Raw genomic sequence first — 47068 nt, 5'->3', positions numbered from 1 at the left:
AGATTGGTTAGTAACCACAGAATAAAGAACATCTGGGTCTAAATCTGCGCCATTATCCCAGTGAATTGTTCCCCATTCACTATTAATTTTAACAGGTTTAAAATAGTTGAAATCTTTTAAATGTGCAAAAATTCCTGTAAATTCGATTAACTGGTTAACATCAACAATACCTTCTTTTCCGTCTTCAAACTTCAAATAGAGTTGATAGTTATCCTGAGGAATAACTTCTATAATATCTTTAAGCATAATTCACTATAATGGTTGAATTGTTTCTAAGGGATTATTTTGTCTTGCCAGTTGCCAGTTTTGTAGAAATTCTCGAAGTCAGCACCGCTTTGGGTGTTGAATTTGAAATGACAATTAGTTTATGATTCGTCGGCGAGTAATTCTTCTAGAGTTTCTTCAGTTAATCCTTTGGCTTGAGCATTTCTGCCGATTCTGTCAAAAACACTAAGTAAATCTTCATCTTTATTATTTGAAGAAGTTTTCTTTCTTTCTTGAATAAGTTTTTCTTGTTCTTGTGCGGGAAGTTGTCGGACAAGATTAAGAATTTGCTCGAAGGTTAGGGGGAGTTGATAGGTTTTTTGAGTCATGGTGAGTTCTGGAGTTAGGGAATAGAAACTTGTTAGCTTTTTTAATCAGGTTTGAGCCAGTTTTCTACTTTTAAATCACGATTCCTCTACACCTTGGCGAATCGCATTATCCATATCCTCAAGAGTTTTAGGTTTTCCTTGATATTTTAAGCAGCCCGCTACATCATCTAATTTAGTTTCTGGAAAAGATTTCTTAGGCTTTAATAAATCACCGACTTCTGGAATTGCTTCTGTTTTAACTCCAACTTTTTTCATATTCCTCTAGATTTCTATATGTGGGAATAGATTGGTTAGTAACCACAGAATAAAGAACATCTGGGTCTAAATCTGCGCCATTATCCCAGTGAATTGTTCCCCATTCACTATTAATTTTAACAGTTTTAAAATAGTTGAAATCTTTTAAAGGTGCAAAAACTCCTGTAAATTCGATTAACTGGTTAACATCAACAATACCTTCTTTTCCGTCTTCAAACTTCAAATAGAGTTGATAGTTATCGTGAGGAATAACTTCTATAATATCTTTAAGCATAATTCACTCTAATGGTTGAATTGTTTCTAAGGGATTATTTTGTCTTGCCAGTTGCCAGTTTTCTCTAAGTTCTGATTTATGCATAGCTGCCCATTCAATTACTAAACCAAGAACTCTAGGAGTGAGTTTACCTTCTAAAATTGATAAGGTTTCTATATCAATAATTGCCTTTTGCTGATTGTAGCGGACATGGAAATGAGGGGGCGGATGGTCGTTATAGTACATAGTAATGATAATCCCTAAAAAACGACAAATTTCGGGCATCAGATCATCTCCTCAATTATCCTGTCTATTCAGCCATACCTACCTGATTGTAACTATTTTTAGTAGCTTTTATTTTGCGCCTCTGTGAGACAAAAAAGGCGAACTTTTTGGGTTCGCCTTTATCATATGCTGTTGCTCAATTCAAACCCAAATCTAAATCTTCGCTTCTTCCCTCACCAACTTATCCCAACCCAAATCTTTCAAATTATTATTCCGACGCAACGGACGAGTCACCAACTCTAACAAGTCACGCGCATTCGTAAAACCGTGAATTTGAGCAAAAGTGAACTCCACAGACCACTTAGTATTAATACCGCGTGCTTCCAACGGGTTAGCGTGAGCCATACCAGTAATTACCAAATCTGGTTTCAACGCATAAATTCGCTGAAGTTGATTGTAATTATCCGGCTTCTCTACAATCCTTGGCAGAGGTGAATTCATTTCCTGGCAAGTTTTCTCCAGTAATGCCAACTCAGCAGCTTGATAGCGCTTATCCATGTAGGGAATGCCGATTTCGTGAACCGTCATCCCACACCGGATTAAAAATCTTGCTTGGGAAACTTCCAGCAAGTTATCACCCATGAAGAATACAGACTTACCGCGAATCAGTTTCACATAATCTTCCAAACCTGCCCAAATTTGTGCTTCCCGTTCATCCAAACCCTTCGGAGTAATACCGAACACCGAGCAGATTTTCTCAATCCAAGCGCGGGTGCCATCGGGGCCAATGGGGAAGGGTGCGCCAATGAGTTTACACTTGCGGCGACGCATTAAGGTGGTAGCTGTGCGGCTGAGGAAAGGGTTGACACCAGCGACATAATACCCTTCTTCCAATACTGGCAGTTCAGTGAAGCGCTTCGCGGGTAGCCAGCCGGAAACTTTGATGCCTTGTTTCTTCAGTTCCAAGGTTAACTGAGTAACTACGGGGTCGGGAAGGGAGCCAAAGAGAACCAGTGGTGTGTGATTTACGTACTCAGACTCATCTTGGGCGACATCTTCTTTCTTCTTACCAAAGTTGAGCAATTTTGCGATCGCATTACGTTCATTTTTCTCTGTTTCCGCCACAGGAGCCTTATCAGGGCAACGGTTAGCCATTGCAGCTAATACGGTGTCTTCTCCTTGGGTGAAGGCGTAATCTAGACCATTTGCACGCGCTACAACGATGGGAATCCCAATTTCAGATTCCAGCTTCGGTGCCAAGCCTTCCAAATCTGTTTTAATAATTTCGGTAGTGCAAGTGCCAATCCAGACAATTACACTCGGATTGCGATCGCGTTTAATCTGCAAGCACAACCGTTTTAACTCTTCATAATCATTCAATTGTGCCGAAATATCGCCCTCTTCCAACTCTGCCATTGCATAGCGAGGTTCAGCAAAAATCATCACTCCCATCGCGTTTTGCAGGAAGTAGCCACAAGTTTTTGTCCCAATCACCAAAAAGAAGCTATCTTCAATTTTTTGGTATAACCACGCCACGCAGCTAATTGGGCAAAAGGTATGGTAATTCCCAGTTTCACATTCAAAGTTTAAAGCTTCCGGTTGTTGAGCGACAGTCATTTTTGTTTTTTCTCCCCTTGATATTTAATAGCAGATCAAGCAATTTTAGATTTTAGATTGACAATTTTGGATTGAAGACTGGGACAACAAAAGTAACCTATGTCTGACGACAATTTCCCTAATTCCTAATCCAAAATCGTTCGACTGAGCGTAGCCGTTCGCGTAGCGTTCCGCAGGAAAGTCCCAAATCTAAAACTTAAAATTCCGAGGAACGGCAATAATTAAGCGTTGGGGAAGAGACGGGCAATTTCTGATTCATCAAAAACGCCTGCTGGCAGTTCTTCCCCTAAGAAATCGTTACTTTCTTCAGCCTTTTGCAAAGCTATTTGCTCACCCCAGACATCTGACAACACGTCTTTAAACGCATTCTCATCTAATGGACTCTCTTCAAGCGCCTCGTCGTCATCCAGCTTTATTTCCATTGCAGCTGTTGTATCGAAGGCAATTTCCCCAAACTCATCTGCTTCTAGACTAGAGATTTGGAGAGACTCATCTTTTGAGTCGTGTTCGTTGGATAAGGAAATATCGCCAAAGGCATTTTCGGTTTCCTCCAACTCGATCATCCTCAGGATTTGATCATCGGAATCCACGATTGCGAACTCTTCAACTACCGGCACCGACCCAAAGCCATTTGTATGAGAATGTGTCAATATTTCATCTTCCGGCTTTTCGTCAATGACAACTGCTGAATCATCTCCGTATTTTTCCGGTTCTGGGTTGATGGCAAAGCGATTACCGAGAGCGAAATCTGGGTCAAAATGCAAATCCAGCACCTCAATTAGGGTATCGGCATCAGGATTAAGTTTGGCAAAGGGCAACATTAACTGCGCTAGCTTTGGCTCTAGGGCGTTAACTACTCCCAGGATGAGGTAAGAAGGTGGTCGCTTCCCGCCATCAGGGGTGTACACTGATTCCACTTGCATGTGCAGGGTAATCCAGTCTCGATTGTTCTGGAAAAATTGCAACCACTTTTGCTTTAATGAATCCGTAAAGCTGTGAAAGAAAGCCATATTATTGCCCCCATCCTGAGAACTTGGTGATTTATACAATCATCAAGTCTAGTTCCTCTTCTGATTTAGGAACCTGGGGTTTACCCGGATTTAAATAAAAATCAGATAACAAAGAGAACAATTCCCGATCTGGTGTGTCGTTAGGTACAACACCTTCAGGACGCGCCAAAATTTGGTCGGCGATGCTGAGATAGTAGTCGCAAACGTACTCTAGGGAAGGATCTTGCTCTGCCATTTCAAACAAAGTTTTCCCTTTCACACGGGAAACACGGATATCTTCAATCAAAGGTAAAACTTCTAGAACTGGCATGGGCACAGCTTCTATATATTTTTCAATCAAGTCGCGTTTGGAGGTGCGGTTGCCAATTAACCCAGCTAAACGTAGTGGGTGAGTTCGGGCTTTTTCGCGGACTGAAGCCGCAATGCGGTTAGCAGCAAACAAAGCATCAAAGCCGTTGTCTGTAACGATCAGGCAGTAATCTGCATAGTTGAGTGGTGCAGCAAAACCACCGCAAACTACGTCACCCAGAACGTCAAAAAGAATTATATCGTATTCATCAAAGGCGTTGAGTTCCTTAAGTAATTTTACGGTCTCACCGACTACGTAGCCGCCGCACCCAGCACCCGCAGGTGGTCCACCAGCTTCTACGCAATCAACACCACCGTAGCCTTTGTAAATCACATCTTCCGGCCAGACATCTTCGTAGTGATAGTCCTTTTCTTGAAGGGTGTCGATAATTGTGGGAATCAAAAACCCAGTCAGGGTGAAGGTGCTGTCATGTTTGGGGTCGCAGCCAATTTGCAGCACTTTCTTGCCACGTTTAGCTAGGGCGACTGATATGTTACAGCTAGTTGTAGATTTGCCGATACCACCTTTTCCGTAGACTGCTAGTTTCACTGTTGTTTGCCTCTGATAGCTTTTTGTCAAACTTGTGGCTCAAACATTTGCCTTCACCTGTGCTGAAGATGGCGATGCGTGAGGTCTGTTGATGTCATTATTGGGCAAATTACATAGAAAAGAAAGTGGCTCTGAATCTGTAAAACGGTCTAATATCATGATTTACAGATTAATTATGTGTATTTGGGGTTTTATCAAGCTCAAAGACTTTAATAGCTCTAAAAATAGTGAATAAAAGCTTTTTATTAGTTATTTTTATAAAAATAGTTACAAAATAAAAAAAGCTCTAATTGGCTTTTTTGAATGGTTTTCATAGAATTAGCTGATGTGTTTTCAGGGCATTGGGGCGCAGAGTCAAGGGCAAAGAGAGGTATACGCAAGCCTAATGCTGGAAATACTATTGGAATTTGGGTTAGCGTAGCTCACCGTTCGCGTAGCGTCTCGTAGAGAAGGTATCGCAGATAAATTGGCAGTTTTCAGTCGCTAGCGAAGATCCTTTAATTGCTGCTTGAGAGTAAGTTACTCTGAATTTTGTAAAAAATTATTAAATTACTAAATAAGAGGCAGCAGCCCACTGATGGGCATTCCCAGTCAGAAACTGTGAACAAGGGGAATTACGCGATTTTGTTAAAATTTTTCGGCTGTGCGGATTAAAGTAATTAGGACACCTCAGTTTCAAGTTCGTGGATTTCCTGTAATGTTTGCCAGCCAGGTTGCCACTGGGAGTTATCTTGTAATAATTTGGCATTTATCCAGAAACGGACTTTCGGATCACAAGCAGCAACCATTTCGGCGTAAACCCACTTAGCCTGATTTTTACGGTTGACAACTTGGAAGTGCCGCCAGCCATCAACTTTTTGCTGTGCAGTCCACTTAGAACCAACTAGGTAAGGAAATTTTTGTTTTTTTGTCATTACTCAATTGTCTCTCCTCTGCTTCCCTAGTCCCCAGCTAAGATCGAACTAAATCACCATTACGGGTAAACTTGTGACAATGCAACTCACTATCTTGCTGGACACATAGCGAAAACCATCTGATATGGCTCCAGCAGGTGTTGATGTTATTGGTAATTTTGCGCTTTTTCTTGGAAAGTCGTTGCCTTACAACTTCATTAGGGCAAAGAATTTCTAACGTACCCGTACCATCTTCGTAATTGACGATGCGAAATAGACAGTCTTGCAACATAGCGCGGCTGCTGCTGTCGAAGAACCGCTTAAACCGATGTAGCTTTTCCCCTTCAGTCATTTGGCTGATGGGTTTTATTTTCAAGAAATCCTCATCCTCAAAGTCAAAGTTATCATCTTCAAAGTCGTAGGGGTCAATCATTTTCAGCATCCACTAATCAAACTCAATCTGGTAACACCCTTTAAGTAAAAACTAATTTATAAAGCAAGTATGAATTTCCTATAATCGCTTTTTACAATTTTCAATCGCTTGCTCAGGGGTTGTTCGCGTAGAGCTATAATTTGAGGCAAAGGATTCCAAACTGGAAGTATGACAACAGTAGCAATCTTGCCAATCTTTGATGCTGATGGTGAAAAAACTTATCGCGCCATTGCAGGGGATAAGCACTCTGTTGGCCAAACTGCGGGGCAAGCCCTAGATGCGTTAACTACTCAGTTGGGTGAAACGGAGTTCAGCGCACTGCTTGTCATCCAAAACTTTAGCCCTGACCCGTTTTTTAGCGCTAAACAACAAAAACGGTTATCGGAATTGATGAGTTTATGGCGGTTGGCACGAGATCAGGGGCAAGCATTACCACCAGAACAACAAGCAGAGTTAGATACTTTGGTTGAGGCTGAATTAAGAGCAGCAACAGCCCGAACAGCCGCATTGATAGAGCAAGAGAGTTTGTGAATCGGTATTACACTGCGATCGCACAACGAACCAACTATCATTGTGACTACTGCCAAGCCTCTGAACTAATCTTTAACGATAATTAATGAGTTCGGCGACGAAAATAGTTTGTTTGGAGTAAGTCGGGGATTTGGTGGGAACTTAGCCGTGAGTCGATATAGCGAAAGGGCATTTATCTCTTATTCTTGACGTGAATCTGACTGGGGGGGATGCCAACCCGCTTCTACCCAAAAACGACGAGCCACTTGAATCGATTTTGGAACATACACTTTATGATCTGCTAGCGGTGTATAGGGAAAATCTTCTGCTTATACTTGCCTGATTAAATCTTTTAGATTAGCTTCAAGATTAAAGGCAAATATTTGAAACCCCAACTCATCAATAATCATACGGCTAGTTACATTTACTGTTCTTTGCCAAGCCAGCAGAAAATTATCGTAAGTTAGAAATTTATCCCACATATTTTCAAAGGATGCCATTATTTCTATCTACTATTTAGTATTTAGCCAATAAAGTGTAAATCATCAAAGGTCTGTACTTATTTGAGTTATTCGCTAAGAGAAGTTCTTAACTCAGAATCCTAATCATAGAAAAGAAAATAAGTAGCTTTAAATCATAACATTAATTCAATCATTTGCCTAGTAAATATACATAAATTTTAATAGTTTTTTGTAGCCATTAGTTACTGCAATACCTCTCTGCCTCGCAATAGCTCTGCAAACCCTCGACTACCGCATGAACCTGCAAAAACTCAACTTACATTGGTTCCAATGTCAAACTCAACATTGCTAACTTTAAATCTCCTCTTGCATCAGGAGGCGCTATCAATGAAACCGATGTACCTTGCTTAAATGCTTCCTCCACCTGTTCTCGTCAGTCGGGTTCATCTAGCCAAACTGTAAGATTGCCCAGTTGCAAAACATCCAGCAAAATTTTTTTATCAGAGAATGTTTTAAAAGGGTCTTTTGCTCTCATAGTTGGCACAGCGAAGCATCTCAGTACATGGCTAAAAGCTTGAGAATCGCAAATAGGAAATTAGGATTAGGGGAAAATACCACTTCCACAAGATGTGAACACCGATCTAGGCGATCGCTCTCCTGTTCTTACAATATCTATTGAGAACAGAAATTTTCTTGACTTGGTGTTCTGGTGGTAGCCTGGCATCAGTCGTTGCGCCTCTACATTCCTGAAAAAGCCTATGCAACCTACTAATCCTAACCAATTTACAGAAAAAGCCTGGGAAGCGATCGCCCATACTCAGGATATTGTTAAACAATATCAACAACAGCAGATAGAAAGCGAACATCTGCTGAAAGCGCTGTTAGAACAAGATGGACTAGCCAACGTTATCTTTACTAAAACAGGTGTTAATCTTCAAAAACTGCGCGATCGCACTGAACAATTTTTCCAACGTCAACCGAAAGTATCCGGTACTAGCAGTTCAGTATACTTAGGACGCAGCTTGGATACACTTCTAGATCGAGCAGATGCGTATCGCAAAGAGTTTCAAGACGAATATATTTCAATTGAACACTTATTGCTGGCTTACGCTAAAGATGACCGCTTTGGTAAAGGTTTATTCCAAGAATTTGGTTTAGACGAAGGCAAACTAAAAAATATTATTAAACAAATTCGGGGGAGCCAAAAAGTGACCGACCAAAATCCAGAAGGCAAATACGAAGCACTGGAAAAATACGGGCGTGACCTCACAGAAGCCGCCCGTAAAGGTCAACTCGATCCAGTGATTGGGCGGGATGATGAGATTCGCCGCACTATCCAAATTTTATCACGCCGCACTAAGAATAACCCGGTGTTAATTGGTGAACCAGGTGTTGGTAAAACTGCGATCGCTGAAGGATTAGCACAGCGCATTATTGCAGGGGATGTACCTCAATCTCTCAAAGATCGCAAGCTAATCGCTTTAGATATGGGTGCTTTGATTGCCGGGGCAAAATTCCGGGGTGAATTTGAAGAACGCCTGAAAGCAGTATTAAAAGAAGTTACCGAATCTGGCGGCAAGATTGTTTTATTTATTGATGAAATTCACACCGTTGTCGGCGCTGGTGCAACCCAAGGCGCGATGGATGCGGGTAATTTGTTAAAACCGATGTTGGCGCGGGGAGAATTGCGTTGTATTGGGGCGACAACGTTAGATGAATACCGCAAATATATTGAAAAAGATGCCGCACTGGAAAGACGCTTCCAGCAAGTTTATGTGGATCAGCCCAGTGTAGAAGATAGTATTTCGATTTTGCGCGGGTTGAGAGAACGTTATGAAAACCACCACGGGGTAAAGATTTCTGATAGTGCTTTAGTTGCCGCAGCCGTATTGTCGAGTCGATATATTAGCGATCGCTTCTTACCAGATAAAGCCATTGATTTGGTAGACGAAGCCGCCGCGAGACTGAAAATGGAGATTACCTCTAAACCAGAAGAACTTGACGAAATCGATCGCAAAATTCTGCAATTGGAAATGGAGAAGCTATCGCTGCAAAAAGAAAGTGATGCAGCTTCTCGTGAACGTCTAGAAAGACTGGAAAAAGAAATTGCTGATCTCAAAGAAGAACAAAGAACACTGAATACTCAATGGCAATCAGAAAAAGATATCATTGACAAAATTCAGTCCGTTAAAAAAGAGATGGAACGGGTTAACTTAGAGATTCAGCAAGCAGAACGCGACTACGATCTGAACCGCGCTGCGGAGTTGAAATACGGTAACTTAACCAGTTTGCATCGTCAATTGGAAGCAGTAGAAGCTGAATTGGCAAATACTCAAAAAACGGGTAAATCACTATTACGGGAAGAAGTCACAGAAGCTGATATTGCCGAAATTATTTCTAAATGGACAGGGATTCCGATTAGCAAGTTGGTGGAATCTGAGAAAGAAAAACTGCTGCATTTAGAAGATGAACTGCACCGGCGCGTGATTGGACAAGAAGAAGCAGTCACAGCTGTAGCGGATGCAATTCAGCGATCGCGGGCTGGACTGGCTGATCCTAATCGTCCCATCGCTAGCTTTATTTTCCTTGGGCCTACGGGTGTGGGTAAAACGGAATTGGCGAAAGCGCTGGCGGGGTATATGTTCGATAGCGAAGATGCGCTGGTGCGAATCGATATGTCTGAGTATATGGAAAAACACGCCGTCTCTCGTTTAATCGGTGCGCCTCCAGGATACGTAGGTTACGAAGAAGGCGGACAACTTACAGAAGCAATTCGGCGTCGTCCTTACTCAGTGATTCTCTTCGACGAAATCGAGAAAGCACACCCCGATGTATTCAATATCTTCTTGCAAATTCTCGATGATGGTCGCGTCACTGATGCCCAAGGTCATAAGGTGGACTTCAAGAACGCTATTATCATCATGACCAGCAACATCGGTTCGCAGTACATTCTTGATGTCGCCGGGGATAACGCCCACTACGACGAAATGCAGCGTCGAGTCATGGAAGCGATGCGAAATAGCTTCCGTCCAGAGTTTCTGAACCGAGTTGACGAAATCATCATCTTTCACGGTTTGGATAAGAAGGAATTGCGGCAAATTGTGCTATTGCAAGTTGAGAGACTACGCCAAAGACTGGGCGATACCTCCAGTGGGCTTCGCCAACGCAAAATATCCTTGAGACTTTCGGATATTGCACTTGACTTTTTAGCAGAAGTAGGATATGACCCAGTATATGGAGCGCGTCCACTGAAACGAGCCATTCAGCGAGAGTTAGAAACTCAAATTGCTAAAGGTATCTTGCGCGGCGAATTCAACGACGGCGACACCATCTTTGTAGATGTGCAGAATGAAAGGTTGTCCTTTAGCCGTTTACCAGTCGAGGTATTTACTGGATAATTACACTTCATAAATCACACACAAAAACCCGTTTTCTAACAGAGAGCGGGTTTTTGAATTATTTAGAGGAAAGTGGGAATCATAAATTATGTTCATCAAAGGAATTGGGAATTAGAAAAACTCTTTCCCAGTCTCCAGCCCATTTTACGAGGTGATAACTAATGATTAGTGTAATTACACCAGTTTATAACGGTGAGAAATTTATAGAATCCTGCCTTCAGAATGTCATCAACCAAAATTTTGCAGAAGTCGAGCATATCATTGTCGATGGCGGCTCAACCGACAAAACAATAGATATTATCAAAGATTACGCCAATCAACATCCCCACATTCACTGGATTTCTGAAAAAGATCAGGGACAATCAGATGCGATGAATAAAGGAATTTCTATGGCACAAGGATCGATTATAGGCATTTTAAACGTTGATGATTTCTATGAACCAAAGGTTATTAGCCGCATATCGGAACTCTTTAAAACTCTACCAGAACCTAGCTTGATTGTTGGCAATTGTCATAAGTGGGATCATCGAGACAAGTTAATTCAGATTAATAAACCTAAACGACTACGGACAGTTGATTTATTAATGGAAAAGCAAATTAATGATGACGGAATGATTGATACTAGTTTTCCTTTAAATCCATCCGCTTACTTCTACCACAAATCTTTGCATCAAAAAATTGGAGTCTACAAAGTTGAAGAACATTATGCAATGGATGTAGATTTCCTACTGAAAGCAGTTAGAGTAGCTCATGTCAAATATTTTAATGAAACTTGGGGAAATTATCGATATTATCCAGGAACGAAAACTTTTGATGATTCTACAAATGGAACAAGTCAAACGCGAGTCCAACAGTTGTTTAAGGAGTATGCTAAAACACTCCCCTTAATTGAGCAATGGGAGATACGTTTGACTGGAATCATCAATTTTATTTCATTAAAAATTTTCTATTTTTCTAAGTATCCGCAACGATTACCCGAATCGATTCATAATCGATTCATGAAATCGATTTCGTATTTAAACACTAAATAAGAAGTTGTAGCAATACTGCGTAGGTTAAGCCTAAAAAATTACTCTGATGTAGGTTGGGTTGAGGAACGTAGCTCGCTTCCCGTAGGGTAACCCAACATTTTCAGGGTTTTGTTGGGTTTCACTGCGTTCAACCCAACCTACAAATCTAAGTATCCGCAACGATTACCTGAATCGATTTCCTATTTAAACACTAAATAAGAAGTTGTAAAGAATAAGAATTAAATAACATACAATTTATGTCCCTGGCTTACCTCACCCTCAATCCCTGTCCTTATAAAGGAGAGGGAAGCTAGATACAGGATGAAGTTTTCCATTTTATTGATTCTTACACATAACTTGTCGCATTTTACGCATATTCGTAGGTAACTCAAAGTTCATAGCTTGTTGAATAAAAATTGAAGGTATGGGGATATTAGGCGTAGCCTCTACACTGTAAGCTAGTAGAGTCCCATTACCACAATCTTCAAGCTCCAAGTTGGCTGTAAAGTCCAGAAAAGTCCCTTTCTCCATGCGAAATTGGATTTGTTGACCTAGTACTTCTACGACGTTGAGATAAATTTCAACTTGAGCTGTGAAAAACATAAAGGCTTTTTGTGCTACTTGATATAAATGTTTGCCGTCGCCTTTATGCAAAACTTCGCTTTTGGTGATGTCAGGAAAATATTGTACCCAACGAGGGTAATCAGTTAATTGCTGCCAGACTTGCGATCGCACCATCGGCAAATACATCCACGCTGTCACAGCGCCACCCCACGTCTTGTGCGATCGCGTTTCTACCAAAATTTCACCCTGTACCAGCAACCTTTGCTTGTCTTGACTCCAAGCCATATCTGAACCTGCAATAATTGAGTCTGATATATAAGATGCAGACATAAGATTTAAGTTACTCCTCAACTCATCCACCTAAATGGAGTTGAAACCACAAGCCATAAAACTTGATTTAGATCCAACCCACTAAATTCTAGTTCCAATCTAATACTTATCTTTTCTGGAAACGGTGATTTTTGGTAATTATTTCAGAGACTTTACTATAAATGCTGTCTTTGTGATCACAATTAACACAATCAATGCTTAAGTGAATTTGATCAGAGCAATATTTGGAGATGAAAAACTGAGTTGTTAACGGCTAGAATTGCACAAACACGACCTAATATCAAGCACCTTACCCCAAGGTTTGGATAGCATCTCTCGATTTTTACGTATTATTTCTGATGAAACGACAACTTCATCGTAACTTCATATTTTATGTGTAATCTCTGTTGAGTTGAGAGGAAAACTAGGTGAATCAATCTTTTTTAAATCGTAGATTAATCCAGATTTTTGGTATCCTTCTCGGCATTAGCGTCGCCATCTGGGTACTGAGAGGCTTTGGTATTCTGACTTTTATTCCAGGGGGAATTATTTGGCTATTGCTACTTGGGGCGATCGCGATCGCGATTATCAGTTATGTCCAAAGGAGATGGTGGCGTTTTTAATCTGATTTATGAAGAAGTCATTAGTCATTGGTCACTTGTACTGAGCGGCGTCGTTGGCGCAGCCTCTCGTAGAGAAGTATTAGTCATTAGTCTAAGATACAAGAGTTTTTGGTAGATACCTCGCCCTTGGCGATGCCCTGAGCTTGCCGAAGGGTGGGTGAAAAAACTAATGATTAGGACTAATTCAAACCACGTTAAAAAGTGGGCGTGGTAACTCAAGGACTAATGACTCTCGCGTTGCGGTTTGATTTGATGATTTTCATGCGTAGTCTCGTTTAAGAATTGTAGCGTGCCTATTTTGACTCACTGGCAAAAGTATTTAATAGTGAAGCAATGCCAATAATTTACTAGAGGAAACGAGCATGGAAAAGTACATATGTACTGTTTGCGGCTATGAATATGACCCAGAAGTAGGCGATCCAGATAGCGACATAGCACCGGGAACACCTTTTGAAGATTTACCAGAGAATTGGTCATGTCCCACTTGCGGTACCCAAAAATCAGACTTTGAACCCCATGAAGAGTGAAGATAACAGCTAGCCTAGAGAGTAGGTGCTGTAAAAGAGACATTTTTGAAATTGTTACCGTTACAAATCGTAGTTATTGGGGGTGGGGCAGCAGGATTTTTTGGCGCGATCGCTTGTGCTAAAGCTAATCCTGATGCCGAAGTTACTTTACTCGAAGCCAGTCGCCAACCCCTAGCGAAAGTGCTAATTTCTGGTGGCGGACGCTGCAACGTTACTCATGCCTGCTTTGACGCTGAGGAGTTAGTCCAAAATTACCCCAGAGGTGCAAAAGCTTTGCGGGGTGCTTTAACTCGTTTCCAGCCTCAAGATACAGTAGCTTGGTTTGCTGCTCATGGAGTCTATCTCAAAACTGAAGCTGATGGCCGGATGTTTCCTGTCACCAATACTTCAGAAACGATTGTGGAATGTCTGATTAAAGCGATGGCGACATCTGGGGTAAAACTCCGTATCGGGACACATGTAACTTCAGTGAAACGAACCGCAGTAGATGGGGGGTTTGAAATTTTTCTGAAGTCGGGAGAGACGATTAAATGCGATCGCTTACTTCTGGCGACCGGCAGCAGCCTTGTAGGTTATAAAATTGTCCGAGAGTTAGGTCATCAAATTGAACCGCCAGTACCCTCGTTATTTACCTTCAACATTCTCGATCAAAAGTTGAGGGAGTTAGCTGGAGTTAGCGTTAACCCCGCCCAATTGCGGTTATCTGCGGGCGGAAAATCCCAATTACAACAAACTGGGCCATTACTAATTACCCACTGGGGTTTGAGTGGCCCCGCCGTTTTAAAGCTTTCTGCTTGGGGTGCGAGAGTTCTGCACGAAAGCCGCTATCAAGCCAGATTATTGATTAATTGGCTGCCTGATTTGCACCAAGAACAAGTACGAGAAAAAGTTTTAGCAGTTAAGGATGAATGGGGAAAGAAAGCGATCGCATTACATCGAGGTGTTGATCTACCCCATCGTCTCTGGCAATATATCATTGCTCGTGCAGGCATTACCACAGAAGACCGTTGGGCAGAAATATCTAGTAAAACTTTAAATCAACTGGTGCAAGAACTTACTCAAGGAGAATACTTAATCAACGGCAAAGGAGCCTTCAAAGAAGAATTTGTTACCTGTGGCGGCGTCAAACTTAAAGAAGTCAACTTCAAGACAATGGAAAGTAGATTAATTCCTGGTCTTTATTTTGCTGGAGAAATCTTAGATATTGATGGTGTCACCGGTGGGTTTAACTTCCAAAGTGCTTGGACAACCGGCTATTTAGCAGGGATAGCAATGGCGACTAACTAGATAGCTTAAGAGAGTTTGTAGTAAGCACTTTAGTGCTTAGAGGATGTTTGAAAAGTCCTTTTGTTGGTAGCAAAACGTTTTAGATGCCCCGATAAATTGGTGGACTTTAATTCCGGTTCCCCCTTAAAAAGGGGGGAACAACAAGTGTTTAAAATCATAGTTAACTACTTTTCAAACAACCTCTTAGAAAATTAGGACTAAAGTCATTACTACGGTTCTGGGCACTGCTGATTGGGGGCTTTTTTAGCTGTTGCTTTTAACTACGACAAGATTGTTGGTTCTGATTTTGATGAACCAAGTAGCAGTATCAAGGCAACAATAGAAAAACCCCAGTTAGATTCACTCAGTCAATGTCTACCCCGATTTCCTTTCCAATTGCGAGTCCGGTTGAAGATGAAAAAGCATCTGATTACTAATTACGAATTACTATCAGGCTGATCTAAAATCTGACTATAAGGTTGAGGTTCTCTTAAACGCTGTTCAGTATATTGATGGCGAAACTTCACAGCTTCTAAGTAGATTTTTTTCCGAGCTAAATTAATAATACCTAAAGGCTCATGTTCTGGTAAGGTGTGCCAAGGAGAGAAAGATAACCCCTCATTTAATCGGTTGCGTTCTTCAAAGTCAAATTTCTGAGCCGGAATTTTGACAGTAGCCAGTTTAATAAATGGTGCATCCTCTTCTTTCCACTCTTTAGTGGGATCTTCAATAGGTGTCTTTTCGTCGTCTACAAAAAGCTGTACTAGAAAGTCAAAATTTGCTTCTTTTGCTTCTTGAGTGAGATATTTGACTACTGCTTCACGCAGATAATTTTCGGAATCAGGTTTTCTATCGGGAATTTCATCTGGTTGGTGTGGCTGAAGTGAAAATTTAATCACATGAGAGCCAAGTTTATAGGGAGTCGTACTCCAGTATGGGATGAGTAAGGGATTCGCTACCTGTTTGCTGCCAGCAGCTTGGATAATTTCAAATACTGGTGCAAGCGATCGCAATAATTCTGGATCAGCCTGACCACTACCAACTTTCCCCAAATCAGCAAACTGTTGCAGGGTTCGCGTTATAAAAACTGGGTGACTAAGAAAAATAAAATCTTGTGTGTACTTCTCATCATCAAGTACCTTTTCCCCTTCTACCTCCAGAAGTTTGATAGCTAAGCCGTGAATATCTGGTTGCAAGTCTGATTTGAATTTGCCACGTTTTTCAGGTGCAGAAGCATTAGATAACCGTACCCAAATTGGATAACTCCGTTTTTGGGCAAACACACCCACCCGCCAGGATTCGGGTATGTTGTCTTCGACAATTAATTCTCCCCAAACCAAACCATGACTTTTAGGATGTGTCTGGCGCAAGTCAGGCCCTTTCTGTGCTTGTTCCTCTAATACACTTGCCAATATGGCATCGGTTTCTGCTGACTGTGTGGCTAGGGATAAGCTCAAATCGCTCATGCTTTTTTCCTTGAGTACAAAATTTTAACAAATTAATACAATTTAAATACTGTGATGAGTATATAGGCTCAAAATATATTTATGATAATTTTAAGATTAACTTTATAAATAGCTCAACTCGGTTTCAACCGACTAATCACAGTACTTTTAGTCCGTTTCAACGGACTTTTGCTATTAGTCAGGGACTTGAGTCCCTGGCGGTTCAAGTATTTTCGCAATAGGTTTAATAATTATCTGACTAGTACAAAGCGGCAAAAATAAAGCTACCATCCTTTGTAAATCAATTGTGAACACACCCAACAATGAAATTCAGCGAAATCCTGTGCCAATTTGGTGACGCCGCCAGCAATCATAGCCTGACTAGCAACCCAGACCATGACCCAGAAATTACCGGGGTAGGAGCCATTGATGAAGCACCCAACGGTACTATCAGCTACGTAGAAGGTGCAAAATTTGGGTCTTTTATCGGCAAGACCAATGCTACTGCTTTAATTTTGCCCCAAGACGAAAAATTACAGGTACTTGCACAAGAACGCGGTATTGTCTGGATAGCAACCGCAGATCCGCGACTGTTGTTTGCCAAAGCGATCGCACTTTTTTACCAACCATATCGCCCCATCCCAAAAATTCATCCCACTGCTGTAATTGACTCCACCGCAAAAATTGGTAGTGATGTTTATATTGGTCCCCATGCTGTGATTCAACAAGGGGTAGAAATTGGTAATGGCGCAATCATTCATCCGAATGTGGTGATTTATCCAGATGCCAAAATAGGCGATCGCACCATCTTACACGCCAACTGTACCATCCACGAACGCAGCCGCATCGGTGCAGATTGCGTCATTTATAGTGGTGCTGTCATCGGTGCAGAAGGCTTTGGTTTTGTTCCTACCCGTACCGGTTGGTTAAAAATGGAACAATCCGGCTATACAGTCTTAGAAGATGGTGTGGTAGTTGGCTGCAACAGTGGCATTGACCGCCCAGCCGTCGGAGAAACGCGGATAGGTCACAATACAGTAATTGATAACTTAGTGCAAATAGGTCATGGTTGCCAAATCGGTGCCGCCTGTGCGATCGCAGGTCAGGTTGGGATCGCAGGAGGCGTTAAACTGGGAAATCGCGTTATTTTAGCTGGACAAACAGGAATAGTCAATCAAGTGAAGATGGGAGATGGGGCGATGACATCTGCTCAAACTGGAATTCACAGCGATGTTGCACCAGGAGAAATTGTCTGCGGAAGTCCAGCCCTTCCTTACAAACTATATCTCAAGGTATCTGCTGTTTATGGTCGCTTGCCAGATATGTATCAATCGTTAAAACAATTGCAACGTAAATTTAAAAATAGCAATGATTAATACATAAGAACTCGGAACTTCAAGCTCAGAACTCGGAACTTCAGCTTCAGAACTCGGAACTTCAGCTTCAGAACTCGGAACTTCAGCTTCAGAACTCGGAACTTCAAGCTCAGAACTCGGAACTTCAAGCTCAGAACTCGGAACTTCAAGCTCAGAACTCGGAACTTCAGCTTCAGAACTCGGAACTTCAAGCTCAGAACTCGGAACTTCAAGCTCAGAACTCGGAACTTCAAGCTCAGAAATCGGAACTTCAAACCTCTCTGGCTGGAAATGCTCCTCATTGCTGCTCTGCCGCAAGTCTTGAGGCGGCAGCCCTCCAATTAGGCATTCCCAGTCTCTGACTGGGAACGAGAGAACGAGACAATCTCTAAAAGCTGCTTATAGACTGGCTTTCACCTTAAATTCATCTCAATGAATATTCTTGTGCATCTACCTTCTACTCCATAAACTAAAATCCTAATTTTTCCAGCACTGGCTTTGTAGAAACAATGTGGCGTTCTAAACCCAGTTCTTTGGGACTAACCCCAAGCGCCAAAGCAATCAACTGGGGTAAATGCAACACTGGTAAACCTAGCTTCTGTTCAATCACCTTTTCTACCTCTGGCTGACGCGAATCTAAATTTAAGTGGCACAAAGGACAAGGCGTAACTATACAGTCAGCACCAGATGCCAAAGCGTCCTGAATATGCATCCCCGCCATCTTGAAAGATTCGGTAGTGGCATAACTAGAAAGAGGCCAACCGCAACATTGCGTCCGACCTCGGTAATAAATTGGTGTTGCACCCACCGCCCGAAACATATTTTCCATCGCTTCCGGTTGGAAAGGGTCATCATAAGGCATAGATTTTTGAGCGCGAAGGAGATAACAGCCATAAAAAGCCGCACATTTTAATCCAGTTAATTTCCGCGTCACACGTTTAGTAATTTCCTCTAAACCGTAATCTGTTACCAAGGCGTAGAGAAGATGTTTAACCTCAGCAGTGCCGCGATAAGGCGAACAGCCTTCTTTATGCAGCAAGCCATTAACCTGTTCAATGTAGGCAGGGTTAGTAGTCTGACATTCTTTTAGGTGTTCGTTGACGTGACCGATAACACCTTGACAAGTGCTGCAATGGGTAAGTAAGGGTAGATTTAATTCTTCTGCTAGGGCAATATTTCTGGCGTTGACTGTATCTTCTAGCAGTTGGGAATCTTCTTTAAATGTGCCAGAACCACAGCAAGCAGCTTTTTTAAGTTCAACCAATTCAATGCCCAATGCTTGGGTAAGCGCTTGAGTTGACTGGTAAAGTTCCCGACAGGCACCTTGGGCAACACAACCGGGGAAGTAAGCGTATTTCAGCGTGTGAGGTAGCATAGTAGTATGTTTGGGTTAGAGCGATCGCTCTAAACAATAACTGTTTTATCATCCCTTGTTAGCACCGAAGCTCTGATGTTGACGTTGGGCGACCCTTTAACCGTCTAGGTTCAAAGCCGCAGCATCTACATACTTCTTATTGCTAGCAAGGCTGTAAATACTGATCTAGACATTGTAAAAAATTTTAGCAATAATTGGAAACCCGAAGCATTTACACGGGATCGGCGAAGGCGTAGCACGCTCCACTGACCAAGTGTTAAGAGAAAACTTACCTGATTCATTTTAGGAATGGGAGTGGTTTTCTCACAGAAAAACCCTTAGCAGTATGCGGGCGATCGCGCTTGACGATAAGATGTATATGCTCAAAACAATGTCTCCTCTAAAGAGCAGATTCTCGCAACTGGTTAAGGACTTTTATTATTTATGAGCCAAACCGAACTTTTTGAAAAGGTCAAGAAAATCGTCACCGAACAATTGAGTGTTGACGATCCTGCCAAAATCACACCCCAGTCGAAGTTTATGGACGATCTAGGAGCAGATTCCTTGGATACCGTTGAACTGGTGATGGCTTTGGAAGAAGAATTTGATATCGAAATTCCTGACGAAGCTGCCGAGCAGATTTTAACGGTTCAAGATGCAGTAGATTACATCAACAACAAAGTTACCGCATCAGCTTAACTCTTGATTGGGGATTGGGAAGATTTTTCTCCAGCACTTAGTCACCCGAAGGGTGACGTTAGGAACGTCGCTAACGCTGACACTAACGCCAGTCGCTCTAAGTCGGAAATCCAATGGCAGTCGCTCATAAAGGAAATCTTTAAGACGCTTCGGGTGACGCTCCTACCGCGCTGGCTCACCAGTACCTAGTCGCTAGTCTCGAATTTTTTGCCTGCTGCTTTTTCGCCATTTTTAACTGAATCATGACAGATTATACACGTAAACGCGTTGTTGTAACTGGTGTTGGCGCGATTACACCTATAGGTAATACAGCAACAGAATATTGGGATGGATTATTGAGTGGACGCAATGGCATAGACTACATCACCCTTTTTGATCCGTCTCGCCATGATTGCCGCTTTGCTGGTGAAGTGAAAAATTTCGATCCACATGATTACTTGGAGCGCAAAGAGGCCAAGCGGATGGATCGATTTGCCCAATTTGGGGTTGCGGCAGCAAAACAGGCTCTATCTAACGCGGAGTTAGTGATCAATGACCTGAATGCAGAACAGGTAGGTGTGATGATCGGTTCTGGCGTTGGTGGCATCAAGGTATTAGAAGACCAGCAAACTATCTATCTGAACCGTGGCCCCGATCGCTGTAGTCCATTCATGATCCCGATGATGATCGCCAATATGGCCGCAGGATTAACGGCAATTCACACGGGGGCTAAAGGCCCAAACTCCTGCCCTGTAACTGCCTGTGCTGCTGGCTCCAACGCCATCGGAGATGCTTTTCGCCTAATTCAAGGGGGATACGCCCAGGCGATGATTTGCGGGGGAACGGAGTCGGCTGTCACACCATTGTCGATAGCTGGGTTCGCCGCTTGCAAGGCACTCTCTTTTAGCAATGATCACCCGACTACAGCTTGCCGTCCCTTCGACCGCGATCGCAACGGATTTGTCTTGGGTGAAGGTTCAGGAATTCTAATTCTAGAAGAACTCGAACACGCCATCAGTCGCGGCGCTCACATTTATGCGGAAATGATCGGCTATGGTATGACCTGTGACGCCTACCATATCACCTCCCCCGTACCTGGTGGATTCGGAGCCGCTAGAGCGATCGAACTAGCGCTCAAAGATGCCAGTATAACTCCCGAACAGATTAGCTATATTAATGCCCACGGCACCAGTACCCCAGCTAATGATTCAACTGAAACCTCAGCCATCAAAAAAGCCTTGGGAGAATATGCTTATAAAGTGGCAATTAGCTCCACCAAATCGATGACAGGTCATCTTTTGGGAGGTTCTGGAGGCATTGAAGCAGTAGCAACAGTAATGGCGATCGCTAATGACCAAATTCCCCCGACAATCAATCTGGAAAATCCCGATCCAGAGTGTGACTTAGATTACGTGCCTAACTTTAGCCGCGCTCAAAAAGTCGAGGTGGCAATATCCAATTCTTTTGGATTTGGCGGTCATAATGTCACACTGGTCTTTAAGAAATACGTCTAAAAAAAGTCAGGAGGCAGAGGGAGATGAGGGAGATGAGGGGGATGAGGGGGATGTAGCTTTAGCTTTCCTACGGAACGCTACGCGAACCCGCAGGGTGGGAGACAAGGGGAATAACCAATGCCCAATGCCCAATGCCCAATGCCCCATGCCCCATGCCCAATGCCCAATGCCCAATGCCCAAAGTATCAGAAATATCATTCCGATATAACTTAAGCGTTCAGCATGACCCAATTATCAGCTTGATTTATCACCAGAAACTCAGGAGATCCCGCTTGTCCATCCACAAGCGGGAATGGGATGATGAGGATATGTGGGGAATCTAAAATAACCCCAGCAAAAGAAGCTACGAAGAGTGCTAACCTGTCGTTAAAAACAAGAAATTATGACTGTTGCAACCCAATCCGCCAAAGAACTGTCCGTCGAAGAACTTTGTATTAACTCGATCCGCTTCTTGGCTGTTGATGCCGTTGAAAAGGCCAAATCGGGACACCCAGGACTACCGATGGGCGCGGCTCCGATGGCTTTTGTCCTCTGGGATCGCTTTTTGAAGTTTAACCCCAAGAATCCCAAATGGTTTAACCGCGATCGCTTCGTCTTGTCTGCCGGTCATGGCTCGATGTTGCAGTACGCCCTGCTTTTTCTGACAGGCTACGACAGTGTAAGCATTGAAGATATCAAGCAATTCCGTCAATGGGAGTCCAAAACCCCTGGACACCCCGAAAACTTCATGACCCCAGGCGTGGAAGTGACCACCGGGCCATTAGGTCAAGGAATTGCCAATGCAGTCGGTTTAGCGATCGCTGAAGCGCACCTGGGCGCAAAATTTAACAAACCTGATACCAAGATTGTTGACCATTACACCTACGTAATTGTGGGTGACGGTTGCAACATGGAAGGAATTTCTGGGGAAGCTGCTTCTTTCGCAGGACACTTGGGATTAGGCAAACTCATCGCTCTATACGACGACAACCACATTTCTATCGATGGTTCCACAGATGTGGCATTCACCGAAGATGTTTCCAAGCGCTTTGAAGCATACGGTTGGCACGTTTTGCATGTCGAGGATGGCAACACCGATTTAGAAGCGATTGAAAAAGCAATTGAAGCAGCCAAAGCTGTTACTGATAAGCCTTCTTTCATTAAGGTAACAACCATTATTGGTTACGGTTCGCCCAACAAAGCAAATACTGCTGGTGTTCATGGTGCTGCCCTTGGTGGAGACGAAATAGCATTAACTCGGAAAAATTTGGGTTGGGAATACGAGCCTTTCGTAATACCAGAAGAGGCTCTCAACCACACACGCAAAGCAGTTGAGCGCGGCGCAGGTTACGAAACCGAATGGAACAAGACTTTTGCGGACTACAAAGCTAAGTATGCCCAAGAAGCGGCTGAATTTGAACGCTACATCAGCGGCAAACTAGCCGATGGCTGGGATAAGGTACTACCCACCTACACCCCAGAAGATAAAGGAATACCCACCCGCAAACACTCAGAAAACTGCCTCAACAAACTAGCGACAGTTTTACCTGAATTGATTGGTGGTTCGGCTGACTTAACCCACTCCAACCTTACCGAAATCAAGGGACAGGGCGACTTCCAAAAAGGGCAATACCAAAACCCCAACATCCACTTTGGGGTACGGGAACATGGTATGGGCGCAATCTGTAATGGTATCGCACTGCACGCTTCGGGATTAATTCCCTACGGCGCTACCTTCTTGATCTTCACAGATTATATGCGGGCTGCCATCCGCTTATCCGCCCTTTCCCAAGCTGGCTCGATTTGGGTGATGACTCACGATTCCATTGGACAAGGTGAAGATGGCCCCACACACCAACCCATTGAAACTCTGGCTTCCTTACGAGCCATTCCTAATTTAACCGTGTTTCGTCCCGCAGACGGTAATGAAACCTCTGGCGCTTATAAAATAGCGATCGAAAAGTCGAAGCAAAACGCTCCATCTCTATTGGCGTTCACCCGTCAAAACGTTCCCAACTTGGCAGGTACATCGATTGAGGGCGTTGCGAAGGGTGGATATACCGTGGTGGATAGCGAAGGTACACCTGAAATCATCCTGATTGGCACTGGTTCAGAATTGAGCCTCGCCGTCGGCGCAGCCGAAAAACTCACGGCTGAAGGTAAGAAAGTCCGTGTTGTCTCCATGCCCTCAACTGATTTGTTTGATGCACAGGATGCAGCTTATAAAGAATCCGTGCTACCAAAAGCTGTCACCAAGCGTTTATCTGTAGAAGCTGCTAGCAGTTTCGGTTGGCATAAGTACGTGGGTACTGAAGGCGATTGCGTTAGTATCGATCGCTTTGGTGCTTCCGCTCCAGGCGGTGTTTGTTTAGAGAAGTTTGGCTTTAGCGTTGATAATGTATTAGCTAAGGCTAAAAAATTGTTGGGTTAATAGCAACAGAATATTCTCGAAATTTTGTGGGTTGGGCATGATGCCCAGCCTTTTTTACTCAGCACTGAGTGCGATGAAGAGTGCTGAGTGCTGAGTAAAAAGACCACGCCACTTGCGGGTGGGGTATCAACCAACTCCATAAAAGAAAAGATTCCACGCCACTTGCGGGTGGGGCAAAAACCCAAGTTCAAAAGTAGTGAGTACTTCTTAATTTACTCAGCACTCAGGACTCAGCACTCAGCACTAAGTTGGTAAACTTGATGGAGTAGAAGCTATACGGTACATTATGTGCCAAACTTTGAAACCCGCGAATGCGGGTTTTGCTTGTCTAGCCTCGTATTTTATAAAGCGATTAGTTAAAATTAAGATTTTTGAATCTCCTCTTGTAAAACTTGAATTTGCTCAATAGATAATTCAGTAACTTGAGCAATTTGCTCTAAACTCATTCCAATTTGCAATAAATTTAAAGCCAACTTTCTTGTTGTTTCTGCTTTACCTTCTGCTTTGCCTTCTGCTTTGCCTTTCGCTTCGCCTTCTTCTAGGATTTGTTGATAAATGACTGATTCGCGCATAATATCACTCCTTAAAATCTTGCTAATTACATTTTTACTTAACACCAAACCTGCTAGAATTCCACTGGCAGCAGCTATATTTCTTTGTAGCTGTTGATCGGTAATTGCTTCAACTGCTTTCGCTACTTGGGTTAATACCATTGTAGGCTCGTTTGTCTGACTTAGCACGGCAAAGGGTAATAAACCTGGAATACTCATAAACTTGTCTGTAGGTTGTTCCCAGAGGCGTATTACCTCAAACTCATGATAAGTATTGTTTAATCTAAAACTGTTTTCACTGACTAATATTGAACCTGTTTTTCGTAAATAGATTACTATTTGGCGCATTTCTTTACGAGGAAAACGACGATAAACCCTAACCCGATAATCTAACATCCGAAACGGAATATCTTCATCAGCGTCGGTTTGAAACTCGGTATGTAGAACTAAATCATCAGATTGCAATAAAATTAATGAATCGGCGCGAATTGGTTCGCTTGATAATTCAGTAGGGCTAAGTTCTGTTAATTTAATTGGTGAACCTAGTAACCAATTTGCCAAGTCATCTTTGAAGTTTTCGGCAATGAATTTACAGATATTGTCATACATGGCGCACTGGTTTTGTTTCAGTCAGACTTTGCTTTACTTATTCTGTTTTTTAATTCTATCAATAGACATCTGGTGAAATTAAATATGCGTTACCCAGAACCCTTGTAGAGACGTAGCACTGCTACGTCTCTACATTCTTTTTCACTCCTATATCTAATATATAGAAAAGTAAAATATTCACTGGAGTCTAGACTAGATGGGTAATTTTAAATTCTAGTAATGAAAAAACTCCAGAAATGTTTGTGGCAAATCTGGAGTCAGGAAAGATACGCATTTACCTACATCAAATTTTCACCGTGAGAGCATCCTACGTCATCAGGGTATACACTCAAATGTAGATAAAGGTGTCTAAGGATAAGCACTGATGCTCCAACTCTTCTCTACGAGAGGCTGCGCCAAGGAGACGCTACGCCAACGACGGGAACTGCTAACGCTGCGCTTTTCCAAAAAGAAACTCCAGATGCGCTTAAGGCATCTGGAGTAGTAACAGGTTTCTAACATCAATCAATTTTTACCTATGCGATCGCCAGATGTCGTTGGGGTATATACTCAAATTTATTTTATGTGTGATCATCCGCCCATTGAACAGCAGGTTACTTTCTTTTATACCGATGATCTCGATGTGTCCACAGAATTCTACCAACAAAAGCTGGGCTTAAAATTCAGGCTTGACCAAGGAACCTGTCGAATTTATACTGTTAGTGGCTCTGGATACTTGGAATTGTGCCAAGCAAGCGAAATATCAACTCCTCTACGTTATTCCGTAACTCGTGCGTAAGTACTAGGAAAGTAGGATACAGTCATTGCTGCCAGCATATCCTGTTATCTTCCCAACACTACTTGTTACAATATCCTCTTTGCCAATCCTGCTATTTCTATAGTTATTATTTTTAAAGTATCGATGTTTAATCTATAGCAATCCTAAATCATTCGTGAAAAGTTAGAACCCCGACTTCTCAAAGAAGTCGAAAATCTGGACACCGAGAATTTTCACAAATCAGATAGGATTGCTATATCAGTTGACTAAATATTCTCTTAGGATAACTGTATGACAGCCGAAAAAATCACATGGCTACGCACAAAATTACAACTTAAAGGTTCGGTGCTTAAAGCAATTTACAAACATATTTTATGGTGCGGAGCTTTCGGATTTTTGATTTCTCTACTTTACCATTTTAAGATGCCTATATCCCAACCTATTTTAGGAAGTGTTATTCCTAGTATTGTTTTAGGTTTGTTACTTGTATTTCGTACAAATACTGCTTATGAGCGATTTTGGGAAGGGAGGAAATGCTGGGGTTCTATAGTAAATAACGTCAGAAATTTGGCGCGGGAAATTTGGGTGTCAATTGATGAAATCTCACCAGAAGATAAAGATAATAAAATTACGGCGTTAAACTTATTGGCAGCTTTTGCTGTGACAACTAAATTACATTTGCGGGGAGAGGCAGTCAATAGCGAGTTAGAAGAATTAATGCCATCTAGTAAGTATAGAAAACTGAAAATTATGAATAATCCCCCGATAGAGGTTGCCTTTTGGATAGGAGATTATTTACAGCAGCAGTATCATCGCAATTGCCTTAATAGCTACCAGTTAACATCTATGCAAGAATTATTGAATAATCTTGTGGATAATTTAGGAGCTTGCGAACGGATTTTAAAAACACCTATGCCATTAGCTTATTCGATTCATTTGAAGCAATTATTGTTACTATATTGTTTCCTGTTCCCCTTTCAAATAGTGGAGAGTCTGGGTTGGTGGACAGGTTTAATTGCTGCTTTCGTTGGTTTTACAGTATTTGGCATTGAAGCCATCGGTTTGGAGATAGAAAACCCCTTTGGTTATGATCCTAATGACTTACCTCTAGATGCGATTTGCGAAACAATGAAACGCAATATTGACGATTTAATTACTCTAACCCCAAATGCGCGATCGCATCGAAGTAATTTGACCTATTGAGAAAAAAGCATCCGGCTGGAATTTTAAGGCTTGGTTATAGCGGTCAAGTTCCATCTTTTTTCGCAGTAATATATAAACGCGAAACTATCTCTTCACTGGTCGATATGCAATGATGCCTGTACGTCAAACTTTATCAAAGCCTGATATCCAACTTTCTTACTTAGAATGGAACCAAGGTCAAGAACCTTTACTGCTATTACACGGCTTAGGTGATCATGCTCTAGTGTGGTCTAGTTTAGGAGATTACTTAGCGGCAGACTACCACATAGTTGCACCAGATATGCGCGGACATGGCCAAAGTAGTAAGCCTGAGAGAGATTATAGCTTTGAAAGTGCGATCGCAGACCTCGAAGCACTCATGGATGATCTTGGATGGACTTTTGCCCATATTGTCAGTCACTCGTGGACAGGCAAATTAGCCGCCATCTGGGCAAGGCAAAACCCAAAGCGTTTGCGGAGTATAATTCTGGTCGATCCGATTTTCATTTGGAAAATGCCCAGCCTTTTCAGGGTAACTTTTCCGATGTTGTATCGCTTCTTGCCTTTTCTCAAAAGCATGGGACCCTTTGCCAGTTATGAACAAGCTGAACAACAAGCACGGCAGTTAAAGCAATATCAAGGATGGAGTTCCTTACAGCAACAAGTTTTCCAAGCAGGAATAGAACAAAAACTCAATGGTAGTTGGGGCAGCAAATTTACTATCGCCGCCCGCGACGGGATTTTTGAGGAAGTCATGCAAGTGCCTGGTTTTACAATTCCCCTTGACACCCCTGCCCTCTTTGTCCAACCAGAACAAGGTCTAAATCGCCAAGATTGGCAAATCCAACCCTACAAAACCTATCTTAAAAACCTACGCATCTGTCAAGTTCCTGGCAATCATTGGCCGTTTTTGACACAACCAGACGCATTTAACCAAACTGTAGCAGCTTTCTTAGCAGAACATAGATAGAAAATCTGATTATTATTAGACGGGATTATCATACAGCAACAGAAGAATTAATAGGAGCATTGGGCATTGGGCACTTGTACTGAGCGTTGCCGTTGGCGCAGCCTCTCGTAGAGAAGTATTGGGCATTGGTTATTTCCCCATCTCCCTCATCTCCCCATTCCCCATTACCCCTTATCCCCAGAGGGGGCCCCACCTTCCCCACTCCCCACTCCCCACTCATGAGCCTTTGTATAAATCCCGTTTGCCCTAAACCAAATCACCCGAATAATCATCAAAACCGCTTTTGTCAAAGTTGTGGTTCCCATTTGGAATTGCTAGGGCGTTATCGGGTGACGTGCCTGTTGAGTGACAAAACAGGGTTTAGTAAAGTTTATGAAGCATACGAACAAGATACACCTAAAATCCTCAAGATACTCAAAGATGATCTATCAGGCGACGCCAAAGCAGTAGAACTATTTCAGCAAGAAGTAACTGTATTGGCACAACTCAGGCATCCCGGCATTCCCAAAGAAGATAGTTACTTCCAGTATCAAACCCGAAATGGTTTAGTGTTGCATTGCATTGCAATGGAAAAAATCGATGGCTACAACTTAGAAGAGTGGCTCAAGCAGCAGCAGAATTACCCGATTTCTCAAGAACAAGCGATCGCCTGGTTAAAACAATTAGTAGAAATTTTGGATTTAGTGCATAGCAAACAGTACCTACATCGAGATATTAAGCCATCTAATATCATGATTCGATCCCCCATTGGGAAGAGTTGGGGGGATTTGGTACTGATTGATTTTGGCACCGCCACCGAAATGCATAGAACCTACCCAGAGCAACTCAGGAATGGCGACGGGATGACAGCACTTATGTCATCTGGCTACAGCGCTCCAGAACAAATGAATGCTCAACCAGTGCCGCAATCAGATTTCTTTGCCTTGGGACGCACATTTGTATTTTTACTTACGGGATACCATCCCTTAGATATGTATGATATGCAGCACAATTTGTTGCACTGGCAAAATCATGCCATCCATATCTCACCCTTACTATTGAATTTAATTGATTGGCTAACACTACCGGATATAGAAAAGCGTCCTGCCAACGCTCAGGAAATTTTACAGTGTCTAGAAGAAATTGAAACTCAACTAATAGAAACTATTTCTACAAATACTAATTTAGTAGGCAATCTTAATACTGAGCAGTTGTCGCCGCCAATTACTAAAACTTTGTCGCCTCCAGATAAACAGCCAGAAGAAGTACGATTACTGGTATTTTTTGCAGTCCTGCTAGTGATATTAGGATTACTTAGTATAGTCGCTTTAGCAACGCGGACATCAAAATTTTCTTTGATGCCAAATTCCGAACAATCTTCAGATCACAAAGGTAGAATTGATTATTTTCCTTATAAAAAAGGTAGAGATAGTCAGGGCAGGGTAGCCGAATTTAATATAGCTGTTTTATCAGTAGAATATAAATGGCTTTTAGGTAGCAATTTTCAAATTAAATATAATGATGAAATTATTAGTCTAGACCTTTTAAAGTTGAACTTAGAACAAGAAGGTATACAGAAGATAATGGAAGATCCTAGTGAGATTATCTCTGTAGGCACAGTTTCTTGTAAGGGTAATATAGCAGTTCAAGAACGTATGGCTTTAGAACGTTCCAAACAAATACAACTTTTAGTGAAAAAATTATTTATTAATATACCAAATGTCAAAGGTTATCGTTTATTAAATTTGGGACAATTTCAACGCAGTGATTGTCAGGCAAATCAGGATTTAACTAAATATCAGAGAAGTATTATAATTATTGGGGTTAAAAAACAATCAGCAGGTTTAATTCTGGATGAGGCATTACGGGATAGGTTGGAAAAGAAACCTTTTGCTGATTTTAAGTTAGAAGATTACTCTTTGGGGACGGCTGAAAAGTTTAAGACGATACCAAGTAATTTATAAAATCTCTAGCAAAGTAGATCAGTGGATAGGCGTAGACCATCGTAAATATCTCCACTTTAGCCATAAACTACAACTATGCTCATCTACATCCTTTATGGCTAAAGCAGCAGACATTAGCACCAAACGATTAATCAGCCTCGCACCCGAAAATTGGCTAAAATGGGTAACACAAATTCCCGATATTGTATCGGGAGAAATTATCAACTCCGAATTTCAGTGGATTAGCCGTGAAAGCGATGTATTAGTCCGCGCCACCAGCCCCTTATATGGCAAATTTATCGTACTCAACGAGTTACAATTACGCTACAAACCTGAAATGCCCAAACGGATGCGGGCATACGCAGCACTGGCAGAAGAAAAGTACAATTTGCCTACTTATCCGGTACTAGTTAACATCCTTAAAGAAAATGATGTTGAAATTCCCACCAGCTATGAATCGCAATTTGCCGGTTTACAGGCGCGTCAAGACTACCGCGTTATCAACCTTTGGGAAGTCGATGTGGAAATCGCTTTTACTCAACCTGTTCCCTTCTTGCTTCCCTTTGTCCCAATTCTCAAGGGAGGTGCAGAAGAATCCACTGTGCAACGGGCATTGCAAATTCTCCGCGCCGATGAGCAATTGAACCAGTTAGAAACCGTCATGGCTTTTTTTGCTACCTTCGTATTAGACAGCGCTTTAGTTCAGCAAATCATGAGGTGGGATATGGCAGTGTTAAACGAATCTCCGTGGTATCAGCAAATTTTGAGAGAAGGCGAAGAACGAGGACGGCGAGAAGGACGACAAGAAGGACGACAAGAAGGACGACAAGAAGAGATACTGTCAGGTATTGAACTCGCTTTGGAGATAAAATTCGGTACCGAGGGATTGCAACTGATGCCAGAAATGTCTCAAATTTCCGATTTAGATAGATTAAAAGCAATTCAGCAGGGAATTAAGAGCGCGAATAGTCTAGATGAATTACGGCAAATCATCTGAGTAATGGAACTTCTTTGAGTTTGGCAAATTGTGAGGTGGTATATGTCAAGTCGCTTCGCTCCAATTAAAAATTAAAAATTATTAATTAAAAATTGCAATCAGTGTTAGCTCTGTACCCACCACTGATTGTAGACCACTGAAATCTTTGATTTCAGTGGGGGCAACCCCTACGGGGAATTAGAAATTTAAAATGTAAAATTAAAAATTGAAGATTTACTCCTTAATTTTTAATTTTTAATTCCTAATTTTTAATTGTTTTGTACTCCAAATTAATTAATTAAAAATTATTATTATTCTCAATTTTTAATTTTTAACTTTTAATTAAAAAAAGGTCAGTGTTTGAGAAATCTTTCTTTGATCAAGAAAGTTTCAAACAAGGTTTCACCGTAAACGTCCCGATCGCAATGTACTAATAATTAACCACAAACCCAATAAACTAGCGGCTGCAAACAAGATGCTGCTTAAGAAAGATAGCTGAGTTGTCTGCGCTCTGGTGGAAATAATTGCTGCACCCATAATCAGCGAACCCACTAAAATACTAAAAGATAGTCGGTTAGCTGCATCGTCCATAGTGCGCCGCACGCCATCTAAACCCCGCAAAGAAAGATTCCACTGTAAGGTTTCTGAGGTAACTCGGTCTAATAACAGTTCAATTTGGCGAGGAGATTGCAGAGACAGACTTTTAATATCTAAAGCTGTCCGTAATAGCGATCGCACTGGATTATCGCCCAATAATTGTCGGCTAAACAAGTCTGTAATTAATGGCTTGATTTCCTCAATCAGATTAATCTCCGGGTTGAATGTCCGCGCCACACCCTCTAAGTTTGCTATGGTTTTAGCATACAAACCCATGTTGCTAGGTAAACGAATTTTATTATTACGAGCAATTTGCAAAACTTCGTAAATTATTTGACTGAAATTCATCTCAGTCAAGCTGACATTATAATACTTTCGTAGCATCCGGTCATAATCATTTTCCAGCCGCGACAAAATTACTGGTTGAGCAGAATCTGCTAGCTGTAAAGTTAACTGAGCGCACCTTTGAGCATCTAAATCAACGATCGCTAACAACATTTCTGTTAATATCTGCTGTGTGCGGGGATCAAGTCTTCCCACCATCCCACAGTCTAACAGGGCAACACGACCATCTTTGAGATAAAACAAGTTCCCCGGATGAGGATCAGCGTGAAAAAAGCCATCAAGATATAGTTGCTGAAAAAATACCCTAAATAACAAAGTAGTTATTTCTTTACGCTCTACAGCAGGGTCTTTACCATTGTTGTTGTTGTTCAAATCCGCAGAGAGGAACGGCACGCCATCCAGCCATTCCATCACCATTAATTTTTCTGTGGTCAATTCCCAGTTAATTTCCGCAACCACTATTTGTGTGGGATCAAACCAACGACTCTTAGATAAGTTCCGCCGCAATTGGTCTGTAAAACCCGCTTCTCGCGTAAAATCTAATTCAGCTTCTAGAGCTTTGGTAAATTCTTCAGCGATAGATTTGATTTCATAGGTTTGCCCAAACTCAGTACGCGCCACTAAATCGGCAATACCTTGAATTAAAGCAATATCTTGGGCAACAGTAATATCAATTCCCGGACGTTGCACTTTCAGAGCAACTTCCCGACCGTCTATTAATGTAGCTCGATGTGTCTGAGCAATTGATCCGGCTGCTACAGGAATAGGATTAATTTTGCTGAAGGTTTCTGCTAGTGAAAGTTTTAATTCTTTGCGGAGGACTATTTCTACCTCCGCCCAAGGAACTGCTGGGACTTCATCTTGCAGGGTTGACAGTTCATCAATGTAGGCGGCGGTGAGTAAATCTGGACGGGTGGAGAGTAGCTGACCAAGTTTAACATAAACTGGCCCCAAGTCTACCAGGATATTTTTTAAAACCGCAGGTGTAGGTAGCTGCGGTTCATCAGCTTTGCCACCAGTAAGTAGCCTTCGCATATAGTCCCAGCCATTGCGAAGGAATACTTCAAGAATTTCTCGTTGACGGGGAACAGTTTGGGTGAGGAACATTTTGGGGAGTGGGGAGTGGGGGGAGTGGGGGGAGTGGGGGAGTAGGGGAAGCAGGGGGAGTGGGGGCAGCAGGGGGAGAAGAACTATTGATTATTGACCCATGCCCAATGCCCCATGCCCCATGCCCAATACCCAATGCTCTGCTTTTCGACAGTCAAGTTATAATGGAAAAATAGACTTTTTAGCCTCTGCCAAGGGTTTTAACTTTTATAGCAGGTCGGTGAATCGGGAATCGCTTTGGAGAATTTTGAGGATCTGCTTAATTTCCTGGGTACGTTCTTTTTTAACAACGAGGGTGACATTGCGATCGCGCACAATCACCACGTCCTCTAAACCAATAGTAACAACTACATCTTCTGGATTTGAGGCATAAATAATCGCCCCCTGCGTATCCAACCCTATGTGGGTAGCGAGTTCTACATTGGGAGTCTCCTCTGTCTTCAGTAAGCGTTCGATCGCATTCCAATCTCCTAAATCATCCCAACCAAAATCAACTGGCAAAACGTATGCTAAATTTGTCTTTTCCATTAGCGCATAGTCTATACTCTTCTTAGGCAACTGGGGATAGATATCAGACCCATGTTCTTCTAAAGGTTCGATAATTTCTGGAGCATGGGTATGTAGTTCTTTGAGAACAACCCCTGCCCGAAAAACGAACATCCCACTATTCCAGCTAAAGCATCCCGTAGATAAAAAAGTCTCTGCCGTTTCCCGGTTGGGCTTTTCAGTAAAACGGTTGACGTGATAAGCTGGCAACTCATTAAAGCTACCTATTTTTTCACCTTGTTCAATGTAGCCATAACCTGTTGATGGAAAAGTAGGTTTGATCCCCAGTGTAACGATCGCTGCTGTGCTTGCTGCCAGTTGCGTAGCCGCGCTTAAAGCGTCTGCAAACGCCTTTTGGTCAGCAATCCAGTGGTCAGCAGGGAAAAAGCCAATCACAGCGTCTTCTCCATAGCGCTGTTTGATTTTTAAACTTGTCCAAGCAACGGCTGCGGCTGTGTCTCTTCCTTCCGACTCGATCAATAAGTTTTCAACTGGTAAATCAGGTAATTGTTGTCGTACCCCTTCAGCTATCTGACTAGAAGTGATAACCCACAAGGAATCCCAAGTGCCTCCGAGTGCTAACAAGCGATCGGCGGTTGCTTGTAATAAACTTCTAGAGCTACCATCAAGACTTAAAAATTGTTTTGGTCGGTCTTTGCGACTCAAAGGCCAAAAACGTTCACCTTTACCACCAGCAAGGATTACGGGGAACAATAAAGTATTCATGTTGTCATACACCCTTACCGAAGAACATTACAAGTTTACAGTGAGCTTTTCCACTGGCAATATTTGTAGCTTCGATTAACATAACTTTTAGGGAGTGGTTGAGTGGGGAAATAATTGTGATAAAACAAATCGAATGGTCGGACAATCCGGTTACATCTCAACAAGTAGCAGAATTTGAAACTGAAGTGCGATCGCCGCAACTTCAACGGACGGAAAATCAAGTAACACCTGCACCAGTAGCTGACTCAGAGGAGGAGGAGGTAGAACTAAACCAGCCAGCGAATCCAAACCGTAGCGTCGTCGAATCAGTGGGCGCAATTCCCAATCAGCTTTACGAGAGACTGGGCTTGACCATGCCTCGATGGCTGTTGTGGATCACGACTATTGTCATCGGCATCATCTTATCTGGGTTACTGGTATCAACATTAGCACTTTGGACTCCCTTGTGGAGCAATCTAGATCGAACAGATGAAGATTTAGGAACTACTACTAAAGACGCGGTAAAAATACCACTGCCAGGGGAGTTATGGAGCAAACTCTCCCAGTACCAGATTTCACGACCGATGAATATTTTAATTATGGGGATTGAACCAGTTAGCGATACTGTTGATGGTTCACCAGAAAGCTTTGCTGGGAAAAGCGACACCATGCTGTTGGTACGGCTTAACCCGACTGAAAAATCTGTACGGGTGCTTTCGATTCCCAGAGATACGATGATCGCCATCCCAGAAAAGGGAGAAAAGGGATTAACTAAGGTATCAGATGCCAATGCCAAAGGCGGCCCAGTCTTAGCTGCACGGGTAGTTAGCCGTACCTTAAACAATGCCCCAATCGATCGCTACATCCGCATTTCTACTAGCGGCTTACGGCAGATAGTCGATCAGTTAGGCGGAGTAGAGGTCTTTGTTCCCAAATCAATGGAATATAAAGATTCCAGCAGTCGGCTGTCGATTAATTTAGTCAGTGGCTGGCAAACCCTCAACGGCGAACAAGCAGAAGAGTTTGTCCGATTCCGCGAACCCGGTTTAGGAGATTTGCCGAGAGTGCAGCGTCAGCAAGCACTAACAGCAGCATTGCTGCAACGCTTAAATAGTCCTACCCTCTTACCCAGGTTGCCTCAATTAACTCGTTTGATGCGAAAATACTTTGATACCAACCTGAAGATGGAAGAAATGATGGCGTTGGTCAACTTCGGACTCAACTTGGATCGGGATAATTTCCAGATGACCATGTTGCCTGGTACGTTTAGCCGTTTTAGCAAAGACCGTGATAGCTATTGGCTGAACATGACTGGACAACAGAGCCTGTTGAATGATTATGTTGGGGTAAATGTACCTGGTTTGAAGCCAGATATGCGCCGGGTTCCTAACCTCAAAATTGCTATTCAAAATGCTTCCAATCAACCTCAGCTAACTGAAAAAGTTATTGCTTATCTCAAACAAAAAGGCTTTACTAATATTTACAAAGTGCCTGATTGGCCAGATACCCAACGTCAAACTCAGATTGTTGTCCAAAAAGGCAACCGACGAGTTGGAGTTGATTTGCAAAAAGTCTTAGGCTTGGGTCAAATCGAGGTGTCGGCGATTGGTGATTTAGAATCTGATCTTACAATCCGCATTGGTAAAGATTGGAAATAGATAAGAGTCATTAGTCATTAGTCATTAGTCATTGGTTAAATGACAAAAGACTAATGACAAAGGACGACTGACAAATAATAAAGTTATGAAAAATATTTTACTGCGCTTTTTTGGTTTGATTGCGATTTTGATACTAGCATTTTTGTGGATAATACTTAATCCCAAACCGGCTTTTGCTCAACTAAACACAATCAACTACAACAATATAAATTTAGAAAATCGTGACTTTTCTCATGCTGATTTGGCAGGTGTGACTTTTGTCGCAGCAGAAATGCGGGGGGCGAATTTCCAAGGAGCGAATTTAAGCAATGCAATTCTGACTAAAGGAATTTTATTAAAAGCAAATCTGGAAGGTGCGAACTTGAGCGGCGCTTTGGTCGATCGCGTGACTATGGATAGTGCTAACCTGAAAAATGCCATTTTTACAGAAGCCACTTTGACGAGCAGCCGTTTTTACGATGCTGATATCACTGGTGCTGATTTTACCGACGCTTTGGTTGACCGTTATCAAGTGTCGCTGCTGTGTGAAAGGGCTGATGGGGTAAATCCGGTTACGGGTGTTACTACGCGAGATAGTTTGGGGTGTAAGTAAGTAAAGAATCTCAGCGTTGAGCATAAAAACAGAGATATTTTACTCAAAAAATGGAAAATCAAGCTTCTTTATTGGGCTATATATTAGACTCTGGTGAAAGCGTATCTTATTGTCGCTTCTGGTAAACAGTTATTAGATGAAGACGAAATAGAAAAAGAACTCGCTAGTCGGAGAGGTGGGCTACAGAGTGCAGTTGTGATGTTTTCAGGGAACAGAGAAAAAGTCTGTTTATCTTCGCTCCCCTACTTAATACTGAGTGAGAATTATCAAAGATCAGTCGCCTTTAATTACCACTAGGAATTTCAATCAAAAACTCTGTTCCTTCTCCTAGTTTAGAGGAACATTTAATCTGACCATGATGTTTTTCAACTATTATTTGATAACTGATAGATAATCCTAACCCTGTACCTTTACCTATTGCTTTTGTGGTGAAGAAAGGGTCAAAAATGTGCGATCGCACCTCTTCTGGAATCCCCAGACCATTATCAGCTATTCTAATTACAATCTGATTATTAACAGCTTGCGTACTAATCCAGATAGTTAAGGGTATTTTCGGACACCTTTGTGACAACTTAAAATACTTTTCCTGTATAGTTTTAAACTTTTCCTCCAAGGCATCGATACTGTTACTCAAAAGATTCATAAACACTTGATTTAATTGCGCTGGATAACATTCGATCAAAGGTAAATTAGCATATTCTTTAACAATCTCAAGAACTGGGCGTTGATTATTATTTTTGAGCCGATGCCCTAAGATTAACAAAGTACTATCCAATCCTTCATGAATATCTACAGGCTTCAATTCAGCCTCATCTGTACGAGAAAAGTTACGCAGTGATAGGACAATTTCACAAATCCGCTCTGTTCCTACTTTCATTGATTCAAGAGTTTTGGGTAAATCTTCGATGAGAAACTCCAAATCAGTCTTGTCAATTTGTTGTTGGACAGTTGGCAATAGGGAGGAGTTTTGACGGTAAAGTTTCACTACATTTAGCAGTTCTTGAGCATATTCATTTAAATGGATGAGATTGCCAAAAATAAAACTGATAGGATTGTTGATTTCATGAGCGACTCCAGCAAGTAGTTGTCCTAAACCTGCCATTTTTTCACCCTGAATTAACCGAGTCTGAGTTTGTTTTAATTCTTGCAGAGCTTGAGTCAGTTCTGAGGTTTGACGTTTAGTTTGTTCGAGTAATTCCGCTTGCTGAATTGCAATTCCAAATTGCACCCCTACTTGAGCCAGTAAATTAATTTCTTCATTTTTCCAATAACGCGGTTGCGAATTTTGATAAGCAACTAATAATCCCCACAATTTTTCACCTTCCCGAATCGGAACAAAGGTTTCGTTGCGCGGAAGTTCGTTATCATCGTCTGTGTCCTCAAAAGTTTCTATAATCATTGGTTGGGCTTGTACAACAGGTTTCCAACCATCTTTAAAGGAATCTGCCACAAATTTACCGCTCCAATCTGAGTTGAAGCGGTAGATTGCAACTCGCTCGACTTCGAGCAACTCTCGCACAGCTTGAGTAGTGGTTCTAAAAATAGTTTTAATATCGAGTGACTGGCGGATTTTGTCAATGGTTGCAGCCAGCAGTTCTTGCCGTTCCATCGATTTCTCCCGTTCGGTGGCTTGTGCTAACTGGACAACCTGCATTTGAACTTGCTTTAAATAAGAATCCTGTTTTAATGCGACTCCCAATTGCTGGGCTATTTGACTGACAAATTCAATTTCAGAGGGTTGCCAGTCACGAGGAGCGTTACATTGGTGAATACACAGCAATCCCCAAAGTTCACCTTTTTTCAATAGAGGTGCGATCATATTTGCACGCACTTGAAATTTTTCTAGGATTTGGATATAGCAACCTGGAAAGTTTTCTTGATAAATGTCAGCGATCGCATTTACTCGACCTTGGGCGTAAAGGTGTGCAAAGTTTTCACCGAAGCAATAATCATAAACTTTTTCTGCGATTACCGAATTACACTCAGGTACAACATCCTCCGAAATAAATTCTCCTTCCCAATCTTTTTGAGGGTAAAAACGAAAGACTGTCACTCGGTCTGCTTGCAGCATTTGCCGGGCCTCGGTGACAGTAGTCTGGAAGATTGTATCTAAATCTAGAGACTCCCGAATTCGAGTAATCACGCTAGTTAATGTCTTTTGTTGCTCTGCTTGGTACTGAGCGTGTGCCAACAACTTATGGTGTCGCAGTGCCACACCAATTTGTGTACCAATTTTGGTCAGTGATTCGACTTCATAAGATTGCCACTGTCTGGGTGAGGCATTTTGGTAGGCAGCGATCACTCCCCAAAGTTGATCTCCTTGGAGAATGGGGGCAGTTGCAAAGGCTTTTGCCTGGAATTGCTCCAACAGGGTTACATGGCACTTTGTTAATCCGGCTTGATAAATGTCATTGACTATAAATGTCTGGTTTTTAACGTAACGTCCGCCTTGCGTCTGTTGCAAATAAGTATCAGCGATCGCTGGCTGAACGCCAACTAAGGGAGTCCAGCCTTCCGCAATTGATTCAGCAACAAAGTTACCACTCCAATCTGGATTGAAGCTAAAGATGGCAACTCGATCAGCTTGCAGCAGCTGGCGTATTTCTTGAGTTGTGGTTTTAAAAATGGTTTCAATATCAAGGGGTGAGCGAATTTCATCAACAATCTGAGCAATTACTTGGTCGCGTTGAGCCGCTTGAGCCAATTTTGCAGCTTGCAATTGGACTTCATGGAGATGCCTTGCTTGTTGAATCGCTACGGTAAGATGGTCAGCAATTTGACGAATAAACTCAATTTCCGATTCTTTCCAGTCACGAGGCTCACTACACTGATGAATGCAAAGCAATCCCCACAGTTCCTTATCCCGCGATAGAGGGACAATGAGATTAGCCTGTACCTGAAATTTACTCAAAATTGCCACATGACAATCACTCAGCCCCGCTTGGTAAATATCTGCTACTGCTTGCACTCTACCTTGTTGATAACTGGCAGCAAATTGTTTTCCAAAGCAGTGATCGTAAACTTTTAGTGCCAATGCCGAGTCCCAGCCAAGTGCAACATCCTCAGAAACAAATTTTCCTTCCCAATCTTTTTCCAGGTCAAACTGGAAGACTGCTACACGGTCAGCATTAAGCAACTGACGCACTTGGGTAACGGTGGTTTGAAAAATTGTCTCTAAGTCAAGAGACTCCCGAATTCGCACAATTACACTCGCCAGAGCCTTTTGTTGCTCTAGTTGCTCTTGAAGTTGAACGCTTGACAAAAGAAGTTGATTTTCTGTGAAATTTGAATTGGGTTCCATTGCTCTGGATTATGTCGTTTTTATATGATTAATGACTCCTCATCCCAAACTTCATGGAGTCAAAGGGGGTCAAAAATATGACAAACTGCAAATTTTTGCAGTTTTCAACTATTTCCCAGAAGATGGTTATTGTTATAGTTCCCCAATCTTTATCTATTTTCGTAATGGGTTAAAAAATAATTTTGGCTTGTATACAGCAGAAGACATGAATAATAAAAGGTTTGTAGTAAGCGCCTCTAGCCCTTACTACGAGCCAATTTAATTAATTTTACGTAGCGATCGCAGCAGTTTCGTTTTGAGCGTAGGCGTAGCTCGTCGCAGCCATCGCACTATAAACTAATGACTAATTTGTCAAAATTTACCTGACAGATTGCGGAATTTCAGGTTAAATGTTTTAAAGTATGCACTCTGCAAGAGTTGTCGGGTATTATTCGTGACACAACAAGACCAAAAACCCTCTCGTTCTTTCGCTGGAATTGCTGGCATTGTTGCCGCAGCCACATTAATTAGTAAAATCTTCGGTTTAGTGCGGCAGCAAGCGATCGCTGCCGCTTTTGGTGTTGGTGCTGCTGCCACTGCCTATAGTTATGCCTATATTATCCCTGGCTTTCTATTAATATTACTTGGTGGTGTAAATGGGCCATTACACAGTGCGATCGTCAGCGTTTTAGCCAAGCGGCGGCGAGAAGAAGCGGCTCCCCTAGTAGAAACCGTGACAACGCTGGTGGCTGGAGTGCTGTTGGTGGTGACAGTTGCTCAGATTTTATTTGCGGATGCGATCGTTGATTTCGTTGGTCAGGGTTTGGAGGCGACAACCAGAGCGATCGCCATTCAACAACTCCGCATTATGGCGCCGATGGCTTTATTTTCAGGTTTAATTGGCATTGGCTTTGGAACTCTCAATACAGCCAATCAATATTGGTTGCTCTCCATTAGTCCCTTATTATCTAGTATTACGGTTGTTGCTGGACTTGCTATCTTGGCTATGCAACTGGGCAAGGATATGATTAAGCCGGAGTACGCTTTAATCGGGGGAATGGTGTTAGCTTGGGGAACTTTGGCAGGAGCAATTCTCCAGTGGTTAGTGCAACTAATTGTCCAGTGGCGGTTAGGATTAGGCACATTACGCCTGCGGTTTGAGTTTAAATCCCCAGGCGTTCAAGAAGTAATTAAAATCATGACTCCGGCAACAGTTTCGTCTGGAATGATGCCAATTAATGTTGCCACTGACCTTTATTTTGCCAGTCCTATCCCTGGTGCTGCGGCAGGATTTAACTATGCGAATCTGTTAGTACAAACTCCCTTGGGGATTATTTCTAATATCATTTTACTGCCCCTATTACCAATATTTGCCAAACTTGCCGGCCCCGAAAATTGGCCAGAGCTAAAATCACGCATTCGCCAAGGACTGCTACTCACTGCCTTCACCATGCTACCGCTAGGGGCGCTGATGGTGGCGTTATCAGTACCCATTGTGCAGGTAGTATATGAGCGTGGTGCTTTCAAACCAGAAGCTACACAGCTAGTTTCATCCTTGTTAGTCGCTTATGGAATTGGGATGTTTGTCTATTTGGGACGTGATGTTTTGGTGCGGGTATTCTATGCTTTAGGCGATGGACAGACACCTTTTCGCATCAGTATTTATAACATCTTGCTCAACGCCTTACTAGATTGGTTTTTCGTTAAACCTTTTGGCGCTCCCGGTTTGGTGTTGGCAACAGTGGGTGTAAATTGCAGCTCAATGTTAATGCTGTTATGGTTGCTCGATCGCAAACTTAATGGTTTACCTTGGCGGGAGTGGAGTGTGCCGATTTTGGGTTTGGCTGCTGGTAGCGTTGTCGCTGGCGTAGCAAGCTATGGAACATTGGTTGCTTGTCAACAATTTTTAGGTAAAGAAGGTTTACTGATTCTGGTGTTGGAGTTGGGTATATCTGGCTTCGTGGGGATTGCGGTGTTTGCTGCGATCGCTTCATCGATGAAAATATCAGAGGTGAATACTTTTATATCTCGCCTACGTCAACGCTTAAAGAAATAACTGTTATAGGACTTATACCAAGTTGCCAAAGTTAGTCTTGTTTGGAATCAAGGCCGCTACTGGACTAACTTTTGAGCAAATAATACTATCTATCGTAACTTGGTATTACTTGGCAACGCAGGCGATACCTGCGGCAGGCTAGGCCAACGCTAATGGCAAAATGAGAAGAAATGTTTATCGAACTTACTAAGTTTCAAACAAAAGTTAACAGTCAGATAAAAGATATAAAACTCTATGGTCAATATCATCGAAAATCGAAAACAGCCATATTGCTTAATTCGGATTGGGGAAGAGGTTACTGAACAAGATACTCAGAATTATCTCGCTCGCTTTACACATTTGATCAATTATCAAGAGCGCATAGGTTTTGCTTTTCAAGACCTTAGTGGTAAACCTCGAAAATCAAAAGCTGGCGAAAAAATGGAAAGTGATTGGCTGCGTTTACACAAAAAAGAATTTGAGCAATATTGCTTGGGTATAGCTATGATTACTTCTCCTAGTTTGGAGTCTTTACTAAAACGAATAATTCTGAAAGGAGCCGGAAAGCGTTTATTTGGATGTGATTGCGAACTATTTTATAGTTTGGAGAAAGCAGAAAAATGGTTTATGACTCGTAGCCAAAGTATATGATGGCGTATGTTATTTGAATATTTCACTTGGTACACCCAACTGGGTGAATAATAATTCAGCCAGTTGGGTGAACCAGATGTGTGAGGTTACATTTTGTAAAAAAAGAGATTCTAGTACTAGAGAACATTGATTTTACTTAACTCTGGTGAGAAGAATTCTATGAAACTTACAAAATTAGCTACCTCTTTCCTTGCTGTTGCTTCAATCGTCTTTTCAGGCGGTATTGCATCTGCTCAAACAGCCGGTACAAACGGTAATTACATCGGTGCTGGAATTGCGGTTGGTGCAACCAGTGGCGGACAAGGAAACGATGAAGCACAAGTTGGTGGCAATATCCAAGGACGTTACGCCGTTCCCAAAACACCTCTTTCACTACGGGGTTCTGTGCTGTATGGTGGTGATGCTGCCGCAATTATGCCCATAGTGACTTACGATGCGCCTATCGCCAAAAATACTAATGTTTACTTCGGTGGTGGTTATTCTTTTGTAACTGACGAAGGTCAAAAAACCCCATTGGGCAATCAGAATGCACCTGTAGTCACCCTTGGGATTGAATCAGAAGTTAGCAACAATGTTATTGCCTATGGCGATACTAAATGGGGTATTGGCGCTTACAGAAATAGTGATGCTGATGCTCTGAGCTTCCAAGCCGGATTAGGCTATCGCTTCTAGTAATTACGAGCTAGAAAACAGCTTATTCATCAGCTAAAGCAATGATATTTGCCAGCCCTAGTATCGCGGTTCTCAATTGCATAGAATACAAACCATTCGTAGGGGCACAGCAATGCTTATAAGTGTCAACTTAAGAAAAAATCTGCTTTGAGAAGACGTTTTGCCCTCATCCCCTAACCCCGAATCCCAACTTAGGATTCGGGGAACTAGATAATTTGCTCCCCTCGACCAAAATTGGTCGAGGGGCTGGGGGTGAGGGTCAAACCTCGAAAGCTTGCCAAGCCTAACTTCTACGTTAAGTTGACACCAATGAGATTTTTCTGTGCCCCTACCATGTATTGCATCCAAACGAGAGCCGTAATAATAAATAATTCGTTTTGTCATATCTGAGTATCCATACTCAGATATGAGCCATTTTTTTAATCATTTTCATTTATGATTTTGATAAACAATTGTATTGGTTATTATCAGTAGTTTCTCTTAAAGTTAAATAACCAATTTTAAATATGCATAAAAGATATTACTCATGGAAAACATTAATCCCATTCCAGAAATAGTTGGTGAAACAACTGACGTGGAATCTTGGCTGATTCGAGCGGGGCTAAGATTTTCAGACTTAGGTAACGATACCGCCAGTATTGCAATCCGCAAGCAATGGCGAGAGTACCAAGCCGCAGTGCAAAGATGGTGTGCAACCCTACACCAACCACCGTCAAGTGTTCAACTAAGCGGCGACTATGCCAAGCTGAGAATACCTAGTGGTGCATCAACTTATTCCCAAGTTAGGGCGGTGAAGTTTCCCAGGCGTGAGAGTGATTACTTATGATCACTAATAACTAGTTTGACTAATTATCCTGTTGCACGCCGTTTACTACTGGCTTAACTTCCGAAAATGGATCAGTGCCGCCACCCCAGTTAAAATCACTAATTCGGATGCTAAAGCCGCCTAACTCCAGCACCGGATTGTAACGCAAGGTGATGCCATAGGTGCGACGGCTATATTCCAAAATGTAGTCGGTACTAGTTTGTATACCAGTATCCAAGTTAACAGATGTTTGGAAGCCTAAGCGAAAAGGGCCGTAGATTTGCTGTGATATCCCACCGCTCAACACTTGGTTATCAACGGAGCGATCAAACAAAAAGGGCGATAATCCGTTATTTAAGCCTTGGGAATAACTAATATTAAAGGCGGTATAGTCGAAAAAAGGTCGAGAAAAATGACCAATTTGACCTTGTAAGCCAATTGTAGCAGTTAAGATGCTTTGGTTATCACCATTGCTGTAATAACTGTTAGTACCTGTGATGGCAGCGATCGCTTGCAAGTAAGGAACTACAGGTTGAGCCGTGTATCGTAATCCCTCAGTGGGAGTGGGTGGTAATGGTTTTCCTTGCCACAGTAACAGCCCTTTACTAAGGGTAGCGCTGGCTTGTAAACGACCTAGTGAGATGCGATCGTTTTCGCGCTGCGGTTTTAGTAAGTCTTGGCGATCGGTGTTGGCATCGATATACTGAGCGCTTGCCTGATAGTTAAGGTTGATGCCACTTTTTCCTAGAGGAATCACAGGAGAGCTAATAATGCCGCCAAAACTGCTTTGGACAGTTTGAAAGCCAAGGCTACCATTGTAGAGGCGATCGCGGTAGTTATATTGCAGATTCAAGATATGAGGAAGGGAACTGCCTAATGTCTGGCGCAATCCCAAATTCACCCGCAAATTATCTTCCACTTTGTTCAAGTCAAAACTGGTTAATTCCCCAGTCCCCTCAACTACCGTCCGTGGACTCAAAACGGAATTTATCTTTGTCTTCACAGCAAATAGTGCGCCTAAGTCACCCGTACCTTCTTGCACAGCTTTCTGTACTAATAACTGCGGCGTGATCGTCCAGCGAGTCTGGTCTGTATTGATCACTGGAAAGCCACGCTCAACATACAAACCACCCCGCTTATCTCCATCATAGCCAGGGGAGACTATAGCAGGTGTAACCTCCCGCGGCCGGCGGTCAATAGTCTGCTCATCTACTGGAATTGGTAAGGAGAGTGTTTGATCAAATACCAAACGCTGTCGCTCTGTCTTGATGCGATCTACTAAGGGTGTCTCTCGCGTCAGAGTTACTTTATCTGCGCGTAATTCTAGTTCTGGCGGCGAAAAAGGATCATTAGTGATGCGGACATCGCTTGCTTGCCAGCCTTGCGGATAGAAGTTAATGTGTTCAGCTTCAAACCTGAGCCGATTCACTACACCCCCACTTTTCGGTGGTGGGATGTTGGTAGCATTTGCCTGACCACCAATTGTCAGATCAATTCCTCCAGGGCTGCTCACACCGGAAAGGGGCTGATTGGCTAGAATGCGATCGCTTGGTGGGCGTTTTGAGACTCCACCAGTAGTTACATTCGTGGGCGAGAAAGCAAAATCTGTTTGGGCTGAGGGTACGTAAATTTCTCCTCTACCATTTTCCAGTTCGCCACTATCTTGAACAAAGTTATAGGTAAAACGTTGTCCGTGTAGTATCTGATCGCCCCGCGTTAAAGTTATGTTGCCTTCCCCCGCAGCAATCAAGTTATCCAAATTCACTTGCAGGCGATCGGCATCCACCACCGCCCCATCAAATCGCACAACTACATTACCTACAGCTGTAACAATTCGCCGTTGCTCGTCATACTCTTGGCGATCGGAAGTGACTTCTACAGTTCTCGGTCTGGCTGGCGCGGTTGTTGCAGATGGTTGACTTTGTGGCTGATTAGTGCTATTTCGCTGTGGTACTTGACTTTGTTGCTGGGTTGGGGACTTGAATTCTACAATGATCGGCGTTGAGGGTTGGTTTGTCGCGCTGCGAGACTTGAATTTTATAAAATTTTGTACTGATTGAGAACTCGGTGCAAGATCAGCAGCAGATACAGAGATATTGTCTGCTTTTGGAGACTGTTGTGCAGTAATATCACTTTGCTGTTTTTGTTGGGTTAACTTCTCAGCTAAAATTTCCGCCTTCGACTCAACTAACTTGTCGCTGTTTGTGACACTTGGAGCAACGTCAAGCAAAGGCAGGTGAGCAGGGAGCAGGGAGAATGTAGGAAGTTTCTCCCCTATTGTTCCAATTTGGACTCCGTAGGGGTTTTGAGTCTCCCTGCTCTGATGGCGATTAGAGCCTAGAACTTCCTGCATGGGATAACCAACTACCACCGACTGCCCCAAAAGTGCAGCATTCCTAGAAGCGGTGATCGGGGAAAATTCTAGTGGTAAACTTTCTGGTGAATGAGGTATAGAGTGAGTTTTGACAACTACCAAGTCATCGGGAATTGATTTGATCGGAGTTGGCAATGGCGGATTACTCTTGGTGTCACCCGCAATTGCCAACTGAGCCAAATCCTTGGGCTGCTGGGATTTGTCTGTCTTTTCGTGTATTCCAGTTTCTACACCTGAAAGAAACTTTGTATGACTAAAAGATGAGGCAGGATTTACAGGTTGTAAAGATTCGAGGATAGGAGGCGGATTGGGCGGCAGAACTGGATGAAGCATATTTGAGCAAAATCGGGCTAACAAACAGCCAAATGACCGACGAAAGGATAAATAATACATTTTGCCTTCCGACTGTCGCCTTCTGCTACCTGGAGCAAGCCACTTGGAAGAGGAAACTTACCACTTTGAAAGTTTAGTAAGTTTCCGTGGCGTTTAGTATCTTCCGCCTTCCAAAGTCGCGGATGATTTATCGTCCTTTTACTCTGAGTCCCGACGGCCGGGGTTACGAGCAGGATCGTTCGACAAAAATCCGAAGACGAACAGAGCGGCGAAGAAGGCAACAACAATATAAACAGCGATTTTTAAAGTCAGCATAGAAATATCTCCAACGGGTAAGACAAAGAGAGCTTTTCTTTCAGGATCTGCCATGCAGAAAAGATAGCTCCTTTATATTACCCAAATCTCGTCCATTTTTTAGAGAACTCTGGGGATTGGGGATTGGCAGTGCCTATCTTACGGTTATTGATAATGGTGCAAGATGTCAGTTGTCTGACTTTTAGATGCCCTTAAAAAATAACTCAGAGACTATTTACTCTTCTGACGCTGACTAATGGCAAAGGTTTCTTAAAAAAAGGGAACAGCTTACAGAAGGATAGTTAAACCACGTCTATCTTGAAACCTGTAGTTCTTCGGTGATGAAAAGGATTTGCCCTCATCCCCCAACCCCGAACCCCAGATTTGGGGTTCGGGGAGCCAGAATTTCAAAGTCCCTCTCCCATATCTGGGAGAGGGATTTAGGGTGAGGGCAAAAACTACGGTTCTCAACTTAGATGAAGTTTAACTTTCCTTCTGTAAGCTGT

The 47068-nt window shown here is 42.5% G+C and carries 43 protein-coding genes and 1 pseudogene; 23 read left to right on the top strand and 21 right to left on the bottom strand.

Features of this window, described 5'->3' with window-relative positions; translation table 11 throughout:
• From V7K15_RS04260 to V7K15_RS04215, 10 genes and pseudogenes are all read right to left on the bottom strand, one after another.
• Window positions 1-246 (bottom strand): DUF2442 domain-containing protein (locus V7K15_RS04260; protein ID WP_334903304.1); only part of this gene is annotated, 246 nt, incomplete at its 3' end.
• A 119-nt stretch (window positions 247-365) separates the two neighbouring features.
• On the bottom strand, window positions 366-593 hold the full coding sequence (locus tag V7K15_RS04255; protein ID WP_334903302.1) for a hypothetical protein: 228 nt from the start codon (window positions 591-593) through the stop codon (window positions 366-368).
• A gap of 75 nt (window positions 594-668) precedes the next feature.
• Window positions 669-806, bottom strand: a pseudogene (locus V7K15_RS04250) (AbrB/MazE/SpoVT family DNA-binding domain-containing protein); the annotation flags it as partial.
• Window positions 807-828: 22 nt separating this feature from the next.
• Entirely contained in the window at window positions 829-1122 is a 294-nt protein-coding gene (locus V7K15_RS04245; protein ID WP_334903300.1) for a DUF2442 domain-containing protein, read from the bottom strand.
• Between the two features lie 3 nt (window positions 1123-1125).
• Window positions 1126-1386: a DUF4160 domain-containing protein gene (locus tag V7K15_RS04240; protein ID WP_334903298.1), complete on the bottom strand. Its 261-nt coding sequence runs from the start codon at window positions 1384-1386 to the stop codon at window positions 1126-1128.
• 153 nt (window positions 1387-1539) lie between these two features.
• A complete protein-coding gene (locus tag V7K15_RS04235) occupies window positions 1540-2943 on the bottom strand; it encodes a ferredoxin:protochlorophyllide reductase (ATP-dependent) subunit N (protein ID WP_334903296.1) in 1404 nt (467 codons plus the stop codon).
• Window positions 2944-3164: 221 nt separating this feature from the next.
• Window positions 3165-3953, bottom strand: coding sequence for a DUF5331 domain-containing protein (locus V7K15_RS04230; RefSeq protein ID WP_334903294.1), 789 nt, complete (start codon window positions 3951-3953; stop codon window positions 3165-3167).
• 31 nt (window positions 3954-3984) lie between these two features.
• Window positions 3985-4851, bottom strand: coding sequence for a ferredoxin:protochlorophyllide reductase (ATP-dependent) iron-sulfur ATP-binding protein (gene bchL, locus V7K15_RS04225; RefSeq protein WP_334903292.1), 867 nt, complete (start codon window positions 4849-4851; stop codon window positions 3985-3987).
• 659 nt (window positions 4852-5510) lie between these two features.
• Window positions 5511-5765, bottom strand: coding sequence for a TIGR02450 family Trp-rich protein (locus V7K15_RS04220; RefSeq protein WP_334903290.1), 255 nt, complete (start codon window positions 5763-5765; stop codon window positions 5511-5513).
• A 37-nt stretch (window positions 5766-5802) separates the two neighbouring features.
• A complete protein-coding gene (locus V7K15_RS04215) occupies window positions 5803-6177 on the bottom strand; it encodes a hypothetical protein (protein WP_334903288.1) in 375 nt (124 codons plus the stop codon).
• A 168-nt stretch (window positions 6178-6345) separates the two neighbouring features.
• On the opposite strand from V7K15_RS04215, the gene V7K15_RS04210 reads away from it, so the two are divergent.
• On the top strand, window positions 6346-6708 hold the full coding sequence (locus V7K15_RS04210) for a hypothetical protein (RefSeq protein ID WP_334903286.1): 363 nt from the start codon (window positions 6346-6348) through the stop codon (window positions 6706-6708).
• Window positions 6709-7016: 308 nt separating this feature from the next.
• Here V7K15_RS04210 and V7K15_RS04205 read toward each other — a convergent pair whose 3' ends face one another.
• Complete coding sequence (locus tag V7K15_RS04205; protein ID WP_334903284.1) at window positions 7017-7187, bottom strand: hypothetical protein; 171 nt, start codon at window positions 7185-7187, stop codon at window positions 7017-7019.
• 719 nt (window positions 7188-7906) lie between these two features.
• Between V7K15_RS04205 and clpB the strand changes: the two genes are divergently transcribed.
• On the top strand, window positions 7907-10546 hold the full coding sequence (clpB, locus tag V7K15_RS04200; protein WP_334903282.1) for an ATP-dependent chaperone ClpB: 2640 nt from the start codon (window positions 7907-7909) through the stop codon (window positions 10544-10546).
• 161 nt (window positions 10547-10707) lie between these two features.
• Entirely contained in the window at window positions 10708-11577 is an 870-nt protein-coding gene (locus V7K15_RS04195) for a glycosyltransferase family 2 protein (RefSeq protein WP_334903280.1), read from the top strand.
• 315 nt (window positions 11578-11892) lie between these two features.
• Here V7K15_RS04195 and V7K15_RS04190 read toward each other — a convergent pair whose 3' ends face one another.
• Window positions 11893-12450 carry an SRPBCC family protein gene (locus V7K15_RS04190; RefSeq protein WP_334903278.1) on the bottom strand — a complete coding sequence of 186 codons (558 nt, stop codon included), beginning with the start codon at window positions 12448-12450 and terminating at the stop codon, window positions 11893-11895.
• A gap of 407 nt (window positions 12451-12857) precedes the next feature.
• Here V7K15_RS04190 and V7K15_RS04185 point away from each other — a divergent pair, with 407 nt between their 5' ends.
• From V7K15_RS04185 to V7K15_RS04170, 4 genes are all read left to right on the top strand, one after another.
• The gene (locus V7K15_RS04185) at window positions 12858-13052 is read left to right on the top strand and encodes a hypothetical protein (RefSeq protein WP_334903276.1); all 195 of its coding nucleotides are present in this window, start codon (window positions 12858-12860) and stop codon (window positions 13050-13052) included.
• A 362-nt stretch (window positions 13053-13414) separates the two neighbouring features.
• Window positions 13415-13579, top strand: coding sequence for a rubredoxin (rd, locus tag V7K15_RS04180; RefSeq protein ID WP_334903274.1), 165 nt, complete (start codon window positions 13415-13417; stop codon window positions 13577-13579).
• Between the two features lie 51 nt (window positions 13580-13630).
• Entirely contained in the window at window positions 13631-14866 is a 1236-nt protein-coding gene (locus tag V7K15_RS04175; protein WP_334903310.1) for an NAD(P)/FAD-dependent oxidoreductase, read from the top strand.
• A gap of 231 nt (window positions 14867-15097) precedes the next feature.
• A complete protein-coding gene (locus tag V7K15_RS04170; protein ID WP_334903272.1) occupies window positions 15098-15304 on the top strand; it encodes a hypothetical protein in 207 nt (68 codons plus the stop codon).
• On the opposite strand, the gene V7K15_RS04165 is transcribed toward V7K15_RS04170, so the two are convergent.
• The gene (locus V7K15_RS04165; protein ID WP_334903270.1) at window positions 15283-16311 is read right to left on the bottom strand and encodes a catalase family protein; all 1029 of its coding nucleotides are present in this window, start codon (window positions 16309-16311) and stop codon (window positions 15283-15285) included. The genes V7K15_RS04170 and V7K15_RS04165 overlap by 22 nt on opposite strands.
• A 302-nt stretch (window positions 16312-16613) precedes the next feature.
• Here V7K15_RS04165 and lpxD point away from each other — a divergent pair, with 302 nt between their 5' ends.
• Window positions 16614-17666 carry a UDP-3-O-(3-hydroxymyristoyl)glucosamine N-acyltransferase gene (gene lpxD, locus V7K15_RS04160; RefSeq protein ID WP_334903268.1) on the top strand — a complete coding sequence of 351 codons (1053 nt, stop codon included), beginning with the start codon at window positions 16614-16616 and terminating at the stop codon, window positions 17664-17666.
• Here lpxD and V7K15_RS04155 read toward each other — a convergent pair.
• Together V7K15_RS04155 and V7K15_RS04150 are read right to left on the bottom strand one after the other, a co-directional pair.
• Window positions 17625-17963 carry a hypothetical protein gene (locus V7K15_RS04155; RefSeq protein WP_334903266.1) on the bottom strand — a complete coding sequence of 113 codons (339 nt, stop codon included), beginning with the start codon at window positions 17961-17963 and terminating at the stop codon, window positions 17625-17627. The two genes, lpxD and V7K15_RS04155, sit on opposite strands and share 42 nt — an antisense overlap.
• A gap of 151 nt (window positions 17964-18114) precedes the next feature.
• The gene (locus tag V7K15_RS04150) at window positions 18115-19020 is read right to left on the bottom strand and encodes a CoB--CoM heterodisulfide reductase iron-sulfur subunit B family protein (protein ID WP_334903264.1); all 906 of its coding nucleotides are present in this window, start codon (window positions 19018-19020) and stop codon (window positions 18115-18117) included.
• 423 nt (window positions 19021-19443) lie between these two features.
• Here V7K15_RS04150 and acpP point away from each other — a divergent pair, with 423 nt between their 5' ends.
• From acpP to tkt, 4 genes are all read left to right on the top strand, one after another.
• Complete coding sequence (acpP, locus tag V7K15_RS04145; RefSeq protein WP_334903262.1) at window positions 19444-19698, top strand: acyl carrier protein; 255 nt, start codon at window positions 19444-19446, stop codon at window positions 19696-19698.
• A 242-nt stretch (window positions 19699-19940) separates the two neighbouring features.
• The gene (gene fabF, locus V7K15_RS04140; RefSeq protein ID WP_334903260.1) at window positions 19941-21191 is read left to right on the top strand and encodes a beta-ketoacyl-ACP synthase II; all 1251 of its coding nucleotides are present in this window, start codon (window positions 19941-19943) and stop codon (window positions 21189-21191) included.
• A complete protein-coding gene (locus tag V7K15_RS04135; RefSeq protein ID WP_334903258.1) occupies window positions 21160-21399 on the top strand; it encodes a hypothetical protein in 240 nt (79 codons plus the stop codon). Before fabF ends, V7K15_RS04135 begins: the two co-directional genes overlap by 32 nt.
• Window positions 21400-21573: 174 nt before the next feature.
• A complete protein-coding gene (gene tkt, locus V7K15_RS04130; RefSeq protein ID WP_334903256.1) occupies window positions 21574-23601 on the top strand; it encodes a transketolase in 2028 nt (675 codons plus the stop codon).
• Window positions 23602-23963: 362 nt separating this feature from the next.
• Here tkt and V7K15_RS04125 read toward each other — a convergent pair whose 3' ends face one another.
• Window positions 23964-24761, bottom strand: a complete 798-nt coding sequence (locus tag V7K15_RS04125; RefSeq protein ID WP_334903254.1) for an Rpn family recombination-promoting nuclease/putative transposase — start codon at window positions 24759-24761, stop codon at window positions 23964-23966.
• Window positions 24762-25278: 517 nt separating this feature from the next.
• Here V7K15_RS04125 and V7K15_RS04120 point away from each other — a divergent pair.
• The 5 genes from V7K15_RS04120 to V7K15_RS04100 all read left to right on the top strand — a co-directional run bounded on the left by V7K15_RS04120 (window position 25279) and on the right by V7K15_RS04100 (window position 30589).
• Window positions 25279-25539, top strand: a complete 261-nt coding sequence (locus V7K15_RS04120; RefSeq protein ID WP_334903252.1) for a VOC family protein — start codon at window positions 25279-25281, stop codon at window positions 25537-25539.
• Window positions 25540-25809: 270 nt separating this feature from the next.
• Window positions 25810-26721, top strand: a complete 912-nt coding sequence (locus V7K15_RS04115; protein ID WP_334903250.1) for a bestrophin family protein — start codon at window positions 25810-25812, stop codon at window positions 26719-26721.
• A gap of 112 nt (window positions 26722-26833) precedes the next feature.
• Window positions 26834-27670 (top strand): alpha/beta fold hydrolase, encoded by an 837-nt coding sequence (locus V7K15_RS04110; RefSeq protein WP_334903308.1) that lies wholly within the window; start codon window positions 26834-26836, stop codon window positions 27668-27670.
• A gap of 218 nt (window positions 27671-27888) precedes the next feature.
• Window positions 27889-29613, top strand: a complete 1725-nt coding sequence (locus V7K15_RS04105) for a serine/threonine-protein kinase (protein ID WP_334903248.1) — start codon at window positions 27889-27891, stop codon at window positions 29611-29613.
• A gap of 94 nt (window positions 29614-29707) precedes the next feature.
• A complete protein-coding gene (locus V7K15_RS04100; protein WP_334903246.1) occupies window positions 29708-30589 on the top strand; it encodes an Rpn family recombination-promoting nuclease/putative transposase in 882 nt (293 codons plus the stop codon).
• 381 nt (window positions 30590-30970) lie between these two features.
• Here the strand turns inward: V7K15_RS04100 and V7K15_RS04095 are convergent, their stop codons facing one another.
• Window positions 30971-32617 (bottom strand): ABC1 kinase family protein, encoded by a 1647-nt coding sequence (locus tag V7K15_RS04095; protein ID WP_334903244.1) that lies wholly within the window; start codon window positions 32615-32617, stop codon window positions 30971-30973.
• Between the two features lie 207 nt (window positions 32618-32824).
• A complete protein-coding gene (locus V7K15_RS04090; protein ID WP_334903242.1) occupies window positions 32825-33889 on the bottom strand; it encodes a mannose-1-phosphate guanylyltransferase in 1065 nt (354 codons plus the stop codon).
• A 116-nt stretch (window positions 33890-34005) separates the two neighbouring features.
• On the opposite strand from V7K15_RS04090, the gene V7K15_RS04085 reads away from it, so the two are divergent.
• Together V7K15_RS04085 and V7K15_RS04080 are read left to right on the top strand one after the other, a co-directional pair.
• On the top strand, window positions 34006-35526 hold the full coding sequence (locus tag V7K15_RS04085; protein WP_334903240.1) for an LCP family protein: 1521 nt from the start codon (window positions 34006-34008) through the stop codon (window positions 35524-35526).
• Window positions 35527-35611: 85 nt separating this feature from the next.
• The gene (locus V7K15_RS04080; RefSeq protein WP_334903239.1) at window positions 35612-36118 is read left to right on the top strand and encodes a pentapeptide repeat-containing protein; all 507 of its coding nucleotides are present in this window, start codon (window positions 35612-35614) and stop codon (window positions 36116-36118) included.
• A 283-nt stretch (window positions 36119-36401) separates the two neighbouring features.
• On the opposite strand, the gene V7K15_RS04075 is transcribed toward V7K15_RS04080, so the two are convergent.
• Window positions 36402-39419 (bottom strand): GAF domain-containing sensor histidine kinase, encoded by a 3018-nt coding sequence (locus V7K15_RS04075; RefSeq protein ID WP_334903237.1) that lies wholly within the window; start codon window positions 39417-39419, stop codon window positions 36402-36404.
• Between the two features lie 433 nt (window positions 39420-39852).
• Here V7K15_RS04075 and murJ point away from each other — a divergent pair, with 433 nt between their 5' ends.
• From murJ to V7K15_RS04055, 4 genes are all read left to right on the top strand, one after another.
• The gene (murJ, locus tag V7K15_RS04070; protein WP_334903235.1) at window positions 39853-41454 is read left to right on the top strand and encodes a murein biosynthesis integral membrane protein MurJ; all 1602 of its coding nucleotides are present in this window, start codon (window positions 39853-39855) and stop codon (window positions 41452-41454) included.
• A gap of 234 nt (window positions 41455-41688) precedes the next feature.
• Window positions 41689-42084: a hypothetical protein gene (locus V7K15_RS04065; RefSeq protein WP_334903233.1), complete on the top strand. Its 396-nt coding sequence runs from the start codon at window positions 41689-41691 to the stop codon at window positions 42082-42084.
• Window positions 42085-42243: 159 nt separating this feature from the next.
• Window positions 42244-42756 (top strand): hypothetical protein, encoded by a 513-nt coding sequence (locus V7K15_RS04060; protein WP_334903231.1) that lies wholly within the window; start codon window positions 42244-42246, stop codon window positions 42754-42756.
• 526 nt (window positions 42757-43282) lie between these two features.
• Window positions 43283-43582 carry a hypothetical protein gene (locus tag V7K15_RS04055; RefSeq protein WP_334903229.1) on the top strand — a complete coding sequence of 100 codons (300 nt, stop codon included), beginning with the start codon at window positions 43283-43285 and terminating at the stop codon, window positions 43580-43582.
• A gap of 19 nt (window positions 43583-43601) precedes the next feature.
• Here the strand turns inward: V7K15_RS04055 and V7K15_RS04050 are convergent, their stop codons facing one another.
• Together V7K15_RS04050 and V7K15_RS04045 are read right to left on the bottom strand one after the other, a co-directional pair.
• Window positions 43602-46328: a DUF3769 domain-containing protein gene (locus V7K15_RS04050; RefSeq protein WP_442949643.1), complete on the bottom strand. Its 2727-nt coding sequence runs from the start codon at window positions 46326-46328 to the stop codon at window positions 43602-43604.
• A 138-nt stretch (window positions 46329-46466) separates the two neighbouring features.
• On the bottom strand, window positions 46467-46583 hold the full coding sequence (locus V7K15_RS04045; RefSeq protein ID WP_292796444.1) for a photosystem II reaction center protein I: 117 nt from the start codon (window positions 46581-46583) through the stop codon (window positions 46467-46469).
• Window positions 46584-47068: the final 485 nt, after the last annotated feature.

This window comes from Nostoc sp., from assembly GCF_036919815.1.
Lineage (GTDB): Bacteria > Cyanobacteriota > Cyanobacteriia > Cyanobacteriales > Nostocaceae > Nostoc.
This window is presented reverse-complemented; position numbering and strand designations above follow the sequence as displayed.

Coding starts and splice junctions, on each gene's coding strand:
- lpxD (WP_334903268.1), top strand. CDS start 16,614: ATGAAATTCAGCGAAATCCTGTGCCAATTTGGTGACGCCGCCAGCAAT.
- V7K15_RS04125 (WP_334903254.1), bottom strand. CDS start 24,761: ATGTATGACAATATCTGTAAATTCATTGCCGAAAACTTCAAAGATGAC.
- V7K15_RS04050 (WP_442949643.1), bottom strand. CDS start 46,328: ATGTATTATTTATCCTTTCGTCGGTCATTTGGCTGTTTGTTAGCCCGA.
- V7K15_RS04090 (WP_334903242.1), bottom strand. CDS start 33,889: ATGAATACTTTATTGTTCCCCGTAATCCTTGCTGGTGGTAAAGGTGAA.
- V7K15_RS04235 (WP_334903296.1), bottom strand. CDS start 2,943: ATGACTGTCGCTCAACAACCGGAAGCTTTAAACTTTGAATGTGAAACT.
- V7K15_RS04205 (WP_334903284.1), bottom strand. CDS start 7,187: ATGGCATCCTTTGAAAATATGTGGGATAAATTTCTAACTTACGATAAT.
- acpP (WP_334903262.1), top strand. CDS start 19,444: ATGAGCCAAACCGAACTTTTTGAAAAGGTCAAGAAAATCGTCACCGAA.
- V7K15_RS04105 (WP_334903248.1), top strand. CDS start 27,889: ATGAGCCTTTGTATAAATCCCGTTTGCCCTAAACCAAATCACCCGAAT.
- V7K15_RS04230 (WP_334903294.1), bottom strand. CDS start 3,953: ATGGCTTTCTTTCACAGCTTTACGGATTCATTAAAGCAAAAGTGGTTG.
- V7K15_RS04045 (WP_292796444.1), bottom strand. CDS start 46,583: ATGCTGACTTTAAAAATCGCTGTTTATATTGTTGTTGCCTTCTTCGCC.
- V7K15_RS04240 (WP_334903298.1), bottom strand. CDS start 1,386: ATGCCCGAAATTTGTCGTTTTTTAGGGATTATCATTACTATGTACTAT.
- V7K15_RS04220 (WP_334903290.1), bottom strand. CDS start 5,765: ATGACAAAAAAACAAAAATTTCCTTACCTAGTTGGTTCTAAGTGGACT.
- V7K15_RS04210 (WP_334903286.1), top strand. CDS start 6,346: ATGACAACAGTAGCAATCTTGCCAATCTTTGATGCTGATGGTGAAAAA.
- fabF (WP_334903260.1), top strand. CDS start 19,941: ATGACAGATTATACACGTAAACGCGTTGTTGTAACTGGTGTTGGCGCG.
- clpB (WP_334903282.1), top strand. CDS start 7,907: ATGCAACCTACTAATCCTAACCAATTTACAGAAAAAGCCTGGGAAGCG.
- rd (WP_334903274.1), top strand. CDS start 13,415: ATGGAAAAGTACATATGTACTGTTTGCGGCTATGAATATGACCCAGAA.
- V7K15_RS04115 (WP_334903250.1), top strand. CDS start 25,810: ATGACAGCCGAAAAAATCACATGGCTACGCACAAAATTACAACTTAAA.
- V7K15_RS04215 (WP_334903288.1), bottom strand. CDS start 6,177: ATGATTGACCCCTACGACTTTGAAGATGATAACTTTGACTTTGAGGAT.
- V7K15_RS04255 (WP_334903302.1), bottom strand. CDS start 593: ATGACTCAAAAAACCTATCAACTCCCCCTAACCTTCGAGCAAATTCTT.
- V7K15_RS04245 (WP_334903300.1), bottom strand. CDS start 1,122: ATGCTTAAAGATATTATAGAAGTTATTCCTCACGATAACTATCAACTC.
- V7K15_RS04195 (WP_334903280.1), top strand. CDS start 10,708: ATGATTAGTGTAATTACACCAGTTTATAACGGTGAGAAATTTATAGAA.
- V7K15_RS04100 (WP_334903246.1), top strand. CDS start 29,708: ATGGCTAAAGCAGCAGACATTAGCACCAAACGATTAATCAGCCTCGCA.
- V7K15_RS04110 (WP_334903308.1), top strand. CDS start 26,834: ATGCCTGTACGTCAAACTTTATCAAAGCCTGATATCCAACTTTCTTAC.
- tkt (WP_334903256.1), top strand. CDS start 21,574: ATGACTGTTGCAACCCAATCCGCCAAAGAACTGTCCGTCGAAGAACTT.
- V7K15_RS04120 (WP_334903252.1), top strand. CDS start 25,279: ATGCGATCGCCAGATGTCGTTGGGGTATATACTCAAATTTATTTTATG.
- V7K15_RS04060 (WP_334903231.1), top strand. CDS start 42,244: ATGAAACTTACAAAATTAGCTACCTCTTTCCTTGCTGTTGCTTCAATC.
- V7K15_RS04150 (WP_334903264.1), bottom strand. CDS start 19,020: ATGCTACCTCACACGCTGAAATACGCTTACTTCCCCGGTTGTGTTGCC.
- V7K15_RS04055 (WP_334903229.1), top strand. CDS start 43,283: ATGGAAAACATTAATCCCATTCCAGAAATAGTTGGTGAAACAACTGAC.
- V7K15_RS04065 (WP_334903233.1), top strand. CDS start 41,689: ATGGTCAATATCATCGAAAATCGAAAACAGCCATATTGCTTAATTCGG.
- V7K15_RS04075 (WP_334903237.1), bottom strand. CDS start 39,419: ATGGAACCCAATTCAAATTTCACAGAAAATCAACTTCTTTTGTCAAGC.
- V7K15_RS04190 (WP_334903278.1), bottom strand. CDS start 12,450: ATGTCTGCATCTTATATATCAGACTCAATTATTGCAGGTTCAGATATG.
- V7K15_RS04165 (WP_334903270.1), bottom strand. CDS start 16,311: ATGAGCGATTTGAGCTTATCCCTAGCCACACAGTCAGCAGAAACCGAT.
- V7K15_RS04080 (WP_334903239.1), top strand. CDS start 35,612: ATGAAAAATATTTTACTGCGCTTTTTTGGTTTGATTGCGATTTTGATA.
- V7K15_RS04095 (WP_334903244.1), bottom strand. CDS start 32,617: ATGTTCCTCACCCAAACTGTTCCCCGTCAACGAGAAATTCTTGAAGTA.
- V7K15_RS04135 (WP_334903258.1), top strand. CDS start 21,160: ATGTCACACTGGTCTTTAAGAAATACGTCTAAAAAAAGTCAGGAGGCA.